General features: G+C 49.3%; 49 protein-coding genes and 1 other annotated feature (2 of these 50 cut by a window edge). Of the genes, 20 read left to right on the top strand and 29 right to left on the bottom strand.

Annotated features, from left to right (window positions below):
* The 7 genes from EOJ37_RS04920 to aspS all read right to left on the bottom strand — a co-directional run.
* Window positions 1-1,014, bottom strand: partial view of an autotransporter domain-containing protein gene (locus EOJ37_RS04920; RefSeq protein ID WP_155522481.1) — the 5' end (the start) only. It extends 4,113 nt beyond the left edge of the window; only the first 1,014 of its 5,127 coding nucleotides appear in the window; the start codon lies at window positions 1,012-1,014; its stop codon lies beyond the left edge, outside the window.
* A 300-nt stretch (window positions 1,015-1,314) separates the two neighbouring features.
* The gene (gene ruvB, locus EOJ37_RS04915) at window positions 1,315-2,322 is read right to left on the bottom strand and encodes a Holliday junction branch migration DNA helicase RuvB (protein ID WP_127958414.1); all 1,008 of its coding nucleotides are present in this window, start codon (window positions 2,320-2,322) and stop codon (window positions 1,315-1,317) included.
* Between the two features lie 19 nt (window positions 2,323-2,341).
* On the bottom strand, window positions 2,342-2,956 hold the full coding sequence (gene ruvA, locus EOJ37_RS04910; RefSeq protein WP_127958412.1) for a Holliday junction branch migration protein RuvA: 615 nt from the start codon (window positions 2,954-2,956) through the stop codon (window positions 2,342-2,344).
* 28 nt (window positions 2,957-2,984) lie between these two features.
* Window positions 2,985-3,506: a crossover junction endodeoxyribonuclease RuvC gene (gene ruvC, locus EOJ37_RS04905; RefSeq protein ID WP_127958410.1), complete on the bottom strand. Its 522-nt coding sequence runs from the start codon at window positions 3,504-3,506 to the stop codon at window positions 2,985-2,987.
* Between the two features lie 166 nt (window positions 3,507-3,672).
* Window positions 3,673-4,416 carry a YebC/PmpR family DNA-binding transcriptional regulator gene (locus tag EOJ37_RS04900; protein WP_127958407.1) on the bottom strand — a complete coding sequence of 248 codons (744 nt, stop codon included), beginning with the start codon at window positions 4,414-4,416 and terminating at the stop codon, window positions 3,673-3,675.
* A gap of 19 nt (window positions 4,417-4,435) precedes the next feature.
* Window positions 4,436-4,882 carry a dihydroneopterin triphosphate diphosphatase gene (gene nudB, locus EOJ37_RS04895; RefSeq protein WP_127958446.1) on the bottom strand — a complete coding sequence of 149 codons (447 nt, stop codon included), beginning with the start codon at window positions 4,880-4,882 and terminating at the stop codon, window positions 4,436-4,438.
* Complete coding sequence (gene aspS, locus EOJ37_RS04890) at window positions 4,882-6,666, bottom strand: aspartate--tRNA ligase (RefSeq protein ID WP_127958405.1); 1,785 nt, start codon at window positions 6,664-6,666, stop codon at window positions 4,882-4,884. Before aspS ends, nudB begins: the two co-directional genes overlap by 1 nt.
* Window positions 6,667-6,978: 312 nt before the next feature.
* Between aspS and cmoA the strand changes: the two genes are divergently transcribed.
* From cmoA to argS, 3 genes are all read left to right on the top strand, one after another.
* The gene (gene cmoA, locus EOJ37_RS04885; protein WP_127958403.1) at window positions 6,979-7,719 is read left to right on the top strand and encodes a carboxy-S-adenosyl-L-methionine synthase CmoA; all 741 of its coding nucleotides are present in this window, start codon (window positions 6,979-6,981) and stop codon (window positions 7,717-7,719) included.
* Window positions 7,719-8,690 (top strand): tRNA 5-methoxyuridine(34)/uridine 5-oxyacetic acid(34) synthase CmoB, encoded by a 972-nt coding sequence (gene cmoB / locus EOJ37_RS04880; RefSeq protein ID WP_127958400.1) that lies wholly within the window; start codon window positions 7,719-7,721, stop codon window positions 8,688-8,690. The genes cmoA and cmoB overlap by 1 nt, the downstream gene beginning before the upstream one ends.
* Before the next feature lie 98 nt (window positions 8,691-8,788).
* Entirely contained in the window at window positions 8,789-10,519 is a 1,731-nt protein-coding gene (gene argS, locus EOJ37_RS04875; RefSeq protein ID WP_127958398.1) for an arginine--tRNA ligase, read from the top strand.
* A 134-nt stretch (window positions 10,520-10,653) separates the two neighbouring features.
* Here the strand turns inward: argS and murJ are convergent, their stop codons facing one another.
* From murJ to EOJ37_RS04860, 3 genes are all read right to left on the bottom strand, one after another.
* Window positions 10,654-12,189, bottom strand: a complete 1,536-nt coding sequence (murJ, locus tag EOJ37_RS04870; protein WP_127958396.1) for a murein biosynthesis integral membrane protein MurJ — start codon at window positions 12,187-12,189, stop codon at window positions 10,654-10,656.
* A 165-nt stretch (window positions 12,190-12,354) separates the two neighbouring features.
* Window positions 12,355-12,939 carry a ribosomal protein S5-alanine N-acetyltransferase gene (rimJ, locus tag EOJ37_RS04865; protein ID WP_127958394.1) on the bottom strand — a complete coding sequence of 195 codons (585 nt, stop codon included), beginning with the start codon at window positions 12,937-12,939 and terminating at the stop codon, window positions 12,355-12,357.
* 81 nt (window positions 12,940-13,020) lie between these two features.
* Complete coding sequence (locus EOJ37_RS04860) at window positions 13,021-13,860, bottom strand: prepilin peptidase (protein ID WP_127958391.1); 840 nt, start codon at window positions 13,858-13,860, stop codon at window positions 13,021-13,023.
* A 265-nt stretch (window positions 13,861-14,125) separates the two neighbouring features.
* Between EOJ37_RS04860 and EOJ37_RS14395 the strand changes: the two genes are divergently transcribed.
* The 9 genes from EOJ37_RS14395 to EOJ37_RS04820 all read left to right on the top strand — a co-directional run bounded on the left by EOJ37_RS14395 (window position 14,126) and on the right by EOJ37_RS04820 (window position 23,138).
* Window positions 14,126-14,299 (top strand): hypothetical protein, encoded by a 174-nt coding sequence (locus EOJ37_RS14395; RefSeq protein WP_155522480.1) that lies wholly within the window; start codon window positions 14,126-14,128, stop codon window positions 14,297-14,299.
* Window positions 14,292-15,212 (top strand): cation diffusion facilitator family transporter, encoded by a 921-nt coding sequence (locus EOJ37_RS04855; RefSeq protein ID WP_127958389.1) that lies wholly within the window; start codon window positions 14,292-14,294, stop codon window positions 15,210-15,212. Before EOJ37_RS14395 ends, EOJ37_RS04855 begins: the two co-directional genes overlap by 8 nt.
* 196 nt (window positions 15,213-15,408) lie before the next feature.
* Window positions 15,409-15,513, top strand: a sequence feature (Trp leader region).
* A gap of 24 nt (window positions 15,514-15,537) precedes the next feature.
* On the top strand, window positions 15,538-17,100 hold the full coding sequence (locus EOJ37_RS04850; protein ID WP_127958388.1) for an anthranilate synthase component 1: 1,563 nt from the start codon (window positions 15,538-15,540) through the stop codon (window positions 17,098-17,100).
* Window positions 17,100-17,678, top strand: a complete 579-nt coding sequence (locus EOJ37_RS04845; protein WP_127958386.1) for a glutamine amidotransferase-related protein — start codon at window positions 17,100-17,102, stop codon at window positions 17,676-17,678. Before EOJ37_RS04850 ends, EOJ37_RS04845 begins: the two co-directional genes overlap by 1 nt.
* A gap of 17 nt (window positions 17,679-17,695) precedes the next feature.
* Complete coding sequence (trpD, locus tag EOJ37_RS04840) at window positions 17,696-18,694, top strand: anthranilate phosphoribosyltransferase (protein WP_127958384.1); 999 nt, start codon at window positions 17,696-17,698, stop codon at window positions 18,692-18,694.
* Between the two features lie 6 nt (window positions 18,695-18,700).
* The gene (gene trpCF / locus EOJ37_RS04835; RefSeq protein WP_127958382.1) at window positions 18,701-20,077 is read left to right on the top strand and encodes a bifunctional indole-3-glycerol-phosphate synthase TrpC/phosphoribosylanthranilate isomerase TrpF; all 1,377 of its coding nucleotides are present in this window, start codon (window positions 18,701-18,703) and stop codon (window positions 20,075-20,077) included.
* Between the two features lie 64 nt (window positions 20,078-20,141).
* Window positions 20,142-21,332 carry a tryptophan synthase subunit beta gene (gene trpB, locus EOJ37_RS04830; protein ID WP_127958379.1) on the top strand — a complete coding sequence of 397 codons (1,191 nt, stop codon included), beginning with the start codon at window positions 20,142-20,144 and terminating at the stop codon, window positions 21,330-21,332.
* Complete coding sequence (gene trpA, locus EOJ37_RS04825; RefSeq protein ID WP_127958377.1) at window positions 21,332-22,138, top strand: tryptophan synthase subunit alpha; 807 nt, start codon at window positions 21,332-21,334, stop codon at window positions 22,136-22,138. Before trpB ends, trpA begins: the two co-directional genes overlap by 1 nt.
* 256 nt (window positions 22,139-22,394) lie before the next feature.
* A complete protein-coding gene (locus EOJ37_RS04820) occupies window positions 22,395-23,138 on the top strand; it encodes a YciC family protein (protein ID WP_127958375.1) in 744 nt (247 codons plus the stop codon).
* Window positions 23,139-23,225: 87 nt separating this feature from the next.
* Here EOJ37_RS04820 and prc read toward each other — a convergent pair whose 3' ends face one another.
* From prc to EOJ37_RS04800, 4 genes are all read right to left on the bottom strand, one after another.
* Window positions 23,226-25,247 carry a carboxy terminal-processing peptidase gene (gene prc / locus EOJ37_RS04815; RefSeq protein WP_127958373.1) on the bottom strand — a complete coding sequence of 674 codons (2,022 nt, stop codon included), beginning with the start codon at window positions 25,245-25,247 and terminating at the stop codon, window positions 23,226-23,228.
* Window positions 25,248-25,268: 21 nt separating this feature from the next.
* Window positions 25,269-26,051, bottom strand: a complete 783-nt coding sequence (proQ, locus tag EOJ37_RS04810; protein WP_127958371.1) for an RNA chaperone ProQ — start codon at window positions 26,049-26,051, stop codon at window positions 25,269-25,271.
* A gap of 95 nt (window positions 26,052-26,146) precedes the next feature.
* On the bottom strand, window positions 26,147-26,644 hold the full coding sequence (locus EOJ37_RS04805) for a GAF domain-containing protein (RefSeq protein WP_127958369.1): 498 nt from the start codon (window positions 26,642-26,644) through the stop codon (window positions 26,147-26,149).
* Between the two features lie 184 nt (window positions 26,645-26,828).
* Window positions 26,829-28,310, bottom strand: a complete 1,482-nt coding sequence (locus EOJ37_RS04800) for an amino acid permease (RefSeq protein ID WP_127958367.1) — start codon at window positions 28,308-28,310, stop codon at window positions 26,829-26,831.
* A gap of 132 nt (window positions 28,311-28,442) precedes the next feature.
* On the opposite strand from EOJ37_RS04800, the gene nfo reads away from it, so the two are divergent.
* Window positions 28,443-29,297 (top strand): deoxyribonuclease IV, encoded by an 855-nt coding sequence (gene nfo / locus EOJ37_RS04795; RefSeq protein ID WP_127958365.1) that lies wholly within the window; start codon window positions 28,443-28,445, stop codon window positions 29,295-29,297.
* 178 nt (window positions 29,298-29,475) lie between these two features.
* On the opposite strand, the gene fruA is transcribed toward nfo, so the two are convergent.
* The 5 genes from fruA to topA all read right to left on the bottom strand — a co-directional run bounded on the left by fruA (window position 29,476) and on the right by topA (window position 37,054).
* The gene (gene fruA / locus EOJ37_RS04790) at window positions 29,476-31,131 is read right to left on the bottom strand and encodes a PTS fructose transporter subunit IIBC (protein ID WP_127958363.1); all 1,656 of its coding nucleotides are present in this window, start codon (window positions 31,129-31,131) and stop codon (window positions 29,476-29,478) included.
* 1 nt (window position 31,132) lies between these two features.
* Window positions 31,133-32,080 carry a 1-phosphofructokinase gene (gene fruK, locus EOJ37_RS04785; RefSeq protein WP_127958361.1) on the bottom strand — a complete coding sequence of 316 codons (948 nt, stop codon included), beginning with the start codon at window positions 32,078-32,080 and terminating at the stop codon, window positions 31,133-31,135.
* Window positions 32,073-33,209: a fused PTS fructose transporter subunit IIA/HPr protein gene (gene fruB / locus EOJ37_RS04780; RefSeq protein ID WP_127958359.1), complete on the bottom strand. Its 1,137-nt coding sequence runs from the start codon at window positions 33,207-33,209 to the stop codon at window positions 32,073-32,075. The genes fruK and fruB overlap by 8 nt, the downstream gene beginning before the upstream one ends.
* Before the next feature lie 647 nt (window positions 33,210-33,856).
* A complete protein-coding gene (cspE, locus tag EOJ37_RS04775; RefSeq protein WP_127958357.1) occupies window positions 33,857-34,069 on the bottom strand; it encodes a transcription antiterminator/RNA stability regulator CspE in 213 nt (70 codons plus the stop codon).
* A 390-nt stretch (window positions 34,070-34,459) separates the two neighbouring features.
* Complete coding sequence (gene topA / locus EOJ37_RS04770; protein ID WP_127958355.1) at window positions 34,460-37,054, bottom strand: type I DNA topoisomerase; 2,595 nt, start codon at window positions 37,052-37,054, stop codon at window positions 34,460-34,462.
* 408 nt (window positions 37,055-37,462) lie between these two features.
* Here topA and EOJ37_RS04765 point away from each other — a divergent pair, with 408 nt between their 5' ends.
* Together EOJ37_RS04765 and EOJ37_RS14390 are read left to right on the top strand one after the other, a co-directional pair.
* A complete protein-coding gene (locus EOJ37_RS04765; RefSeq protein WP_127958353.1) occupies window positions 37,463-37,714 on the top strand; it encodes a YciN family protein in 252 nt (83 codons plus the stop codon).
* Window positions 37,711-37,851 carry a hypothetical protein gene (locus EOJ37_RS14390; protein WP_155522479.1) on the top strand — a complete coding sequence of 47 codons (141 nt, stop codon included), beginning with the start codon at window positions 37,711-37,713 and terminating at the stop codon, window positions 37,849-37,851. The genes EOJ37_RS04765 and EOJ37_RS14390 overlap by 4 nt, the downstream gene beginning before the upstream one ends.
* Here EOJ37_RS14390 and sohB read toward each other — a convergent pair.
* Complete coding sequence (gene sohB, locus EOJ37_RS04760) at window positions 37,843-38,889, bottom strand: protease SohB (RefSeq protein ID WP_127958350.1); 1,047 nt, start codon at window positions 38,887-38,889, stop codon at window positions 37,843-37,845. The two genes, EOJ37_RS14390 and sohB, sit on opposite strands and share 9 nt — an antisense overlap.
* A 207-nt stretch (window positions 38,890-39,096) precedes the next feature.
* Between sohB and EOJ37_RS04755 the strand changes: the two genes are divergently transcribed.
* Window positions 39,097-39,843 (top strand): YciK family oxidoreductase, encoded by a 747-nt coding sequence (locus EOJ37_RS04755; RefSeq protein ID WP_127958348.1) that lies wholly within the window; start codon window positions 39,097-39,099, stop codon window positions 39,841-39,843.
* Between the two features lie 153 nt (window positions 39,844-39,996).
* Here the strand turns inward: EOJ37_RS04755 and rluB are convergent, their stop codons facing one another.
* The 7 genes from rluB to znuA all read right to left on the bottom strand — a co-directional run bounded on the left by rluB (window position 39,997) and on the right by znuA (window position 50,434).
* Window positions 39,997-40,884, bottom strand: coding sequence for a 23S rRNA pseudouridine(2605) synthase RluB (rluB, locus tag EOJ37_RS04750; protein WP_127958346.1), 888 nt, complete (start codon window positions 40,882-40,884; stop codon window positions 39,997-39,999).
* Between the two features lie 362 nt (window positions 40,885-41,246).
* Window positions 41,247-41,867, bottom strand: coding sequence for an L-threonylcarbamoyladenylate synthase (locus tag EOJ37_RS04745; RefSeq protein WP_127958344.1), 621 nt, complete (start codon window positions 41,865-41,867; stop codon window positions 41,247-41,249).
* Window positions 41,868-41,980: 113 nt separating this feature from the next.
* On the bottom strand, window positions 41,981-42,871 hold the full coding sequence (rnm, locus tag EOJ37_RS04740) for an RNase RNM (protein WP_127958342.1): 891 nt from the start codon (window positions 42,869-42,871) through the stop codon (window positions 41,981-41,983).
* A gap of 161 nt (window positions 42,872-43,032) precedes the next feature.
* On the bottom strand, window positions 43,033-45,741 hold the full coding sequence (mgtA, locus tag EOJ37_RS04735) for a magnesium-translocating P-type ATPase (protein ID WP_127958340.1): 2,709 nt from the start codon (window positions 45,739-45,741) through the stop codon (window positions 43,033-43,035).
* A gap of 1,069 nt (window positions 45,742-46,810) precedes the next feature.
* Window positions 46,811-47,776, bottom strand: a complete 966-nt coding sequence (lpxM, locus tag EOJ37_RS04730) for a lauroyl-Kdo(2)-lipid IV(A) myristoyltransferase (protein WP_127958338.1) — start codon at window positions 47,774-47,776, stop codon at window positions 46,811-46,813.
* A 252-nt stretch (window positions 47,777-48,028) separates the two neighbouring features.
* Window positions 48,029-49,411 (bottom strand): murein DD-endopeptidase MepM, encoded by a 1,383-nt coding sequence (gene mepM, locus EOJ37_RS04725; RefSeq protein WP_127958336.1) that lies wholly within the window; start codon window positions 49,409-49,411, stop codon window positions 48,029-48,031.
* A gap of 21 nt (window positions 49,412-49,432) precedes the next feature.
* The gene (gene znuA / locus EOJ37_RS04720; RefSeq protein WP_127958334.1) at window positions 49,433-50,434 is read right to left on the bottom strand and encodes a zinc ABC transporter substrate-binding protein ZnuA; all 1,002 of its coding nucleotides are present in this window, start codon (window positions 50,432-50,434) and stop codon (window positions 49,433-49,435) included.
* A 78-nt stretch (window positions 50,435-50,512) separates the two neighbouring features.
* Here znuA and znuC point away from each other — a divergent pair, with 78 nt between their 5' ends.
* Window positions 50,513-51,274, top strand: a complete 762-nt coding sequence (gene znuC, locus EOJ37_RS04715; RefSeq protein WP_127958332.1) for a zinc ABC transporter ATP-binding protein ZnuC — start codon at window positions 50,513-50,515, stop codon at window positions 51,272-51,274.
* Window positions 51,267-52,052 (top strand): zinc ABC transporter permease subunit ZnuB, encoded by a 786-nt coding sequence (gene znuB, locus EOJ37_RS04710; RefSeq protein ID WP_127958330.1) that lies wholly within the window; start codon window positions 51,267-51,269, stop codon window positions 52,050-52,052. The genes znuC and znuB overlap by 8 nt, the downstream gene beginning before the upstream one ends.
* A 67-nt stretch (window positions 52,053-52,119) precedes the next feature.
* Here the strand turns inward: znuB and EOJ37_RS04705 are convergent, their stop codons facing one another.
* Both EOJ37_RS04705 and tssH read right to left on the bottom strand, forming a co-directional pair.
* Window positions 52,120-52,635 (bottom strand): fimbrial protein, encoded by a 516-nt coding sequence (locus EOJ37_RS04705; protein WP_155522478.1) that lies wholly within the window; start codon window positions 52,633-52,635, stop codon window positions 52,120-52,122.
* Window positions 52,636-53,160: 525 nt separating this feature from the next.
* Window positions 53,161-55,794 (bottom strand): type VI secretion system ATPase TssH, encoded by a 2,634-nt coding sequence (tssH, locus tag EOJ37_RS04700; protein WP_127958328.1) that lies wholly within the window; start codon window positions 55,792-55,794, stop codon window positions 53,161-53,163.
* Between the two features lie 517 nt (window positions 55,795-56,311).
* On the opposite strand from tssH, the gene ttcA reads away from it, so the two are divergent.
* Window positions 56,312-57,220, top strand: a complete 909-nt coding sequence (ttcA, locus tag EOJ37_RS04695) for a tRNA 2-thiocytidine(32) synthetase TtcA (RefSeq protein WP_127958326.1) — start codon at window positions 56,312-56,314, stop codon at window positions 57,218-57,220.
* Between the two features lie 269 nt (window positions 57,221-57,489).
* A protein-coding gene (locus tag EOJ37_RS04690; protein ID WP_127958324.1) for a VOC family protein crosses the window boundary here: on the top strand, window positions 57,490-57,671 show its beginning. Its footprint extends 220 nt past the window's final position; the window shows 182 of its 402 coding nt (coding positions 1-182); it begins with the start codon at window positions 57,490-57,492; the stop codon falls past the right edge of the window.

The following is a 57,671-nucleotide window of genomic DNA, read 5'->3' as shown; positions in this document are numbered from 1 at the left end:
CGCATTCGCACGGGTAGTGCCATCCGCCGCCAAGCCACCTTTGATCGAGCCAGAGTTAATAATATTAAGGTTGGAACCGGTGACACCTGCACCGCCCTGATCGATCACCCCATTCTGTCTCGCGTTCGCTGTGCTGCTACCGCCATTACCACCAGTAATGGTGCCGTTATTGGTCAAGGTCATGTTGCTGGCTTTAACCCCTGCACCACCGGAACCGCCCGCGCTGTTATAGGAAGTCGCTAGAGAGTCCGCACCCAATCCACCATTACCGCCAGTGATGGTGTGATTGTTGATGACGCTAACACCATTACTGGTGAGGCCGCTACCACCATGTCCACCATAGCCGGCACCCGCACCCGGCACAGTAGCTCCGCCACTGCCACCGTTACCGCCATTACCGCCAGTGATACTGCCCTGAGTCGTGGTGGTACCACTGCCGCTAAGCACCGCACCTGCACCGCCGCCGCCGCCACTACCACCATCAGCACCAGAATCACCACCTTTACCGCCATTACCCCCAGTAATTGCAGTACTGATGCTGCTTAGATTACTGCCGTGGAAACCATCGCCGCCACCGCCACCGCCGCCAGCACCATAGCCGTTGGAACAGACGCTAGCACAGAATGCATCCTGTCCATTGGCACCATTACCGCCTTTGCCGTTAGTACCAACCAAGCCGCCAGCACCACCAAGCGCGAGGGGGTCAGTGGTGGGAGCTGAACGCCCACCATCAGCGCCCTTACCACCATTACCACTGGCTGTTCCCGCTGAAGCTACGGGGGCCAGGCCTCCTTTTGCACCAGCAAGGCCATCAGTACCGCCACCGCCTCCCGCACCACTATAGCCACCATTACCACCATAAGCGGAAGAAGCGCCAGCACCATTGCCATCGGCAAAAGCGTAAGTGGAGAACACCAGTAAAGCGACTTGTGTCAGTGGTAACAGCTTTGGTAACAGAGAAGAGCGCCCACCAACGGACGAGCGCCTGAGATTAGATGAGTTAAAACAATGCATTATTTTTCCCTTGGTAAAGTGTTTCGTGCTAAAAAGTGTGTAAAAGATGACTCTGTCTTTATATGTTCTTACAAAATAATATATCGGGCATCACGATGTCAAATTTATATAAATCTGTTTAATCTTTAATCACGACATGGTTATCCTGCCTGGCGCCTCGCTCAGGCTAATCAGATGATCATGCTATTAAAAAGAGGAGAAACGCGTAGTGACTGGCAACCGCAGAAGGATAAACGGCTCACCTCAAATCGAGGTAAGCCGTTGTATTTATATGGTAAGAAAGTTTTGTAGACTCACGGTTCACTGCGTCGGATCGAGCAGATTAAAATGTCGGTAGGCATGTTGTGTAGCGATGCGTCCACGCGGTGTTCGTTGGACAAACCCTTGTTGGATTAGATAGGGTTCAATCACATCCTCGATGGTGTCACGCTCTTCACCAATCGCTGCCGCAAGATTATCTAGGCCGACTGGGCCACCGGCAAATTTATCGATGATTGCCAGTAAAAGTTTGCGATCCATGTAGTCGAATCCTTCGGCATCGACATTCAGCATATCGAGTGCCTGAGCAGCCACTTCACCGCTCATCACACCGTTGGCTCGTACCTCGGCAAAATCACGCACCCGCCGTAACAAGCGGTTAGCAATGCGTGGGGTGCCACGCGCTCGGCGTGCCACTTCATGCGCACCTTCTGCCGAGAGCGGCAGCCCTAAACAGCGAGCACTGCGGCTGACAATGTATTCCAGATCGGCGACCTGGTAAAATTCAAGTCGCTGGACAATGCCAAAACGATCACGCAGTGGCGAGGTGAGTGAACCTGCCCTTGTGGTAGCTCCGACCAAAGTAAACGGGGGCAAGTCGATCTTGATCGAGCGTGCCGCCGGACCATCACCAATCATGATGTCCAGTTGATAATCTTCCATTGCCGGATAGAGCACTTCTTCAACGACCGGTGAAAGACGGTGGATCTCATCAATAAACAGCAAGTCATGAGGTTCCAAATTGGTCAACATCGCCGCCAGATCACCCGCTTTCTCCAATACCGGGCCGGAAGTGGTACGTAAATTCACCCCCATCTCATTGGCAACAATGTTAGCCAGTGTGGTTTTACCCAACCCCGGTGGGCCAAAGATTAATAGGTGATCCAGCGCATCACCGCGCTGTTTAGCCGCCTGAATAAAAATCTCCATCTGCTCTCGCACCTGCGGCTGGCCAATATACTCTGCCAGTAGTTTGGGGCGAATGGCGCGGTCGAGTACCTCTTCTTCATTCAGCGGTTCAGCAGAAATCAGGCGATCTGCTTCAATCATGTGCTGCCCTTTTTAGCTGTCACAATGCCGCACGTAGTGCATCACGGATTAATGTTTCACAATCGGCACCGGCTTTGGCCACTTTACTGACCATGCGACTCGCCTCTTGTGGTTTATAGCCTAACGCTACCAGTGCTGCGGCGGCTTCAGCCTCAATATCTGCTGCTGAGCTGACCGCTACGCTGTTCGCTAGCACCGGTTCACGACTGCTGTTGAATAGATCACCATTTAATCCCTTGAAGCGATCTTTCATCTCAACCACCAGCCGCTCTGCGGTTTTCTTGCCGACACCCGGCAGTTTAACCAGTGCCGCAATCTGTTGCTGCTCAACCGCCGTGACAAATTGCTGTGCGGACATTCCTGAGAGGATCGCCAGCGCCAGTTTTGGCCCAATGCCGTTCACTTTGATCAGTTCACGGAATAGCGCCCGCTCCTGTTTGTCATTAAAGCCGTAGAGCAACTGAGCATCTTCACGCACAATGAATTGGGTAAACAGGATCACTTCCTGCCCCAACTCGGGTAGCTCATAAAAGCAGGTCATCGGCATTGCCACTTCGTAGCCAACGCCGTTGGCTTCTAATAGCACCAGTGGTGGCTGCTTCTCTAAGATAATGCCTCTTAAACGACCGATCATAACTCCACCTTCAATAATCGCATCACCACTAGCTCAGTCGGCCACGGGTCAGTGTCAGATGACCTTCCCGTATACGCAGAACATTTTGGCTCAAATGGCAATGGGTAATTGCAATTGCCAGTGCATCAGCCGCATCGGCTTGCGGGTTGGCAGAAAGCTTTAGCAGTGAACGCACCATGTGCTGCACCTGCTTTTTCTCTGCCGCGCCAGTGCCTACGACCGTCTGTTTTACTTGGCGTGCCGCATACTCAAACACCGCCAACTCCTGATTCACTGCGGCAACAATCGCCACCCCACGCGCTTGGCCCAACTTCAGCGCTGAGTCTGGGTTTTTAGCCATAAACACTTGTTCTATAGCGAAGAAATCGGGTCGGTATTGAGTGATAATCTCGGTCACACCGGCATAGATCAGTTTTAACCGTTTCGGCATGTCATTATCGAGCGTGCGAATACAGCCGCTGGCAAGATAACTCAATTGGCGGCCTTGTTGGCGAACCAGACCATAACCGGTGACGCGTGAACCGGGATCGATGCCTAAGATAATCGCCATTGTTACCACCATTTACTGCCGTTGCTGTTCAAATATCGTTGCCGACTTTAGGCGGGCAGAAAGCAACAGGCCGCAGCCAATCTTTCAACGGCATACGGCACTGATGATACGTCCCATTTGCTGACTGCCTATGCGCTAGCTAGCCATTGGCTAACTGCTTGTTCGCTTACAGCGTTGCGGCAATTTCGTCAGAGATCTCACCATTGTGATAGACCTCTTGCACATCATCACAATCTTCCAGCATGTCGATTAAGCGCAATAATTTAGGGGCTGTTTCAGCATCCATATCTGCTCGGGTGGATGGGATCATCGATACTTCAGCACCCTCTGCGTTAAAACCAGCCGCCGTCAAGGCATCTTTCACTTCACCCAGTTGTTCCCAGGCGGTGAACACATCAATTGCCCCATCGTCATAGCTGATCACATCTTCTGCTCCCGCTTCCAACGCCGCTTCCATCACCGCATCTTCATCCAGACCTGCTGCATAAGTGATCACACCACGTTTGCTGAACAGGTAGGAGACCGAACCATCGGTACCCAGATTACCGCCGCATTTGCTGAATGCATGGCGCACTTCAGCGACAGTGCGGTTGCGGTTATCACTTAAACACTCAACCATGATCGCGCTTCCGCCTGGGCCGTAGCCTTCATAGATGATAGTTTCCATGTTGGTATCATCATCGCCACCCACACCGCGCGCAATCGCACGGTTCAGTGTGTCGCGAGTCATGTTGTTAGAGAGTGCTTTGTCGATGGCAGCGCGCAGACGCGGGTTAGAGCCTGCATCACCACCACCGAGCTTAGCCGCAGTCACTAGCTCACGAATAATTTTAGTGAAAATTTTACCGCGTTTAGCATCTTGTGCCGCTTTACGGTGCTTTGTGTTGGCCCATTTACTATGACCTGCCATAAAAAATATCTCCAAAAAACTACTGCACTGAATGGATTACAAATTCTTCTATCGCCTGCTGGTTGCTCCAGGATTTGGTCAACCTGGCAGCAGCATCGGCATCAAGCCATTGGTAGGCAAGATGTTCACTCAATGTTGGCGCACGCTCTTGTGCTAATGCCAAACAGAACCAGTGCTCTTTATTATGGGTGGTTCCCGGCGCATAACGATGTCGAAACTGAGCAAAAATTTCAAATTCAACACAGCGCTGGCAGTCAAACAGTGGCAGTGACTCAGTTTTGACATCAATGCCTGTCTCTTCAAACAGCTCACGCTGTGCCGTTTGTAACGGCGTTTCGCCCTGCTCTAAGCTGCCAGTCACTGACTGCCAGAAGCTAGCATCATCACGCCGTTGTAACATCAGTACACGACCGCTCGACTGGGCATAAATCAGCACCAGTACCGACTCCGGCCGTTTGTAACTGATCACGCGTTGCCACCCTCATCAGCCGTTTTGCTGACCACACTGATCGCCAATTCCTGCAACGAAGCCGGATTAGCCACACTTGGTGCATCGGTCATCAGACAGGCAGCGGCGGTGGTCTTCGGAAAGGCAATCACATCACGGATATTGTCGGTACCGGTTAACAGCATCACCAGGCGATCGAGGCCGAAAGCCAGTCCGGCGTGAGGCGGTGTGCCATATTTCAGCGCATCAAGCAGGAAACCAAACTTTTCGCGCTGTTCCTGTTGGTCAATACCGAGGATAGCAAACACCGTTTGCTGCATTTCGCTACGGTGGATACGTACCGATCCCCCACCCACTTCATAGCCATTTAACACCATGTCGTAAGCATTGGCGATCGCGCTGGTCGGATCTTGCTGCAACTGTTGCGGATCTCTGTCTTTCGGTGCGGTAAATGGATGGTGCATGGCGGCTAAGCCACCTTCGCCGTCTTCTTCGAACATCGGGAAATCGATTACCCACAGTGGTGCCCAGCGCTCCAGTTGCGTTAACCCCAGTTCACGCCCGAGTTTCAGGCGCAATGCGCCCATAGCATCACTGGCGACTTTAGCACTATCAGCGCCAAAGAACAGCATATCGCCAGATTGCGCTTCAGTGCGAGTCAGCAGTGCTTCGAGCAGTTCAGCATCCAGGAACTTGGCAATCGGGCTTTGTACCCCTTCCAGGCCGATAGCACGATCATTCACTTTCAACCATGCCAGCCCTTTGGCACCGTAGATATTGACGAACGCGCCATAGTCATCAATCTGTTTACGTGTCAGTTGTGCGCCACCCGGAACGCGCAGTGCAACTACACGCCCTTTGCCACTGTTTGCTGGTTCAGCAAATACTTTGAACTCGACATTTTTTACCAGATCAGCGATATCAACCAGTTCCAACGGGTTACGCAAATCCGGTTTGTCAGAACCGTAGCGGCGCATCGCTTCTGCGAAGGTCATCACCGGGAATGCGCCGAGATCAACCCCTTTCAGTTCCAACCACAACTCACGTACCAGTTTCTCCATCACTTCACGCACTTGTTCTGCGGACATGAAAGAAGTTTCGACGTCGATTTGGGTAAACTCCGGCTGGCGATCAGCACGTAAGTCTTCGTCACGGAAGCATTTAACAATCTGATAGTAGCGGTCGAAACCTGACATCATCAGCAGTTGTTTAAACAGTTGAGGCGATTGTGGCAAGGCATAGAATTTACCTTTGTGGACACGGCTGGGTACCAGGTAATCACGTGCGCCTTCTGGTGTCGCTTTGGTAAGCATCGGGGTTTCAATATCGAGAAAACCGTGGCTATCCATAAAACGACGGACAAAGCTGGTGATTTTGGCACGCGCTTTCAGCCGCTGAGCCATTTCTGGACGGCGCAGATCGAGGTAGCGATATTTCAGCCGAGCCTCTTCGCTGTTAGCTTGGTTGGCATCCAGTGGCAGCGGTTCTGCACGGTTGATGATCTCCAGCGTATGAGCAAACACCTCGACTTCACCGGTCGCCATCTCTCGGTTGATCTGGTTATCAGGACGCGGACGTACACTACCGACGACTTGAATACAAAATTCGTTACGCAGTTCATAAGCTTTATCAAATGCCAGCTTCTGATCCGGATCGAAGAACACCTGAACGATCCCCTCGCGGTCGCGCATGTCGATAAAGATCAGACCACCCAAATCACGCCGACGGTTGACCCAACCGCATAAAGTAACTTCCTGCCCTACATGGGTCAGATTCAACTGCCCGCAATATTCAGTACGCATACGCTATCCTTCTAAACTTAGGCCGATTCCGCATTATTGCTGTTGTTCACCGGGTTATCATCTGTTATTTATGTCGGCTAACCGGACGCAAACAACACGTGTTGTGACTCCCTACTTGCAGGCTGGGCTGCGAGCAGGTGCAATGACAGGGCAACAGCGACACTGGGTAAAAATCGAGCAGATTAATACCAAACGTCGTGAAATAAAGAGCGCCATTATAAAGGCAATTGATCCACCGATAAACACGAACTTCAGCCTGATTCGCTTTTCTGCTAGCATGTCGCCCTCTGTATTCTGACTCGATTTACCATCATGCCAAACCGCGATACCCTTTTTGCTACACCAATCGCCAAACTGGGCGACTGGCGTTTTGATGAACGTGTTGCTGAAGTGTTCCCTGATATGCTGCAACGCTCCATCCCTGGTTATGCCAATATCATCTCAATGATTGGTATGCTGGCCGAACGCATAGTGCAGCCGGACAGCCAGATTTACGATCTGGGCTGCTCACTCGGTGCCGCCACGCTGTCAATACGCCGGAATATCCACGTGGCAGGTTGCCACATCATCGCGGTGGATAATTCAAGCGCAATGGTTGAACGCTGTCGTCGGCACATTGACGCCTTTCGTGCCGAAACGCCTGTCAGCGTAATTGAATCAGATATTCTTGATATTAAAATTGAAAATGCCTCACTGGTAGTGCTCAATTTCACGTTGCAGTTTATTGAGCCAGCTCAGCGCCTGCGTCTGTTAAGCCAGATCTACCAAGGGCTGCGTCCTGGTGCAGTATTGGTGTTATCAGAGAAACTGAGCTTTACTGATCAGCAGATTGGTGAGTTGCTGTTTAACATGCACCATGATTTCAAACGTGCTAATGGTTACAGTGAGTTAGAAATTAGCCAAAAACGCAGTATGCTGGAGAATGTGATGCTGACTGACTCAGTAGAAACCCATAAAGCCCGTTTACAACAAGCCGGTTTTGAACATGCTGAAGTCTGGTTTCAGTGTATCAATTTTGCCTCACTGGTCGCGATGAAAACGGGAAGCGTCTGATGATCAGTTTTGCCGATTTTTATCAGCGGATTGCTAAAAGTCCTCTTAGTCACTGGTTAGATACCCTGCCTGCCCAGATCACCGCTTGGCAACGCGAGTCGTTGCACGGCAAATTTAAACAGTGGTTCAACTCAGTCGAGCACCTGCCGTTGATCCAACCCAGTGAAGTCGATCTACAACATGCAGTGTTCGCTCGCAGCACCCCGGCACTTTCTGCCCGGCAGCGTGATGGTGTTGAAAAGTTGCTGCGTAACCTGATGCCGTGGCGCAAAGGACCTTTTTCGTTACATGGCATTGAGATCGACACCGAATGGCGTTCAGACTGGAAATGGCAACGCCTGCTGCCGCATATCGCGCCGCTAACTGGCCGCACCGTGCTGGATGTGGGTTGCGGTAGTGGCTACCACTTGTGGCGTATGGTCGGCGCGGGGGCAGATCTGGCAGTCGGCATTGATCCGATGCAACTGTTTTTATGTCAGTTTGAAGCTGTACGTAAACTGCTCGGTGGCGATCAACGCGCCCATCTCCTGCCGCTAGGTATTGAGCAACTACCAGAACTGGCCGCTTTCGATACTGTTTTCTCAATGGGGGTGCTCTATCACCGCCGTTCACCGCTTGACCATCTTCATCAGTTAAAAAACCAGTTAGTGACGGAAGGTGAACTGGTGCTGGAAACGTTGGTCATTGAAGGCGATCAGCAGCAAGTGCTGATACCGGGTGAACGCTATGCGCAGATGCGCAATGTCTACTTCATTCCTTCTGCCAATGCACTGAAACTCTGGCTGGAAAAGTGTGGCTTTGTTGAGGTGAAAATTGTCGATCTCTGCCCAACAAGCACAGCAGAACAGCGCCGTACTGATTGGATGACCAGTGACTCGCTGGCACAATTTCTTGATCCTGACGATATCAGCAAAACTATCGAAGGTTATCCGGCACCGTTACGGGCGATTTTAGTCGCCAAAAAGCCGTGAATACTGGCAGCCTAATATCAACTTAGGCTGCTGCTGACGCCTGGCGATGGATCAGTTACAATCGCCAGCTATTTCGTATCGCTCATTAAGGTACTCCAGTGAATATCCAGGCTCTTCTCTCAGACAAAGTGAATCAGGCGCTGATTGCTGCCGGCGCGCCCAGCGACTGCAACGCGCAAGTACGCCCATCGGCAAAGGCGCAGTTCGGCGATTATCAGGCCAATGGTATGATGTCGGCAGCTAAAAAGCTGGCTATCGCACCACGGCAACTGGCAGAAAAGGTGCTACAACAGTTGGCGTTGGGCGACATCGCCAGCAAAGTGGAAATTGCTGGGCCAGGTTTTATCAATATTTTTCTTAACCCTGAATGGGTTGCTGCCAAGGCTGATCAACTGATTAGCGCACCGAAATTGGGCATCGCTGCTGTCCAACCGCAGACTATCGTGATTGACTACTCGGCACCGAATGTCGCCAAAGAGATGCATGTCGGTCATCTGCGCTCGACCGTGATTGGCGATGCCGCCGCACGCACGCTGGAGTTTCTCGGCCATAAAGTGATCCGTGCCAACCATGTCGGCGATTGGGGCACCCAGTTTGGTATGTTGATCGCTTACCTGGAGAAGATGCAGAACGAGCAGGCCGGCGATATGGCGCTGGCGGATCTTGAACAGTTTTACCGCGCTGCAAAACAACACTACGATCAAGATGACGCGTTTGCGGTACAAGCACGTAACTACGTAGTGAAATTGCAGGGTGGCGATCCATACTGCCTGCAGATGTGGCGCAAACTGGTTGATATCACCATGGCGCAGAACCAACTCACCTATCAGCGTCTGAATGTCACCCTGACCCAAAACGACGTGATGGGCGAAAGCCTGTACAACGCCATGTTGCCGGATATTGTTGCCGATCTGAAAGCAAAAGGGCTGGCAGTTGAGAGCGATGGCGCTACGGTAGTGTTCCTGGATGAACACAAGAATAAAGAGGGTGAGCCAATGGGGGTGATCATCCAGAAAAAAGATGGCGGCTACCTCTACGCTACCACCGATATCGCCTGTGCCAAGTACCGCTTTGAGACACTGGGCGCTGACCGTATTCTCTACTACATTGACTCACGTCAGCATCAACACCTGATGCAGGCGTGGTCGATTGTGCGTAAAGCCGGTTACCTGCCAGAGCGCGTTACCCTGGAACACCATATGTTCGGCATGATCTTGGGCAAGGATGGTAAACCATTTAAAACTCGTGCTGGCGGTACGGTGAAACTGGCTGATCTGCTCGACGAAGCCGTGGAACGTGCCCACCGACTGATTGGTGAGAAGAACCCTGATATGCCTGCCGAAGAACAGGCTAAGCTGGCTCAGGTAGTCGGTATCGGTGCAGTAAAATATGCCGACCTGTCGAAAAGCCGTACCACCGATTATGTGTTTGACTGGGATAACATGCTGGCATTTGAAGGCAACACTGCACCTTATCTGCAATATGCCTACACCCGCATTGCGTCGGTATTCAAGCGTGCTGAGCTGGACGAAAACCAACTGACACTGCCGCTAACACTGAGTGAAGAGCGAGAAATTGCACTGGCAACTCGGCTACTGCAATTTGAAGAGGTGCTCACGGTGGTCGCCCGTGACGGAACGCCGCATGTGATGTGTGGCTACCTTTATGATTTAGCCGGTCTGTTTTCTGGTTTCTATGAACACTGTCCGATCTTGAATATCGACGATGCTCAACTGCGTCAGAGTCGTTTGAAGTTAGCGCTGCTGACTGCCAAAACACTGAAGAGCGGTTTGGATACGCTCGGTATTGAGACTGTCGAGCGAATGTAACGGGTGCCGGTCAACGGTCACGCTATGTCATTTCTCATGTCACCGTAGCGACCTTTGCTGTTGGTTCTCCTACGCGACTGCGTCCGACGCTGCTGCCCCCTACGTTATTGGGGGCAGCGGTAGTTCAACCCGCGCTACTTCACTCGTCGTGAAAAATCTCTTGGGCGGAAACCAAGTAGTGCCAAGCTGGTAAAATAGGCGGCAATACCGGCGGCAACTAACAGCGCCAAACGCAGCAGACGCGCCAGCATATTGCCCTGTTCCCACGCTGGCATCACTGCCATCACCGCTATCAATACGGCGGCCATGACTGATACCGCCAGCAGCAGTTTAGCCAGAAACAGCCACCAGCCCGGTTGTGGCTGGAAAATTTTCTGTTTACGCAGTTGCCAATAGAGCAGCGAGGCATTTAAACAGGCTGCCAGACCAATCGAGAGTGAAAGTCCAGCATGTTTAAATGGACCAATAAAAATGAGGTTCATCACCTGAGTCAGGATCAGGGTAACCATCGCAATTCTTACTGGCGTTTTAATATCCTGTCGTGAATAGAAGCCGGGAGCGAGCACTTTGACAACAATCAGTCCAAGCAGGCCGACTGAGTAGGCAACCAGCGCCTGCTGGGTCATTGCTGCGTCGAAGGCATTAAATTTGCCATACTGAAACAGTGACACGATCAGCGGTTTTGCCAAAATACCGAGCGCCACTGCACTGGGTAGCGCCAGTACAAAACAGAGGCGCAAGCCCCAATCCATCAAGCGGTTGTAATCCTCATGAGCACCACTGGAGAAACTCTTCGACAGTGACGGCAGCAGGATAGTGCCTAATGCAACCCCTAAGACCCCTGCGGGGAACTCCATCAGGCGATCGGCGTAATACATCCATGACACCGAACCAGAAATCAGAAAAGAGGCAAAAATGGTATTAATGATCAATGAAATTTGGCTAACAGACACCCCGACAATTGCCGGCCCCATCTGGCGGATCACTCGCCAGACACCGGCATCTCTCAGTTGCAGACGCGGTAACACCAGCATCCCGATCTTCTTTAGATGCGGTAGCTGATAGCCCAGTTGCAACACACCACCGACCACCACCGCCCAAGCCAACGCTAACACTGGCGGATCAAAATAGGGGGCAGCAAATAGCGCAAAACCGATCATGCTGACATTGAGTAACGTTGGCGCAAATGCCGGAATGGAAAAGCGGTTCCAGGTGTTAAGGATCGCTCCAACCAGTGAGGCTAACGAAATCAATAAAATATAGGGGAAGGTGATGCGTAACAGTGCTGATGTCAGCGCAAATTTATCCGGCGTATCGGTAAAGCCGGGGGCGGTGAGATAGATCACCCACGGTGCCGCAACCATACCGATGATTGTCACCAGCGCCAACACCAATGTCAGTAGTCCGGAAACATAGGCGATAAAGGTGCGAGTTGCCTGCTCGCCCTGCTGCTGTTTGTACTCGGCCAAGATCGGCACGAACGCCTGCGAAAATGCCCCTTCAGCAAAGATGCGGCGTAACAGGTTAGGCAATTTAAACGCCACAAAAAATGCGTCGGTTGCCACACCGGCACCAAAGACCCGCGCAACAATCGCATCACGCGCAAAACCAAGCACGCGGGAGAACATCGTCATTGAGCTAACGGCGGCCAGTGATTTAAGTAGATTCATGATATTTTTCTGAACATAGCTGGGTAAAATCAGGCGCTAGTTTACGGGTGAATCCGGGCAATAGCTATCCCTGTTGCCACAACCACGGCCACAGTGGCGTTGACAGTAGTATTGCTACTGTTTCACCACCATGGTGACCATTCTGAATCAGTTTATCTTCTGCCATCAACGTGCCGGTTGCCACTGATCATTGGTTAATGCCATCAGAACATGATCACGCCATTTGCCATTAATTAGCAGATAGTCTCGCGCGTAGCCTTCACGCTCAAATCCCAAACGGGCTAACAGCGCACCACTACGCTGATTATGCGGCATATATCCCGCCATGATGCGGTGCATTCTCTGCTGACGCTGCATATAGCGAATAGCGGCCTGCAATGCCTCATGCATCAATCCCTGCCCTTGTTTCTGTTCTGCCAGCGAGTAACCAAGATGGCAGGCGTGAAAAACACCACGCAGCACATTCGTAAAATTGGCTACACCATGTACTTCCTGCTCGTCGGGATCAAGCAGAATAAAATAGTAAGCGCTGCCCTGCTGTTGCATATCGGTGATGATCTCCAAACGTAACTGCCAGCCTGAAGCTTGGCAGTGGGTTTCATCACGGATCGGTTCCCAAGGCTGTAGATAACTGCGATTCTCACGATAGTAATCGGCCAAGCGTTGTGCATCGCGCTGATGAACCAGACGTACTACTTGCCGTGCAGTCGTCAAGCGCACACTCGGTGTAGTGGAGTGATAACTATACATGCCTTGCTCCTTGATTCATTGTGATTGATGGGTAAGCTTACTGAAATCAACACAGTCTTCATACCGCCAGTCTACATACAGTTAAGTTATGTTGCTAAACAGTACAGCGGTTGCGGCTAATGCTAGCCAGCAGCCAAACGCAATCGGTTGATGCCGCAGCAATGAGAGTGAACGGTATTGCCACAACGCAAACAGTAGGCCACTGACTGTCGCCAGCAACAGCAGTGATGGCAGTGCCTGCCAGCCAAACCAAGCCCCCAGCGCAGCCAGTAATTTGAAATCGCCATAGCCAATCGCCTCGCGCCCAGTACACCACTTAACCAGCCAGAATAGTATCCATAACATGACATACCCCATTACCGCGCCGGTCACTGCTTGTGGCAGGGTGACAAAGTAATCGGCTAGGTTAAACAGTAAACCAAGCCACAGCAGCGGTAGCGTTATCAGATCTGGCAATAGCTGATGATAGTGATCAATCAATGCCAGGACTACCAGTGACGATAGCAAATACCACACACCGAGCAGTTGTATCGCCGGGTAGCCTGCTCGGGCAGCAACTACAAATAACAGTGCAGTTGCTGCTTCCACCACCGGATAATAGTAAGGAATTGCCTGCTGACAGCAACGGGTGCGCCCACGTAGCCATAGGAAACTGAGCAGTGGAATATTATCTTTAATCTGTAACCTCTGCTGACAGTGGTCGCAATAGGATCGCGGTATCAGTAGGTTGATTTTGCTCGTGTTCTCTTCCAGGGGCAGTGCTAGCTGGCGCTGTGCTGCCTGTTGCCACTGCTGCTGTAACATCAGCGGTAGGCGCACAATCACCAGGTTGAGAAAGCTGCCCACCGCGATACCCAGTAAGGCGATATAGCACAGTTCGAGACCAGAAAGGTCGACAGGATTAGTCAGTAACCACTGCATAAACGCCCTCTTTACAGGTTGGCTGGTGTTGCCGATTGCTGCCGGAATGTTCCACCGTAGATCGGGCGCTTAATGCTTGTCGATAAAGGGATTCTGCGTCAAGCGCCTCAAGCTGGGAAAAATAAAATCAGGGATGTCGCTAGCAATTTTATCGGGTCGGTAGTTAACTATGTCAGCGCACATTGTGAGACAACGCACATTTCGATCGCCTCTATTCGATTTCATCTAGCGACTGATATCACTCGCCGTCAGTGGGTAGCACGCTGTGTTGCTGATTGGCTTGGGGCGCTTTATTCAGTCGCTGACGATACTGCCGGTGGTAGTGGACTGCTGGACGCGAATGGGGGGGCTGTCTGGTCGGTTAGGTCGACTGTGGTGTGTGGTCGCACTGTTTCAGTGTGTGATTAACCGGTTGAAGTTTAGGAAAAGTAATGGTTGAAGAAAAAGATGATCCATCCAATGAGCGCTATCAGGCAGCACAGAAAAGCTCATGGGTTAGCGTTGTAATCAATTGTTTTTTAACAGTCTGTCAAGTTATTACCGGGATATTTTCCGGATCACAGGCGCTGATAGCGGATGGTATCCACTCACTGTCTGATCTGTTGTCTGATTTTGTGGTTCTGATCGCCAATACCAAAAGCAAGAAAGCGCCTGATGAAGATCACCATTATGGACATCATCGCTATGAGAATGGTGCTTCGCTGATCCTCGGCACTATTCTGTTGCTGGTGGGGGTCGGTATGCTCTGGGCGGCAATCGGTAAAATACACCGGCCAGAATCGATTGCACAAGTGCATGTTTCCGCTCTATTTGTCGCTGTTTTAACTTTAATTTCCAAAGAGTTACTTTTTCGATATATGCTGGCAGTCGCTAACCGCGTCAAGTCGGGTATGTTAGTGGCAAATGCCTGGCACGCGCGCTCTGATGCAGCTTCTTCGTTAGTGGTCGCACTGGGTATTATCGGCAACCTGTTGGGATTTAAATTTCTTGACCCGGTCGCAGCACTGATCGTTGGCCTGATTGTGATCAAAATGGGCTATCACTTCACTTACAACGCACTGCACGACTTGATGGATAGATCTGTCGATAGTGATATTGAACAGCAGATCCGAACCACGCTGCTGTCCAGCGAAGGGGTGCGCGGTGTGCATGATATGAAGACCAGAAAAATGGGGGATGCGATTATCGTTGATGTGCATTTGGATATTGATGGCCATCTCTCGGTGCAACAAGGGCACGATATCGCTTTGGCCGCACGTAATAACGTATTGAAAAAGTTTAATGTGTTAAATGTGATGACGCATGTCGATCCCTATTACCAGGGTGAGCAGAACCAGACTCCACCGGTATGACACACTCTCTCTGTGGTGCATCAGGCTGGCTTTCGCCACGCCCTGTTGCCGACAGGAAAAACAATTTGTACTTCAGCTAAAAAAGAGATTGACATTGCACCCATGAACTAGTTAACTAGTGCAACATTACTGGCAGTCGCCATGTTTAACAGATAACCAAAAGGCAGTGGACAAGATGGGTAAGCAGATTTCTCTTCTTCGTTGGTGGCGTAGTTCTCAATGTTGGGTTGAGTAATCGCGCATCGCTGTCGTTTGACGCCGCAGATTTCCAAGGCCCGCTCTCATCAGCGGGCTTTTTTCTAGCACTGATTTCATGGAAAACTTTATGCCACATAGCAGACCCACTTTGAAACTGCTGACTGCATCAACCGATTATCGCTGTGATTCAACAGCCATTTTTCATCAACTTTGCGGTTCACGCCCTGCCACGTTATTGCTGGACTCAGCAGAAATTAATAGCAAACAGGATCTCAAGAGTCTGTTGATTATTGATAGCGCATTACGTATCACCGCCCTCGGACGCAGTGTGACTATTCAGGCATTAACCGATAACGGTGCGCTGTTATTGCCACTGTTAGATCAGGCTTTGCCTAGTGAGGTTGAGAATCTGGTTCATTCCAACCGCCGTGAGTTGCTATTCCCGGTGATTGATAGCGAACAGGATGAGGACTCTCGCCTGCGCGCCCTGTCAGTCTTTGATGCACTGCGTGCCGTGCTTTCGCTGGTTAATGCCCCCGAGAGTGAGCGCGAAGCGCTGTTACTCGGGGGCCTGTTCGCTTATGATCTGGTCGCCAGTTTTGAATCGTTGCCGCCTGTAAGCCAGCAGTACCAATGCCCGGATTTCTGCTTCTATTTGGCAGAAACAATGCTGAAACTCGATCATCAACACCAGGCTGCGCGCTTGCAGGCCAGTGCCTTCACCGGTGATCCGGCGCAGATATCACGTTTGCAGCAGCGATTGTTAGCGCTACAGGCAGAATTGGCACAACCCGCGCTCGCCTTGCCGGAGCACACCCTGAGCGAGATGTCGCTAGGTTGTAACCAGAGTGATGAGGCCTATCGTGCGGTAGTCAGCCAACTACAGCAGGCGATCCGTCAAGGCGAGATTTTTCAGGTGGTGCCTTCACGGCGTTTTTCACTGCCCTGCCCCAATCCGCTAGCAGCTTATCAACGCCTGAAAGAGCACAACCCTAGCCCGTATATGTTTTTTATGCAGGATAACCTGTTTACGCTGTTCGGAGCCTCACCGGAGAGCGCGTTGAAATATGATGCCAACAGCCGACAGATTGAAATCTATCCGATTGCCGGTACCCGACCACGTGGTCGGCGGGCAGATGGCTCACTGGATGCCGATCTCGATAGTCGCCTAGAGCTGGAGATGCGTACCGATCACAAAGAACTGGCAGAACATTTGATGCTGGTAGATCTGGCACGCAACGATCTGGCGCGTATCTGTGAAGCCGGTAGTCGTCATGTCGCTGAGCTGACCAAAGTTGATCGCTACTCTTTTGTGATGCATCTGGTTTCGCGTGTAGTCGGTAGACTGCGCAGTGATCTGGATGTGTTGCACGCCTATCAAGCCTGTATGAATATGGGCACGTTAAGCGGTGCGCCAAAGGTAAGAGCGATGCAACTGATTGCCGAAGCTGAGGCTTCTCGTCGTGGCAGTTACGGTGGCGCGGTGGGTTACTTTACTGCCCACGGTGATCTGGATACCTGTATCGTGATCCGTTCTGCCTATGTTGAACAGGGTATTGCCACCGTACAAGCAGGTGCTGGCGTGGTTCTCGACTCTGATCCGCAGGCAGAAGCAGATGAAACCCGTAATAAAGCACGCGCAGTACTGTATGCAATTGCCAGTGCCCATCACGCTAAGGCGGTGTTTTAATGGCCGACATTCTGTTACTCGATAATATCGACTCTTTTACCTATAACCTGGTTGATCAACTGCGTTCATCCGCTCACCATGTGGTGATTTATCGCAATCACCTCGCGGCCGATACTATTATCGCCCATTTGCAGCAGATGAAGCAGCCGATTTTAATGCTGTCTCCCGGCCCCGGTACTCCCGCTGCCGCAGGCTGTATGCCGGAACTACTGCGACGTTTGCGTGGTCAATTACCGATTATCGGTATCTGTCTTGGTCATCAGGCCATTGTTGAAGCTTATGGTGGTTATGTTGGTCAGGCTGGTGAGATCCTGCACGGCAAAGCCTCTGCGATTGAGCATGATAATCAGGCTATGTTCTCTGGCATCGATAATCCGTTGCCGGTTGCTCGTTACCACTCCTTAGTCGGTAGCCAGATCCCGCCAGAGCTGACAGTGAATGCCCGTTACGGTGAGATGGTGATGGCGGTACGCCACGAACAGCATCGCGTTTGTGGTTTCCAGTTTCACCCCGAATCAATTCTGACTACTCAGGGTGCACGTTTACTTGAACAAACCTTGGCGTGGGCGTTGGGATAATCATCCAGGTAATTAATATGCAAGCTATTTTTGATAAACTTTATCGTTCTGAAGCTATGGATCAGCAGGAGAGCCAGCAACTGTTTGGTGCCATCATCCGTGGTGAGTTGGAGCATAGCCAACTGGCCGCCGCGCTGATCAGCATGAAGATCCGTGGTGAGAAACCGGCTGAGTTGGCAGGTGCCGCCAGTGCGCTGTTGGCACATGCGTTACCTTTCCCGCGCCCAGACTATGATTTTGCTGACATTGTTGGTACCGGCGGTGATGGCTGCAATAGCATCAATATCTCTACTGCCAGTGCCTTTGTTGCCGCTGCCTGTGGTGCCAAAATCGCTAAGCATGGCAATCGCAGCGTCTCCAGCCGTTCTGGCTCTTCTGATCTGCTGTCGGCATTAGGTATCCGGCTTGATCTGCCAGCAGAAGCTTCACGTCAGGCACTGGATGAGCTTGGTGTCTGCTTCTTATTTGCGCCACAGTACCATGCCGGTTTTCGCCATGCGATGCCGGTACGTCAGCAGTTGAAAACGCGCACCATCTTTAATGTGCTTGGTCCATTAGTCAATCCGGCCAAACCGTCGCTGGCGTTGATCGGGGTTTATAGCCCCGAATTGTTGCTGCCGGTGGCTGAGACTCTGCGCGCATTAGGTTACAAACGTGCGGCAGTGGTGCATGGTGGTGGCATGGATGAAGTGGCTATTCATGCGGCGACCCAAGTGGTCGAGCTGAACCAAGGGCAGATTGAACGTTACCAATTAACTACCGATGATTTTGGTCTGGAAAGCCATTCGCTGGATGCTTTACGCGGCGGCTCTCCAGCAGAGAATTGCCAATTGGTCACTCAACTGTTACAGGGCAATGGTCAGCGTGCACACTCCGTCGCAGTGGCTGTTAATGTCGCATTATTATTACGGTTATTTGGCCAGGAAAATCTGCGTGATAATGCACAACAGGCGCTGGATGTGATAAATAGTGGCGCAGCCTATCAACGTGTTCTTGGTTTAGCTGAGAGGGGATAACATTCGATGCAGGAAACGGTACTCAACCAAATTGTACGTGACAAAGCTCGCTGGGTGGCTGAACGTAGCCAACAGCAACCGCTGAGTGGTTTTCAATCTCAGATCACTGCCAGTGAGCGTGATTTTTATCAGGCACTGCAAGGGGATAAAACCGCCTTTATCCTTGAATGCAAGAAAGCCTCCCCTTCCAAAGGATTGATCAGAGAGAATTTTGATCCCAGTGAAATCGCCGGCGTCTACCGTGAATTTGCCTCGGTGATCTCCGTGTTAACCGACGAGCACTATTTTCAGGGTAGCTTTGATTTCCTGCCGTTGGTAAGCCAGGCAGCACCACAACCGGTATTGTGCAAAGATTTTATTATTAGCGACTATCAGATTTACCTAGCACGTTACTATCAGGCTGATGCTGTGTTGCTGATGCTCTCAGTGTTGGACGATCAGCAGTACCAGCAGTTAGCCGCTTTGGCGCATAGCCTCAACATGGGGGTGTTGACCGAAGTCATTAGCGAGCAGGAGTTGCAACGCGCACTGGCACTGAATGCGCGTGTGATTGGTATCAATAATCGTGATCTGCGTGACCTGTCGATCGACTTGAATCGCACCCGTCTGCTTGCACCCAAGATCCCCGCTGGCATCACCATCATCAGTGAATCAGGCATTCACAGCTACCGCCAGATCCGTGAATTGAGCCACTATGCCAACGGATTCTTGATCGGCAGTGCCTTAATGGCAGAGAAACAGTTGCGCAGTGCGGTGTGTCGTGTGCTGCTTGGCGCAAACAAGGTGTGTGGTCTGACACGGCCACAAGATGCTGTCGCAGCTTACCGTGCCGGAGCGCTATACGGTGGTTTGATCTTTGTGCCCACGTCACCACGCTGTGTCGATATTGCCACGGCACGTGCCGTGATTGCTGCCGCCCCATTGCACTATATTGGCGTGTTCCGTGATGCAACGATCGAGTCGGTGGTCAATAGCGCCGAACAGCTTGGCCTGCATGGCGTGCAGTTGCATGGTGATGAAGATCAAATTTATATCAATAAATTACGTAGCCGTCTGCCTGCCAGTTGCCAGATTTGGCGTGCGTTGCGGGTGGAGCAAACTCTGCCCACCGGTGATTTTCAGCAGGTTGACCGCTATCTGTTCGACCACGGTAACGGCGGTAGCGGGATCAGTTTTGACTGGTCGTTATTACGACAGCCTCAATTGCCTGCGCTACGGCTGGATAATGTGATGCTGGCTGGTGGCTTGAATGCCGATAACTGTGCAGAAGCGGCGACACTGGGCTGTGCAGGGCTAGATTTTAATTCCGGCGTAGAAAGCCAACCTGGCATTAAGGATCGCGAACGCTTAGCTCGGGTGTTCCAACAGTTACGGGCTTACTAAAAGCTCAGTGCGTGTTGCTGCCCTGGATAAAAGTTATCTTCATGGTTTATTAACGGGAAATATTATGACGCTGCTTAACCCCTATTTTGGCGAATTTGGTGGTCAGTTTGTGCCCCAAATTTTGATGCCCGCACTACAACAACTGGAACAGGCGTTTGTCGATGCACAAAGTGATGCCAGTTTTCAGGCTGATTTTCTCGATTTACTAAAAAACTATGCTGGTCGTCCAACAGCATTAACACTGTGCAAAAATCTGACTGCCGGAACCAACGCCAAGCTCTATCTCAAGCGTGAAGATCTGCTGCACGGTGGCGCACATAAAACCAACCAGGTACTGGGCCAAGCTCTGCTGGCCAAACGGATGGGGAAAACCGAGATCATCGCCGAAACCGGCGCTGGTCAGCATGGTGTCGCATCTGCCCTGGCCTGTGCCCTGCTGGGGTTAAAATGCCGTGTCTATATGGGTGCGAAAGATGTTGAGCGTCAGGCCCCGAATGTTTTCCGTATGCGTCTGATGGGCGCGGAGGTGATCCCGGTACACAGTGGTTCATCAACACTAAAAGATGCCTGTAATGAAGCACTGCGTGACTGGTCAGGCTGTTATGAAAAAGCGCATTACATGTTGGGTACCGCTGCTGGCCCGCACCCCTATCCGACTATCGTGCGTGAGTTCCAGCGTATGATCGGTGCCGAAACGAAAGCGCAATTGCTGGAGCGCGAAGGCCGCCTGCCTGATGCCGTGCTGGCCTGTGTAGGTGGCGGTTCCAATGCGATTGGCATGTTTGCCGATTTTATTGATGATGCAGAGGTTGCGTTAATTGGTATCGAACCGGCTGGTTTAGGGATAGAAACGGGGCAACATGGCGCACCACTGAAACATGGCCGCATCGGTATCTACTTTGGTATGAAAGCACCGATGATGCAGACTGAGGAGGGGCAGATCGAAGAGTCATATTCCATCTCAGCAGGATTGGATTTCCCTTCCGTTGGGCCGCAACATGCCTACCTGAACAGTATCGGGCGCGCGCAATATGTCTCGATTACCGATGATGAAGCCCTGGCCGCGTTCAAGGCACTCTGCCGTCATGAGGGAATTATCCCAGCACTAGAGTCGTCACACGCGCTGGCATATGCATTGAAGATGATCCAGGCTGAGCCAGAAAAATCACAGACGCTGGTAGTCAATTTATCTGGGCGTGGTGATAAAGACATCTTTACTGTTCACGATATTCTGCAAGCACAAGGAGGCATTTGATGGGACGTTATCAGCAACGGTTTACCCAACTGGCAAACAATAATCAGGGCGCTTTTGTGCCGTTTGTCACCTTGGGTGATCCCAATCCGGAGTTGTCGTTACAGATCATCGACACTTTGATCGAGAATGGTGCTGATGCACTGGAACTGGGTATCCCATTTTCTGATCCCTCTGCGGATGGCCCAACCATCCAGGCCGCTACCTTGCGTGCTTTTTCTTCTGGAGTGACACCTACACGCTGTTTTGAGATGTTGGCGGCCATCCGGGCAAAGTACCCCGATATCCCAATTGGCCTGTTGATGTATGCTAATCTGGTGTTTCATCGTGGTATTGATCAGTTCTATCAGCGGTGTGCCGCTGCTGGTGTCGATTCGGTCTTGATTGCAGATGTGCCATTTGAAGAATCAGCTCCGTTCCACGCGGCTGCCATCGCACAGGGTATCGCGCCAATTTACATCTGCCCACCCAATGCCAGTGACGAATTGCTGCGTAATATCGCCAGTCATGGTCAGGGTTACACCTATCTGCTGTCACGTGCTGGCGTCACCGGCAGTGAAAAACGTGCTGAGTTGCCTCTGCAACACTTGCTGGAAAAATTACAGCAATACCAGGCTGCACCGGCAGTGCAAGGCTTTGGTATCTCTGAACCGTCACAGGTTAAACTGGCGCTGCAAGCTGGTGCAGCCGGTGCCATTTCCGGTTCAGCCATTGTCAAAATCATCGAGAAAAATGTTGCTCAGCCTAGTGAGATGTTGCGTCAGTTGGCCGAATTTGTACGCGCAATGAAGGCGGCAACTCAGCGCTAACCTACTGTTATTGAAATGCTATAAATAGTGCAACTCGAAAAAATAGCGCTCCATGCGCCATCTGATTTGAGTTGCACTGAATTCACATTGCGCTGATATAGCGTTACCGAGAAAAAGGAGCCGCACACCCTGCTGTCCCGGTTACCTTCATCGCCCAACACCTTGCCGTCAACACCATCAGATCACTGCCATCAGGCTAAATAAACAGGTACAATCGGGGCCTAAGTTATCTTTCTCCCTCGTTCAAGGAGTTTCTATGTCTATCACGGCCTTCAGATTGTACCGTGACAGTGGCTACTTTTTCCGCCACCATACCAGCATGATTTTATTATTGGCGCTGTTAACCAGCTTGATCACCGTGCTGCTACATCAGCTTTTCGGCCCGAGTGCAGAACAGTTAAAACTGCTCAGCGCTGCCATGCCTGTGAGCAATGAGCTTGATCTGAAACAGTCGATTGAACAACTGAATCTCGAGCAATATAGGATCCTACTGCAAGAGCTGTCGGCGTTGGCATTTTCTGCCTTCATCGGCAATTTGCTGCTGACTGGCAGCATACTGACACTGATCCGTCTCTCCTCTGCGGGTCAATCCGTCAGTGCGTTACGTGCGATGGCCTTTAGTCTGCCACAATTGCCTGGTTTGCTGCTGCTGCAACTTATCTCTGCGCTGCTGATCCCATTAGGGTTGTCGATATTTATTATCCCTGGGCTTATCATAATGATTTCACTATCATTATCTCCAGCAATCTATTTTGCCGAAGGCAAAGGGGTATTTAACGCCATCCAGCTCAGTTGCAAAATGGCATTTGCTAACGTTAGTTTTATTATCAGTGGGTTAATGTTGTGGCTGGCAGCCCAGTTACTGCTGCTTTTGCTTGCTATGTGGGTGATGATATTAACACCAGATGTCAGTAGAGTCATATTTACTGCTATCGGCAATGTGATTTCTGCGTTATTGCTGATCTATTTCTCTCGTCTCTATATGTTAACCAAACAGTAGATAGCAACTCACGGTAGGATCGGCAACCTCTCCAACGCACTGCACACCAGGCGTTGGGGAGGCTGGTTTCAAAGGCTGGGGGCTAGGTTAAGACTTATTCAGCAGTTTAGCGAAATCCAATGCGATCCTCACTGTCTCTGCTAGATAAGGATCAGGGTTTTTATAATCCTTTGGCAAATCACTGAGTGATTTCAACGGCTTTTTCCCTTCGCTCTGCAACCGTTGATTGATACGTTTTAACCGCAGTGCATCATCATCCTGGTTCTCTTTTTCACGCAGGGCAAAATTGAGCGATATCACTTTCTCCTGCTCTTTTCTCGCTTTGTAGCGGGCAATGTCCTGCATGATGTACTGAAACTCTTGCTCGTTGGCAATGCGCTGCCGATGCCATTTCAACAACTGAGGGATCAGCGGTGTGACATTACCAACACGGTTGTAACGTGCCGGATTAATGCTATCCCACGGCAAGGCATTATCCTCAAAGCTCTCGCCAGTTTCTGCTGGATCGACGCCTGTTGGCATGACAATATCCGGCAACACGCCTTTCAGTTGTGTACTACCACCATCAACGCGATAGAATTTCTGAATGGTATATTGCACTGAACCTAATGCTGGCCACTCTGGACGTAGCATCTGGTCATAAATACGGTTTAATGATCGGTATTGTTGCACGGTTCCCTTACCGAAGGTCGGTTCACCGACAATCAGGGCTCGGCCGTAATCCTGCATCGCAGCGGCAAAAATTTCTGAGGCAGAAGCACTGAAGCGATCAACCAGTACCACCAGTGGACCGTTGTAGTAGACAACACCATCGGTATCCGCATCTTCGCGCACTTTTCCATTGTTATCACGGATCTGTACCACTGGCCCACGATAGATAAACAGGCCAGAAAGCGATACCGCTTCGGTCAGGGCACCACCACCATTAGCGCGTAAGTCAATCACCAGATTATTGATATTCTGCTGTGCCATCTGCTCCAGTTTGGTTTTGATATCCTCCGTCAAACCAACGTAGAAACCAGGGATGGTCAACACAGCGACGTTCTGATTATTGACGCTTTTTACTTCCATCTTCACTGCACGATCTTCTAACCGAATGCGATCACGGGTTAGCGTGACAGTGCGCGTTTTGCTGCCTTTACCGCCCGGCAAGATCTCCAAGCGAACTTTACTGCCTTTCGGCCCTTTAATTAAGGAAACCACGTCATCTAACCGCCAGCCAACCACATCAACCACTGGCTTGCCTGACTGCCCAACACCGACGATATAGTCACCGACCGCAATATCTTTACTTTTGCTGGCTGGGCCGCCGGGGATCAGCGAGTTGATCACGGTGTACTCATCATTCATCTGCAGTACCGCACCAATGCCTTCCAGTGACAGGCTAATTTCGGTGTTGAACTGCTCGGCATTACGTGGTGATAGGTAGCTGGTGTGAGGATCAATCTCTCGCGCGAATGCGGTCATGATCTGGCTGAAAACATCTTCACTTTTGCTTTGTGTTAACCGCTTGGTGGCAAAGTGATAGCGTTTTTTCAATGTGTCGCGGATCTCTTTGTCGCTCTTACCGGCAAGCTTGAGTGTCAACTGATCATATTTCACTTTAGCCGCCCAGAGGCGATCAAGTTCTGCGCGATCTTTGGCCCACGCTGCTTTACTGCGATCCAGCTCGATGGTGTCGTTGCCGGAAAAGTTCATCGGTTTGTCCAGCAGCGACAACGCATACTGATAACGTTCAAAGCGGCGTTTTTGCGCCAGATTAAACAGCTCGTAAGCAGTCACCAGTTTGCCGCTTTTCAGCTCTTCACCTAATGTTGCACGTCGATCAGCAAACTGCTCTATATCACTGAGCAATAAGACATTGTGGTTATAGTCGAGAATGTTCAGATAACGATCGAAGATTCGCCCCGAAAATTCGGCATCCAAGGCAATTTGACGATAATGGGATTGTATAAAACGTGTTGTGACTCGCTGGCTAACGGTGGAGTGTTGAGGCTCCTGCGTCAGTGTAGGCAAATCAGTCAGGCTGATTTTGGCCAAATCCGCAGCAGTGGCCATCCCAGACCACACCAGTGCCGCAACAGCGACTAATTTAACAAATTTATTCATATGCCTTGGGTGCTCTCGGGATCAGAACTGGAGGTGCTCTGCGCGTACAATCATTGCCAAACCAGAGGAGAGCTGCACGCGAACACCATCTTTAGTTATTTCCAGTATAGTTGCTGCCATTGCATCCTGACCGGCTCTCACTTTAAGTTGCTGGCCAATTTTCAATTGGGAGAGTTCAACTGCACTATGTGCTACCGGCTGTGCTACCGGCTGCTTATGCTCTTTTTTGCTGCCCAAGGCTGCGCGATCCTGCTGTGATTGTGCTTTCTGTGACGGCACTTTTTGAGGCTGCGCTTTTTGTGCTGGCGTTTTATGCGGTTGTGTCGTGGGTGCTGATCTACGTTTGTCTGCACTTCGATTGCTATCAGCACGCGCTGCTGGCCGTTTTGTCATCGGGCGTTGACGAGTGGCTTCACCTGCCGTTTCACCTGCGGCTTCACGTTTCTTGGCATTTTGCGCCGCACGTTGTGCCTGAACACGCGCCTTGGCTGCTTCAAGCTGCTGACGAGCATGGTCAACATGCTGCTGCTCTAACTCACCGCATGAATTCCCCTCTAGATCGACCCGCTGTGCCCCTGCCTTTACACCATGCAAATAGCGCCAGCTTGAGGTATACAGCCGTAAAGCAGAACGCAGTTGCGTCTTACTGAGCAATTCATCACCCTGTAGCCGTTCAACAATATCCTGAAAAATGCCGATCTTTAATGGGCGAGCTTCACCTTCGGCACTAAAGCAGAGCGGGAAACGTTCGGCAAGAAAAGCAATGACGTCTTTAACTGAGTTCAACTTATGTTGATTTTCCATGAAATTTCCTGATTACAACGGTGTGCTGATAAGCACCAGACATGAACAGGCGACATTATAATCGCCCTAGCGCTAAATGCCACATTAACCGTAGCTCAACTTGTCGTGACAGTAACATATTTTGTAGCACCACACTGCTCCAATTGCAGACAGAGTTGTTCAACCACAGACGTTAATCCAGCCTCATCCTGATGATCAAAACGCTGGAAAACGGTACTGTCGATATCAAGGACACCGATCAGTTGTTCACCAACGGTTAATGGTAACACGATTTCAGCATTACTTGCGCTATCACAGGCAATATGTCCATCAAACTCATGGACATTATCAACACGTAATACCTGTTTGGTTACCACCGCTGTACCACACACCCCTTTACCAAGCGGGATTCGAGTACAAGCGACCTTGCCCTGAAATGGGCCAAGTGTCAGTTGCTCACCGGCAATAAGGTAAAAACCAACCCAATTTACCGCTGCCAATCGTTGATTAAGTAAGGCGCTGGTATTGGCGAGAGCGGCAATAAAGTCGGTCTCACCCGCGAGCAATGCCGCCAAGTCACGCTTCAATTCTGCGTAGAATGCTAATTTATCCATCACGTTACCCCATAGTTATCATCATTGTCTCTGTGGCGGTATCACTTTGATCAACAGGCTCGTTATCTCATTTCGCTGATCGCTAACAGCCGTGTCATCAATTAACGAGGAAACTGTGGCACCAGGCTCGAAGCCGAGATGGTGCCAGTTAACACGCTCAATACGTTATCAGTCAAGATAACAATCAGTTATCCTGCTCCCACTTTGGAAACTCCATTTCGCTGTACGGCACCATGCGTGTACCGTGCACCAGTTTGTAGCCAAACCAGATCAGCAAAAAGAGTGGAATGCCGATGTAGGTCGCAGCCACACCATACCAGTCAATTTTATCTTGCAGGAAAGCCTGATAATTTTGCCCTAAGGTAATCATCATACACAACACAAAAGCAAAGATAGGCCCGAGCGGGAAGAAACCGGAGCGGTAAGGTAACTGGTTCAGATCCAATCCTTTGAGCATGTAACCACGACGAAAACGGTAGTGGCTGACAGCGATCCCCAACCAGGCAATAAAACCGGTCATGCCGGACGTATTCAGCAGCCACAAATAGACCACTTTATTGCCAAACATTGAGCTTAAAAAGCACAGTGCCGCGACCAGTGTGGTGGCATACAACGCATTACGTGGTACACCATTTTTTGACAGTTTCGCAAACATGCGTGGCGCTTTACCTTCCCGTGCTAGGGTAAACAGCATCCGTGTTGAAGCATACATGCCGGAATTGCCCGCTGAGAGCACCGCAGTTAAAATCACCGCGTTCATCACTGCCGCCGCTGAAAGCAAGCCGGCGTGCTGAAGCACCAGCGTGAACGGGCTGACACTGATATCCTGCACATCATCACGCAGCAAGTTCGGATCGGTATAAGGAATAATCAAGCTAATGACTAGAATGGCAAAGATATAAAACAGCAAGATACGCCAAAATACCTGCTTCACTGCACGCGGAATATTCTTCGCCGGATCTTTCGATTCACCGGCAGCGATGCCGACCAATTCCGTCCCTTGGAAAGAGAACCCAACAATCATCGCGACACCGATCATGGCAGCAAATCCCCCGGAAAAGGGAGCATCGCCAATTGTCCAGTTCTGCCAGCCGGCCTGTTCTCCACCCTTGAGTATCCCGACAATCATCAGCACGCCCAGTACGATGAAAACCACTACCGTAGTCACTTTGATCAATGAGAACCAATATTCAGCTTCACCAAATCCCTTCACTGAGATGTAGTTCAGCAGGAATATTAGGCCAAGGAACAGTGCGCTCCAGATCCAGCCTGAGGTGTCGGGAAACCAGTAGTTCATTACCAGTTGTGCTGCCACTAGGTCAACTGCTACCGCCACTGCCCAGTTGTACCAGTAGTTCCAGCCGAGCGCAAAACCGAATCCTTCTTCTACATATTTTGCGCCATAGGTGGAAAATGAACCGGAAACTGGCATAAATGCTGCCAACTCACCAAGGCTGGTCATCAGAAAATAAACCATCAAACCAATTAAGGCATAACATAGCAGGGCTCCGCCTGGGCCTGCCTGTGAAACTGCTGCCCCTGAACCCACAAATAAACCAGTACCAATAGAACCACCAATCGCTATCATGGTTAAATGCCGTGCTTTCAACACACGGCGTAGTCGGTCATTCGTTTGACCGACACTTTTTATCTCTTTTTGAGCCATTTTTATCCTGCTTCACTGGTCGAAAATGAGGGCGAATTGTAACAAATAGCGCTCAGCGAACTAGTCTGAATGTACTGATATAAGATACCTTAATAACGCAATTGTGATTATTAGCACAGTAGGAGAGTAAACATGAAGTTTGTCGGTGCACATGTCAGTGCAGCAGGTGGGGTTGATCTGGCGGTGCTACGTGCACACGAACTGCAGGCGACGGCTTTTGCGCTGTTTACCAAGAACCAGCGCCAGTGGAAAGCCGCTGCCTTGAGCAGTGAGACGATTGAAAAGTTTAAGCAGGCCTGTAGACAATACGGCTATCATGCGGCACAAATATTACCGCACGACAGTTATCTGATTAATCTTGGCCATCCTGAACAGGAGGGGCTGGAGAAGTCGCGCGCTGCCTTTCTGGATGAGATGCAACGCTGTGAACAATTGGGGTTAACGCTGCTGAATTTTCATCCCGGCAGCCATCTGATGCAAATCGATGAAGACAAATGTTTGGCACGGATCGCGGAGTCAATTAACTGGGCGCTCGATCAAACCCGTGATGTTACCGCAGTGATCGAGAATACCGCTGGGCAAGGTAGCAATTTAGGCTTTAAGTTTGAGCAGTTAGCCACCATTATCGAGCAAGTGGAGGATAAGAGCCGTGTCGGTGTGTGTATTGATACCTGCCATGCCTTTGCTGCCGGTTATGACCTGCGCACCGAACAGGACTGTCAGCACACTTTCCAACTATTTGATGATATTGTCGGTTTTCGCTATTTACGTGCTATGCATCTTAATGATGCCAAGAGCGCTTTTAACAGCCGGGTTGATCGCCATCACAGTCTGGGGGCAGGCAACATCGGTCACACCGTGTTCAGTTACATTATGCGTGATGCACGCTTTGACCAGATCCCGTTGATCCTTGAGACGGTCGATCCCTCTATCTGGCATCAGGAGATAGCTTGGTTAAAGAGCCAACAGCTCTCACCGTCGCTTTAATTGACTGCGTACTGCAAAGCCGCACCGCCGAGAAGGGGTTGAGCGGTGCGGCTTTGCACTCACATTGTGTGCTGCTTCCATTCAAATCTAGACTCGCTTCAAACCCGAAATGCATCACAAGGCATAGCTGCTCATCAGAATCTAGGAGAGACAAGTGTGGCAACGGTGGTTGAGGTGCCTACAGCGCACAGGAGCGTTTCAGCACACTATAGCTGACGCCCGCCAACAAGGTGCCAATGATGATCGCCAGTAGATACCAAAGCATGGAAGAGATGGCGCCCGGTATCAATAACACAAATAACCCGCCATGCGGTGCCATCAGTTTGGCACCAAAAGCCATCGATAACGCCCCACTGACCGCACCACCGACAATGCAACACGGCAACACTCGCATCGGATCACGCGCCGCAAATGGGATTGCACCTTCGCTGATAAAACATAGCCCCAATACAATCGCAGCTTTTCCAGCCTCTTTCTCTGACTTTTCAAATTTTTTCGGCGCCAATAGTGTTGCTAGTCCCATCGCGAGTGGTGGAACCATGCCAGCAGCCATGATCGCGGCCATCGGCGCATAAACTGCGGCGCTAAGCAGCGCAACTCCGGATGCATAAGCGACTTTATTTACCGGTCCGCCCATGTCGGTACACATCATGCCACCGAGTATCGCTCCCAGCAGGATCGCATTGCTGCGCCCCAACGATTGTAACCACTCGGTTAACCCAACCATCAGGCTGGCAATCGGTGTGCCGAGCAGGTAGATCATCACGAGCCCAGTGACCAGACTGGCAACCAGCGGCACGATTAAGATCGGTTTTAGTGCTTCCATCGTTGCTGGCAAACGCAACCGGGTATTGATCATCTTAGCCAGATAGCCCGCCAGAAAACCGGCAACAATACCACCGAGAAAACCAGCTTCGATATTGACTGCCAACATACCGCCGATCAGGCCCGGGGTTAACCCTGGGCGATCAGCAATCGAAAACGCAATATAACCCGCCAACACCGGCACCATTAGCATAAATGCGCTGCCACCACCAATCTGCATTAATGCTGCCGCGAATGAGTCTGGTTGTTCATACGCGGTTATGCCAAAAATATAAGAGAGCGCAATCGATAACCCACCAGCTACCACCATCGGTAGCATATAAGAGACGCCGGTGAGTAGATGTCGATAGTTGCCTGTTTTTCGCTGCTTATCCACTGCATCTGTTACTGGTTGTTCTGTCTGGTATTCGGCCTGATGTTGCGCATTGTCTAATTCTTGTGCCGTTCTCATTAATGCCAGCCGTGTTGTGGTGCGGTAGATCGGTTTATGCGCAAACTTTTCCAGATCAATGTCAATATCCGCCGCCACCAGTACAAAGTCAGCAGCCATGATCTCCTCAGATGTCACGCTGTTTTCAGTGCCGATTGCACCGCGCGTTTCCACTTTCACCCACCAACCACGGCTAGTGGCTTCACGTTCAATCGCCTCTGCTGCCATAAAAGTGTGCGCAACGCCAGTTGGGCAGGCTGTCACGGCAATGATTCGTTTGGGTTGTTGTTCTGCCGTGCGATCCGGCTCGAAAGTGTAAGGTTTGGCATCCACCAGGGCGCTATGAAGAAAAGCATTCGGATCACGTAGTGCAGTCGCAATATCACCACGATAGAGTAGTTTGCCGTTCAGACTGGCGTCGGCCGCGAGATGATCCGCTGCAACGACCACCAACTGAGCATCGCTGAGTGAATCAACCAGTTTTAAATCGGTTTTGCGTACCGCAAATGCAAGCATATGCTTTATCAGATGAGAACATGCCTGTCCGCGTGAACTATCTACCAATAGCATTGCTTTCATTCTATCTCCGCCAACTAAACGCAGTTAACTCAACACGCGCCATCATTGCCGCCAGTTGGGCACGATCACTGACACCTACATTACTCTGGCAGACCGCCAATGCTGCAATCGCGGTTGCCAAGCGCAATGTCTGTTGCTGACTTTCTCCCAGCAAAAAACCATAAACCAGTCCACCCACCATTGAATCTCCGGCACCTACCGTACTGACGACATGGCAGATCGGTGGTTTAGCCAACCAGCCACCTTGTTTGTTAACCCAGAGTGCGCCCTGTTCACCCAGTGAGATGACCACATGTTCAACCCCCTGTTGCTGTAATTCGTCGGCAGCAATCGCAACATCTTCTAGGCTTGGTAGCGCTCTATTAGCCCAGATTTCCAGTTCCTGGCGGTTAGGCTTAACCAGCCACGGGGAGGCTTTTAAACCGGCGACCAAGGCATCCCGGCTGCTATCGAAAATCAGGTAACGACATTGCGCGCGTAGCTGCACCATCCATTGGCTAAAAGCCTCGCTGTCTACCCCGCTAGGCAAGCTGCCACTTACTACAATAATATCAAAATGTTGTAACCAAATAAGTGATTCCAGTGCAAACTGCTGCCACTCCTGTGCACTCACTTCAAAACCAGAAAAATTAAGATCAGTGACTTCACCGTTTTTCTCTGTCAGTTTAACGTTGATGCGTGTGCAGCCTGCTACTGGTTGAAAACGGTTATCAATGGCTAATTCATTAAATAAGCGCTCAAATCCTTTGCGATTATCACGACCAAGAAATCCCCCTACCGTCACATTGACATCCAGATTACTGAGTACTTTAGCCACGTTGATGCCTTTACCTGCTGCATGTAATCCTTTTGTTTTTACTAAATTAACTTCGCCTCGCTCGATGACCGGACAAAATCCAACCAAGTCGTATGCTGGATTTAATGTAATTGTTGCTACCTTTTTATTCATGCGTCCCCTCACCTAACCCTTTACTGATCGCCTCACCTATTGCTGCCAGTGCTGCGTTGGCATCCTCACCATGAGCGGTAAAACGTAAGCGATGCCCTTTTTTTATCCCCAGTGCAACCACCTTCAGCAAGCTACGACCATTGGCCGGTTTACCACTTCCATCGAGATTTACTATACTAATTTCGCTGCGAAATTGTCTGATCACATTCACCAGTTCTGTACCTGGACGCGCGTGTAATCCATGCTGATTACGGATGACATATTCCGCCGTTACCCCGTGTTGACCAGGCAATTCCTGGCTCGAGAGTATGGCAACCAACTCTGCGGCATCACACTGCAACAAGCACTCAGCCTGATTGGTGAGTAGCAGATCACCTAGACGGTTGAGCATCGCCAGTGGCTGCTGATCAATCACCGCGACAGTCAGTAGTAAAGCAACCCGTTCACCCTGTTCATCAAACGGCTGTGCTGCCCGGCTAATGCTTGCCGCGCTGAGCAAATTACCTTGTGTACTGTCGTTTAGCCAAATGCCCTGGCCAAGGTTCAAAGGACGGCGAATGATCACATCACTGACAAATTGAGCATCTACTGCCCCCGCTTTTTGTAAGCGTGCGGCATTTAATGCCTGCAATGCCAACAGTGAGTCACAGGCTACGTCAATAGAGACCATCGAGCGATCAAATAGGAATTCACTCTGAGGCCGTTTATCAATCAGTAACCGACACAGTTCCTGTGCTGATTGTGCAGTGGCCAGTTGCTCTGCCAGTGAGCGTTCAGAGAGTAAATCGGTTAACTGGCTCAATATGCCCAGATGTTCATCACTGCGTGCCGCAATCCCCAGCACTAAGTACACGCGCTGCCCTTCATCCCATTCCACACCTTGTGGAAACTGAAACACTTGCACTTCGGTGCGCAGCACTAAATCGCGACTTTCTACGGTACCGTGAGGGATGGCAATTCCATAACCAAGATAGGTCGAAGCCTGTCTCTCTCGTGCCAGCATCGCATCAACATACCCCTCGCTCACACTTCCGGCAGCGGTTAACGCTGCAGCTACCTGCCGGATCGCTTCCTGTTTACTGCTGGCCTCAGCAGTCAAATGAATATGTTGTGGGGAAAGCTGAAACATGTTTTTTCTCCTTGCCAAGTAAGGGGCTTCTTTCTGGCAAAAAAGTGGATCACTGCTTTTTAATACGCATGAGTATAACCATTTGTTATACAATACATAGTACAGCACCTCACCTAACACGAGGCATTTTGTTACCCGCGAGTTAACGGCCTACCCTATCCGGACGATTTTCGTCGTCATTGTGTCGTTTGCGGTGCAAAAAATCCTTACTGGTTGCCTGTATGCTACAGGCTCTGCTTACGGTGGTATCCAAATAGCACCTGTCAGCATGATCGCGGAGTTAGCTCCGACAAGGTAGATTGCAGGGCCGATGTCCACTGATATTAAACGTCAATTCCAACCAATAATAGCAAACGATGAAAACTGAAACGTTTCAATTTGGAGCTTAATATTATTATTCAATGTGAATGGAATTTTTTATATCGATTTATAGCCTGTTTTTTTGATGTAACGCACAATTTTAGAAAAAAGGCATTATTGGCAGGCGGGGGGTACAGGCTTTCAGCAAAACGCAATATCATCTTTGCGCTATTACGTTGTGCCAATGACCGATAAGACAATAAAAAAGGGCTCATAATCAATATGAACCCTTTTTCAATCAACAATAAGCTGATTCAGCTAACTGTTGTGAGACGCCAAAAGCAAGTTTAAATCGTGGTAACGTTAGCAGCTGATGGACCTTTAGCACCGTTTTCGATAGAAAACTGTACTTGTTGACCTTCTGCCAAGGTTTTAAAACCTTGATTCTGGATTGCAGAGAAGTGTACGAAAACATCTTTGCCGCCGTCTGCAGGAGTAATGAAACCAAAACCCTTAGACTCGTTGAACCACTTTACTTGACCTTTGATCATGTTAGACATGTCTAATTCCTTCAATAATAAATTAAGCCGCAATGGGCTCGTTGCAGCCAGTTGCCAGTCACTTATGGAGGCACTAGAAAGGAAATTCGTCTAAAGGAGAGCTATCGAGGATAACACCTTAAATGTGAACTACTTTACTGAAAATGTCGTGCATAAATAGATCTGTACCACAGGCGAGCTAATTAACGCATGTTTGCCGAGTAAGCGCAACTTTTTTTCCACTTAGAGTGTGAGAAAACATGATCCACCACACATTATTGTTCACTAACCAACAGGGTACCTGACAAAATTTTGAGCAGCATAAGCTGCTCAACAGTTTTTTAATAGCAGGAAACTACGCTCACTCTCTGCATTGGCTACCGCAGAGATGAGCGAATGAGAAAAACCAGACTACTTTTTATCTACCACCCATTTGCCATCAACATAGAATGCGACCCATCCGGTGGCCTTACCCGCTTTTTCTGAAGAGACATACTGTTGCTTGGTCTTGCGGCTAAAACGTACCAACGTTTTATTGCCTTCCGGATCTGCCGTTGGTGCTTCTGTCAGATAGCGTAGTTTTTCCGGTAGTCGATCCGCAAAACGCACCAGCTCTTCAACCAAAGGTGCGCGTGTTTCGCGTGATTTAGGGAAGCTATTCGCCGCTAGGAATACACCCGCAGCGCCATCACGCAATACGAAGTAGGCATCTGACTTCTCACACGGCAATTCGGGCAGTGGTACCGGATCTTCTTTCGGTGGCGCCACTTCCCCATTACGCAAAATTTTACGGGTGTTCTTACAACTGTCGTTGGTGCAACCCATATATTTTCCGAAACGTCCGATTTTCAGGTGCATTTCAGAACCACATTTTTCACACTCGACAACCGGGCCATCATAGCCCTTCAATCGGAAACTGCCTGTCTCAATTTCGTAACCATCACACAGTGGGTTATTACCACAGACATGCAGTTTTCTTTGATTATCAATTAAATAACTATCCATCGCCGTGCTGCATTTAGGACAACGACGCCGAGCGCGCAGCGCGTTGGTTTCCGCATCATCACCCTCGAGTACATTCAACACTTCCGCTTCTGGCACGAGGTTGATGGTTGTCTTACAGCGTTCCTTCGGTGGCAGTGCGTAGCCAGAGCAACCAAGAAATACCCCTGTACTGGCAGTCCGTATGCCCATTTTACGGCTGCAAGTCCGGCAGTCGATGCTGGTGATTACCATCTGATTTGGGCGCATTCCGCCCTCTTCCGGATCTTTCTCTGCCACTTCGAGCTGTTTGCTGAACTCACTGAAGAACTCATCCAGTACCGCTTTCCACTCCGCTTGGTTGTTGGCAACCTGATCCAACCCGTCTTCCATACGCGCGGTGAAATCATAATTCATCAACTCACGGAAGTTTTCCGCCAGACGATCCGTCACGATTTCGCCCATTTTTTCGGCATAGAAGCGACGGCTTTCAACCCGGACATAACCACGATCTTGGATCGTCGAGATGATCGATGCGTAGGTTGAGGGGCGGCCGATACTGCGTTTTTCCAATTCTCTCACCAGTGAGGCTTCGCTGTAACGCGCCGGCGGTTTGGTGAAGTGCTGACTCGGCAACAACTGCTGCAATGCCAACTCAGTACCTGCTTCGATCACAGGCAGTGTGCGATCTTCATCATCTTTACGCAGTGCTGGCATGACCTTGGTCCAACCATCAAAACGCAATGTGCGTCCTTTGGCGCGTAACAAGAAATCATCGGCTTTAACCGTTAGGGTAGTCGAGTCGTACTGCGCAGGTGTCATTTGGCAAGCAACAAACTGACGCCAAATTAACTGATACAGTTTCTGTGCATCAGGCTCCATTTCGGTAAGTTGCTCTGCCAGCACATTCACATCTGATGGGCGGATCGCTTCATGCGCTTCCTGGGAGTTCTCTTTGCTGCTGTAGTGATTCGCTGCTTGTGGCAGATAGCGTTCACCGAAATGGTCGCTGATGTAACCGCGTACCATATTGAGTGCATCCTGACTCAGGTTGGTAGAGTCGGTACGCATGTAGGTGATGTAACCAGCCTCATACAGGCGCTGTGCCATCATCATGGTTTTCTTGACACCGAAACTTAATCGTGTGCTGGCAGCTTGTTGCAGGGTCGAGGTGATAAATGGTGCACTCGGTTTGCTACTGGTTGGTTTGTCTTCACGCTCCAGCACCCGATAGTGTGCCTTTTCCAACACCGCCATCGCCGCATCAGTCTGTTGCTGATTGACCGGCTTAAACGGTTTGTCGTGCGCGTGCGTCACTTCCATCTGGATTGCCGTCTCACCACCGTGTAGCTCGGCATGGAGTTGCCAGTACTCCTGTGGAATAAACGCTTTGATCTCCCTTTCACGCTCTACTACCAGTCGCACCGCGACAGATTGCACGCGCCCGGCAGATAATCCGCGCGCAATTTTCTTCCACAACAGCGGTGACACCATGTAGCCCACCACGCGATCCATAAAACGGCGCGCTTGCTGAGCATTAACACGATCAATATTCAGTTCACCGGGCGCATTGAAAGCCTGTTGGATCGCATTTTTGGTGATTTCGTTAAACACAACACGGCTAAAACGCTTATCATCACCGCCAATCACTTCACGCAGATGCCAGGCGATCGCCTCTCCTTCGCGGTCAAGGTCGGTTGCCAGATAGATGTGGTCGGCACTCTCTGCCAACGCTTTCAACTCGGCAACCACCTTTTCTTTACCCGGCAAGATTTCATAATGCGCCTGCCAACCGTGGTAAGGGTCAACCCCCATACGATTGACCAGTGCTGTTTTTTCATCCTTTTTAACTCTTTTTTTGCCCTTCTCTTCAGAGGGTGTTGCAGGCTTTTTGCTTGCAGAACCACTGGTTGGCAGATCACGAATATGGCCGACGCTGGATTTCACTACGTAGCCACTGCCAAGATACTTATTGATTGTTTTGGCTTTTGCCGGGGACTCAACGATTACGAGAGCTTTGCCCATAGTTACCTTTACCTGATTCTATTTCTTCTAAAGTACTCGCTCTCGCACGCTGTGCGGCAAGACACACTGATAGCCAAGTTACTTCAAGATAAACACTAAGCGCAACTTACGATTGATCCGCTAAACGGTTGTCATTCAGCCCTGTGTTACCACAGATTGCTTCCGTTGCACCTTAAGTAGCTTGGTGAATGTTCGCTATATTGCGGCGTCTCAACCAGATATCAACTGTTTTTCAGTAGTAGATACCCGATATTATTAACTTCTCGCCGTTAACTGACGCCAGAAAAGGCTCACTCTACCTAAGAAAACACCAATTAGCACGAAAAACGCCACGTCCTTGACCAGATTTGCTGCTGAACATAACCACAGGCTAGAATGAAGTTCAGATTTTTGCCAGGAGTCGCAGATATGAACAGCAATACTCAACCGATCCAGCGTGCAGCATTACTGGCTGAAGCCAACCAGATGATTGTCCAGCATCAGAACTATTTACCGGGTATGCAGGCAAACGATGTTGAGCAAAAAGGCGCTGTGCTGGTTTTTCGTGGTGAACTCTTTTTAGATGCCAACGGGCTTCCGACACAAAAAACCACTGCGGTATTTAATATGTTTAAACATCTTGCACATCAGTTATCAGAAAAGTATCACTTGATAGATTGACCAGCAAGTTCACCCGTGATGCTGCCACAGCAGGCATTTTCGGCTTGGTAGCGTGTGCTCTCGGTAGTGTGATAGTGCTGGCAGGAAACTCGCCAGCACTGGATGAAGTGACACAGAGTGAGCGTCACTCAGAGTAATGGCCGATCACCGCGTTGCCACCAACGTAGCAGCAAGCGATCTAGGCTCTCTGCTGCACTATGGGTAAAGCGGTCAACCAAGCGCTTACGGCGTGTATAGCGAACCTGGATCACTTCCCGATTTTCCATCTCCGCCAGTACCAGATCATCGCTGGTACCAATGTCATCAATCAGCCCTTTCTCTTTAGCCTGCATACCGAACCAGTGTTCACCGGTTGCAACGCTATCAATGTCCAGCGAAGGACGTTGTTGATGAACAAACTGTTTAAATAACTGGTGGGTCTGATTTAACTCTTCACGGCACTTTTCACGCCCAGCCTCAGTATTCTCACCAAATAGCGTGAGTGTGCGCTTAAACTCACCGGCTGTATGTAGCTCAATATCAATATCATTTTTCTTTAATAGCCGATGGAAGTTCGGCACCTGTATCACCACGCCAATCGAACCAATAATGGCAAAAGGCGCGGCAACAATCCGCTCAGCCACGCACGCCATCATATAGCCGCCGCTAGCAGCCACTTTGTCTACCGCGATGGTTAAACCGATCCCTTTTTCACGTAAGCGGGTTAATTGGGAGGCGGCCAAGCCATAGCCATGCACTGCGCCACCGGGACTTTCTAAACGCAACAATACCCGATCTGCTGCAGTTGCCACTGCGAGGATTGCGGAGACTTCCTCGCGCAGTGAGTTAACTTCATGCGCATCAACACTACCGTTGAAGTCAATGACATATAAACAGGGTTTGCTTGCTTCAATCTTTCCGCTTTTCGCCTGTTGCTTCTTCTGTTTTTCTTCACTTTTATGCTGTTTATTAGATTGCTTATGCCAGCGTTTTTGCTCGGCTGGATCCATCCGTGCCATGCGCATTTCACGTTGCATGTCGCGATATTGCTCACCAAGGTCGGTGAGTTGTAGTTCTCCTTTCTGCTGCCCCTTGCGCTGTCCCAAACTGACAACCAGTAATGCCAATAACGCAATGGCAATCACCAGTGTGGCAACTTTAGCCAAAAACAGGCCATACCCAGATATAAACTCCACAAATTCCACCTTGTTATTTACAGTTTGCCAAGTTGACGATGTTAACCGCCACATTTCTCCGATCCGCTCGCCAATGCTAGCTGGTCAGTTGATGCGGTTTCGCAACCGTCGCATTGTTTCAATCATAGTGCTAATGTGGCAAATATTAATTGAAAATATCCGCCGTTGCAGTAGGCATAGCGGTTCACTAGTGGGGTAAAGAGAATAATGGCCGCCTATCAAGCCAAACAGAATTTACTGGCAGAACGGACTATCTTGGTAACGGGTGCCGGTGATGGCATCGGTCGGGAAGCCGCACTGACCTTCGCACGCTTCGGTGCTGAACTGCTATTACTTGGCCGAACCGAAGCTAAACTCAATGCAGTTAAAGAGGAGATTATTGCCAACGGCGGCAACTGCCGCGCAATCATTACACTGGATCTGCAATATGCTACGCCAGAGCAGTATCAACAGTTGGCTGCTGAGTTAAGCGGGCAATTGCCCTATCTGGATGGTTTGCTGCACAATGCCGCTCTGCTCGGTGATATTATGCCATTGGCTGAGCTATCTGCTGCAACCTGGCAGGCGGTGATGCAGGTGAATGTCAATGCTGCTTTTATGCTAACGCAGGCATTGCTGCCGCTGCTGCTAAAAGCACCGGCTGCTTCGTTGGTGTTTACCAGTTCCAGTGTAGGGCGCACTGGGCGAGCCAACTGGGGCGCTTATGCCGTGTCTAAATTTGCCACTGAAGGAATGATGCAAGTTCTGGCTGATGAGTACCAGGCAGATGCGTTGCGCGTCAATTGTATCAACCCTGGTGCTACCCGTACCGATATGCGTGCCGCCGCTTTTCCGCAGGAAGATAAGAGCCTACTGCAAACAGCAGCAGATATTATGCCGCTTTATCTCTATCTGATGGGTGACGACAGTATCGGTCGAAGCGGTGAGAGTTTTGATGCCAAGGCATTTATATAAGCCATCTCAACGGGTTGGATTGAATTTTGCAGCGATACTTGTTTGCTATCACTATCGCCGCTATGGCTGAAACGCGCCTTCTGAGTCATGACTCAGAAGGCTGCTGGCAGTGGTGTGTCACAACACAGTATGTAGAAAGTAGCCTAGATTAGCTTAACCGCGCTTTGTCGGTTTACTTCCGGTCGCACTACGGCGGTTGCTGGTGCCACTCTGGCTGTGACGTTTGACCGCACGACGGATCTGATTGGCTTTTAAACGACGCCGTTCACGCTCTACCGGTAATTTGCTGACGGTTTCCGCTTTCAATGCCACCCGCTCACGCAGGTAGTTGATCGCTTGCAGATCCAATTCACTCCAACCACCACGAGGTAGTCCTTTCGGCAAATAAAGATCACCATAACGCACCCGGATCAAGCGGCTAACCTGCACACCTACCGCTTCCCATAGACGGCGCACTTCGCGGTTGCGCCCTTCTGTCAAGGTAACGTTATACCACTGGTTGATCCCCTCACCGCCTTGAAAACTGATGGATCGAAACGCTGCTGGGCCATCTTCCAGTTGCACGCCCTGGCTGAGTTGCTTGAGTTTATCGTCATCAATCTGGCCAAATACTCGCACCGCATATTCCCGTTCCACTTCGTGGCTGGGATGCATCAGTCGATTTGCCAGTTCGCCATCGGTAGTAAAAAGCATTAAACCAGAAGTGTTTACGTCCAGCCGTCCAACAGCTATCCAACGCGCACCGTGCAATCTTGGCAGGCGATCAAACACCGTTGGCCGACCTTCAGGATCACTACGTGTGCAAAGCTCGCCTTCCGGCTTGTAGTAGGCTAACACACGACAGACATTCTCTGTCGCCGGCTGGGTTGGGACAACATGCCCATCCAAACGAATTTTTGTTGCCGCAGTGACTTCAACACGATCACCCAGTTGGGCGACCTTTCCATCAACACTAACACGCCCTGCAGCGATCAATGCTTCTATCTCGCGGCGCGAACCACGTCCGGCGCGCGCCAATACTTTCTGTAGTTTTTCGCTCATGGAGCAACCTCTTGTGTCGCCTTCACAGGCGTCGGGGAGTCTATATTCGTTATACTTCAAGTGGCTGCATCAGTGACTCGCTACTGGCCTTTTCACTGACAGGCCGCTGCAAGCCACGTTCCAGCCAGCGACTGGCAGTGTGTTCTTCTGCGCGCTGCACTTGAGCTATTTAGCGCATAGGCGGGTAATTTACACGCTGATCATCGCGCCAGGGCTACCACTGTGGGTTGAACCGGCGGCGCATTGTAGAGCTTTTCACCAGCATTGGCACGCTATAGTTTGGTAGCTGGCTTATTTAATACCAGTCTGGTTTGCTTCCAAGCCACTTCACTGACTGCTATTAATACCAATATGTTAATCAGTTACAGGAAGGGTGATACATCACCAACACCTTCACGCAACACGCGCGCTGTACCTTCAGTGAGGTCAATCACCGTGGTGGGCTGTTGACCAAGAAAACCACCGTGGATCACCAGGTCTACTTGATTACCGAGAGATTCATTAATTTCTTCAGGATCTGACTCCGCAAAATCATTGCCCGGCAACATCAGGGTTGTTGACATCATCGGTTCATTCAACGCCTGTAGCAATGCCAGTGCAATCTGGTTCGAAGGCACTCGCAGACCAATGGTTTTGCGTTTCTCATTCATCAAACGTCGCGGTACTTCTTTGGTTGCTTTGAGAATAAAAGTGTAACTGCCAGGCGTGTTATTTTTGATCAGTCTAAACGAACTATTATCGACGTGGGCATAGCTGGAAAGCTCAGAGAGATCGCGACACATTAAGGTAAAGTTATGTTTATCATCCAGTTGACGAATACGGCAGATGCGCGTCATCGCTGCTTTTTCCTCCAGTTTGCAGCCCAGTGCATAACCTGAATCGGTTGGATAGACGATAACCCCGCCTTTGTGCAATACCTCTACTGCTTGGTTGATCAGCCGAGGTTGCGGGTTGTCTGGGTGGATGTAGAATAGCTGACTCATTTGTTACTCCCGACAATGGCACTCTGTGCAAGAGCGCGCCTTGGATAATGTTACTTTTCCAGCACCGCCTAGCGGCAAGATAACCACTAAAATGGCTCTGACAAAATAAGCTGTTAGCCTGACCGCTGTTCAGCGGGATTGCGAGTATGTGGCCAATCGTGCCATACAGGTTCAACCCCGCTGGGTAGCCATAACTTGCGCCCCAGTTCAATCCAAGGGCAGACACCATGAAAATCAGAACCTTGAGAGGCAAGTAGTTGATATTCTCGCGCGTAACTCGCCAGTAGCTGACGCTCTGCCGGTGCCTGCTGGCACTGGGCAATTTCCATCGCATCTCCCCCCTGTTCGGCAAAATCAGCCAATAGGCGTTTCAGCCATTTTGCACTCAGATCGTAACGGCCCGGGTGTGCAATTACCGCCCGACCACCCGCCTGGTGGATCACGGCTATCGCTTCGGCGATTGTACACCACTGTGGCGGAACGTAACCGATTTTCCCTTTAGCAAGATACTTGGCAAATACTTGGGTCAGATTATCTGCAATGCCAATTTGTACCAGATAACGGGCAAAGTGGCTGCGTGTTACCACCGCGCTAGTGGCAAACTGTTTCGCACCTTGGTAACTGTTGGCAATACGCGCTTTGGCCAAACGCCGGTCGATCTCTTCAGCGCGTTGCTGACGACGCTCGACCTGCTGGGCGAGAAATGCTGTCAATGCAGGGTGATAGGGGGCGATACCAAGGCCAACAATGTGGATCTCATGATTTTCCCACTCGGTCGAGATCTCCACCCCATGCACCAGTTGCAGCGCTAGCTGCTGCTCAGCAATGGTAGCAGTTGCCTCAGCTAAGCCATCGATAGTGTCATGATCAGTGATTGCCAGTACATTAACCCGCTTTTCTACCGCTCGTTGCACCAGTTGACTGGGTGTGAGGTCGCCATCAGAAGCGCGAGTGTGGCTGTGTAAATCGTACAAAAGAAAATTAGTGGCGGTTTGTTCTATCAACAGAGATGTCCTTCAATGACTGGGCGCACTGAGCGCGCCGAACATCTTAACTGAGTGAACAGGAAAATGGGTAGTTATCACTGGCTCCAGGCGCACTTTCTGCCAGTACTCGCCGTTCCGTTGCCGTTATAGCTGGGGTTGCCCCCAGCTGTTAGATGAGGTTAGAACCACTTGCCAAAACGGCGGATATAGAAGGTTTTCATCAGTTGAGCCACCACGCAGTAGCTGACCAGCGTCGCCACTAGCCACGGGAAATACTGCCACGGCAAGGGTTGTAGTCCCACCCAAGCACCAAGCGGTGAAAATGGAATATAGATCCCAATAGCCATGATAATACCCGTGGTCAGCAATACCGGTAATGCCGCAGTACTTTGAATAAATGGTATTTTCTGGGTGCGCAACATATGCACGACCAGCGTTTGTGATAGCAACCCTTCAATAAACCAGCCGGACTGGAATAGCGCCTGATGCTCAATGCTGTTTGCCGCAAAGACAAACCACATCAGGGCATACGTGGTGATATCAAAGATCGATGATGTTGGCCCGATCCATAGCATGAAACGCCCGATGTTTTTCGCATCCCATTTGCGTGGTTTGCGTAGGAACTCCTTGTCCATTTTGTCCCACGGCAGAGAGAGCTGAGAAATATCATACATCAGGTTCTGTAGCAGCAAATGGATCGCCAGCATCGGCAAGAATGGAATGAATGCACTAGCAACCAGCACCGAGAACACATTGCCAAAATTAGAGCTTGCGGTCATGTTGAGGTACTTGATGATATTGCCAAAGGTCTCACGTCCTTTAATCACTCCCGCTTCCAGTACCATTAAGTTCTTTTCTAACAGGATGATATCGGCAGACTCTTTGGCTATGTCCGTGCCGGTGTCAACCGAGATACCGACATCGGCATCACGTAACGCTGGGGCATCGTTGATGCCATCACCGAGAAAACCAACGGTATGTCCATTTGCTTGCAGCATTTTCAGTACACGTGATTTTTGTAGCGGTGTCAGTTTGGTAAACACTGTGCGCTGTTCGACTTCGCGTGCCAGTTCGGCATCATCCATCTGCTCAATTTGCGGCCCTAACAGTGGCTCACCAGGCTCTAATCCAACATCACGGCAGATTTTGCAGGTGATCACCGGGTTGTCACCCGTCAAGACTTTTATCGCGACGCCATTCTCCTGTAGTGCTGCAATTGCCTCTTGTGCGCTCTCTTTGGGCGGATCAAGGAAGGTCAGTAACCCTTCAATTACCAGATCTCGCTCATCTGCGACACTGAGCGGTAACTGGCAGCCCTGTTGTCCAAACTCTCGCGTCGCCAGTACCAAAACACGGAATCCGTCTTGGTTGTATTGGCAGGCCAGTGTCTGTAATGCCTCACGACGCGCAGGATCAAGCTCGACAATCTGCTGTGCAACACGTATGTGGGTGGCAATTGCCAGCATCTCTTCGACGGCGCCTTTGCAGATCAGTATCTGCTGGTGCTGTTCATCCTGAACCACAATAGAGAGACGACGGCGGACAAAATCAAAGGGTAGCTCGTCCACTTTGCTGTAACGCCCCAAGGCATCAATCCCCGGTTTGCCACGGCCAAAACGGATCACCGCATGATCCATCAGGTTTTTCATGCCACTTTGATGGAAGCTGTTTAGCCACGCCAGATGCAACACGCGGTTATCGCTGCTGCCGTTGACATCCAAGTGGTGTTCCAAAATGATGCGGTCTTGTGTCAGAGTGCCGGTTTTATCGGTACATAATACATCCATTGCACCGAAATTTTGAATGGCATTCAATCGCTTAACCACCACCTTGCGGCGTGCCATCGCAATCGCCCCTTTTGCCAGGTTGGAGCTGACAATCATTGGCAACATTTCTGGTGTTAACCCTACTGCGACAGCTAAAGCAAATAGGGCTGCCTCGCTCCAGTCACCCTTAGTAAAGCCGTTGATCAGCAGCACAATCGGCACCATGATCAGCATGAAGCGGATCAGCAACCAGCTAACACTGTTGACACCTCGGTCGAAAGCAGTTTGCGAGCGTGTTCCAACAATCGATTTGGCCAGTGAGCCAAAGTAGGTCTCTCCGCCGGTAGCCACCACTACCGCAGTGGCGGTACCACTAGCAACGTTGGTTCCCATCAGGCAGATATTAGAGAGTTCCAGCAGTTCATTTTCACTGGCTGGATTATTTACTGCCGCTTCGGTCGATTTTTGGCTGACATTGCCCAAGGCATCATATTTTTCGATCGGTATCGCTTCACCCGTTAAAATCGCTTGGCTGATAAACAAATCGCGTGAGCTGAGTAGTCGCACATCTGCCGGCACCATGTCACCAGCGGAGAGGCGGATGATGTCGCCAGGTACTAGCTCACGGATCGGAATTTCGATCGCCTGTGTCTGGCTGTTTGCGGTGTGACGGCGTAACACGGTTGCAGTAGTGCGTACCATCGATTTCAGTGATTCTGCTGCTTTATTGGTGCGATACTCCTGCCAGAAACGCAACAAACCACTCAGTGTCACCATGATCAAAATAATAATGATACCGGTAAGATCAGTTTCTTCACCCTGCTGCTTTGGCAGCCAATAATCGGTAAAGAAACTGATCCCTGCCAATATCATCAGTACTAGGATAAATGGATTATTAAATGCACTCACTAACTGCACGAATGCATGAGGTGCTTTTTCGTGTGCGACTTGATTGACACCGACCGATTGTAACCGCTCTTTTGCATCTTCCTGCGTTAATCCGCTCCGGTTGCAATTCAGATTAACCAAGGTTTGCTCAAGGCTATTTTTTGCTTCTTGTGCAATAAGATACGGATCACGCTTTTTATCACGACCACGATTGTTTTCTTTTATATAAGCCATAACGCTATTCTCTGGTGTTTTTGCATAAACAGTTGAATAGTTTGGGTGCAGCATGAATATACTTTTTTCAACTGATTACTTATTCCATTTTATTGGCTATTCTTCCGCTGCTCAGTCGATAAACTTTCATGCTTGCACTTCCCCATCCCAATAAGCGTTGTTAGCATAATTATTTTGTTAACAACGCAAAATAATGAAACATCTAGGGTGCTCGTCCATAAAATATCCTTATCCACCTGTGAGTGGATGTTAATTATAATTAAACCAGCAAACTCAATAATAATGTGCCAATTCACTGAACTTATGCTAGCCGCCAAATGAATTCGACATAGCGCAGTATGCCTTTTCACCGCCAAGCACAGCGCCGAGACTGTTCGCCAGCAATCCGTTTGGAGCAAGAGAAGTTATCATCATGATTTTCCTATCTATAAAAGAGGCCAAATCATGTGCTGACATGCAGGAGAGCTGTATGAAGTTTATTATTAACAGACATTGATTTTATTTTATATAAATCACCCAATAACAGCACAGCAATAGCTGGCACTGTGGACAATCTCAAAATAATCATCAGTCAATGTGTTAGCTAAAAACTCATTATCTCACCCTGATCAATAAGCACAGAGCAAAGTGTACTGATAAAATATCAGTGCAGCATCGTTGCTATGCCGGGAGGGAAAAGATTTTGGCAATAAAGTAGCATAATAATTTCCGAATCAATACGCTTCATCAAAAGAGGGTGATGAAGTCGATGTAATAAAGTTCGGGTTTATACAGCTCAGATATAGATGAAGTGCTGTTGCCCGCCATGTTCGGCAAGCAACAAATCAAAATAGATTGGTTAGCTTGCCTTAAATCATTTTGTGACGACTAAAACTGTCCAAGCTATTTCCTCTGTTTAAATTTTGGCGAGAGTATAGTCATGCAATCATTTCAAGTAAAGCCTATTTTATTAAACATATAATCAACCAAATGCAAATGGTTTGATCACCGAATGCAGACTGAAAAATAAATCAATAAATAACAATAACTTGATTATTCAGCAATAACTATTCACTGAGAGTGTAACTAGTTATAAATCGTGGCGCGAATATGGCTCAATTTCACCTGTTTTACGGGTTTTTAATAGCTTTAATATCCAGGTATATTGTTCAAGATTCGGTGAAATCAGGTGTTCGACTTCCTGATTCATTCGTCTAGCAATCGCCACATCATCCAAAGCTGGCAGGTCGTCCATTGGTGGGCGGATGTAGATCGCTAATCTGCTGGTTTTACTGTTATAGACCGGGAATAGCGGCACAATTGCTGCCTTGCAGACTTTCATGAGTCGACCAACTGCCGGTAAGGTTGCCTTATAGGTAGCGAAAAAGTCAACAAACTCACTGTGTTCTGCCCCGTGATCCTGATCAGGAAGGTAGTACCCCCAGTAACCTTGACGCACTGAGCTGATAAATGGCTTGATGCCATCATTACGTGCATGTAGCCGACCACCAAATTTGCGTCGAACCACATTCCACAGGTAGTCCACCAGCGGATTGCTCTGATTATGAAACATCGCTGCCATCGGTTGACCACTGGCAGCTAACAACATCGCGGGTAAGTCCACTGCCCATCCATGCGGTACCAGGAAGATCACGTTGCGCCCTTCCTGACGGATTTTGTCCAAGATCTCTGCGCCATGCCAGTCGACACGTTTTAATACTTTTTCCGCTTTACTGCGTGCCAATTCCGCCATCAATATCATCGACTGCGGTGCGCAGGCAAACATATCGTCGATGATCTGTTCTCGCTGCTGTTCAGATAAATCTGGCAAACAGAGCAGTAGATTGATGCGGGCACGACGGCGAGCGCTTTTCGCTACTTTACCGACTGTACGGCCAAGAGATGCTAGTAGGGGATCACGAAACCGGGCTGGCGGTAATGAGGCCAAAGCCATTAGGCCAACACCGAGCCATACCCCCCAATAACGCGGATGGAGAAAAGATTTTTCAAACTGGGGAATAAACTCAATGTTGTTGATTCTGTTATTTTCTTGCATGAACCTGTTCTTAACTGAATGCCTACAGAAGGCAGCACCACGAATGTTTTAGCCTTAAGGCTAATCCATTGTTTCACTGACACAACGCTTCAGTGGTGTTGTTACACCACATCAAACGTGTCCCCAGCTATCAGTTAGAAAAGAATAGCTGGGGAGTCGACAATACGGAGTTAATCACTGTTGGTCAACTCATGCTTCAATGCTGGCATCCGGCTTTAACCGATAAAGCCGCTAACCAAGGCAACACAATCGTTAGTTAAGCTGTAACTGAGATACAACTTCTTTCACTTGTGCCAGATAGTTAGCACGCTCTTCACCACTTAAGCCTTCGGCATATGGCAATTTAGCCATTAGCGGATTAACCGGCTGTTTGTTAATGCGCAGTTCATAGTGCAAATGAGGCCCGGTAGAGCGACCGGTATTGCCAGAAAGGGCGATACGATCACCACGTTTCACTTTATCGCCTGGGCTCACCAACAGCTTCTGTAAATGCATATAGTGCGTTGTGTATTGACGTCCATGACGGATCACGACATGGTTGCCTGCCGCACCACTGTATTTGGCCGTGACCACTTCGCCGTCGCCGACCGCTAATACTGGTGTCCCTATCGGGGTCGCAAAATCAACGCCTTTGTGCGGCGCAACTCGCCCTGTCACTGGGTTTACCCGATGCGGGTTAAAGTGCGAAGAGACACGATAAGGTTTAGCGGTTGGGAAACGCATAAATCCACTCGCCAACCCAGCACCCTGACGATCATAATATTTGCCATCATCGGCACGGATTGCATAATAATCTTTACCACCACTGCGCATACGTGCGGCTAACAGTTGGCTCTGTTCACTCTCACCATCAAACTCTTCACGCGAGAGCAACACCGTGAACTGATCACCTTTGCGCAATTTGTGGAAATCAAGCTGCCATTGTAATGCTTTAATTACGGCATTGGTTTCAGCACGAGATAGGCCAGCCTCGGTGGCGCTGTCGATAAAACTGCCACTCACCTGACCACTGAGCACAACGTTACGCCACTCGCCTTCCTGGATCTTTTGTGTCTCTTCAAACACATTTCCGACCCGATCATAGACGCGGGTTTCACGACGCGAAACTTGCCAGGTCAAACGCTGTAGTTCCTGTTTCTCGTTGCTTTCCCAAGAAAGTTGCTGACCAATCACCAAATTACTCAACCCGCTGTTTTGTGATGCCAACAAAGCAACATCAGACAGCGTGACACCATATTGGGTGAGGATGCTACTCAAGGTATCACCGCTAGAGACAATATACTCATGGGTGGCACTGTGAATTTCGTCGCGATCATCATCGCGCACATCGTCATTGGTTTCATCATCATTGATGTCGTCTGTTGCTTTCTGTTCCAGTTCGTCGTGCAGAATGTCTGTCACTTGAATCGGTTGCGCAACATCTACTGCTTCATTGGCTTCTGGCAATAGCAGTGCCTTTAACTGTTCAGGCTCTAAAGCTGCTCTTTTTACAATAAAGCTACTCTCTGGATGATAAACAGAAGGCCGCCAAGCGGCTACGACCAAGGTAACCGCTGTTAGTGACCCCAGCATAATGCGATGAGGTCGTGGCAGGTTGTTATACGCCAGAGCGATAGTTCGTACTATCTTCTGCACTCAATATTATCCTTATAATCTCTACTTCAGACAGCTCACGTACTGAGTAGATAGCGCGGTAAGAAACTGCACATAACTATGTTTCCCTAACGCGATATCGACTCCCAATGGATCCAGCACTCCCGAACGAACCTGAGTACCTTTAGCGACCGCATTGACCACGGCTGGTCTGAACTGTGGCTCGGCAAAAACACAAACTGCTTTATGCTCAAGCAATTTTTTCCTGATCTGGTGTAAACTCTGTGCGCCAGGCTGAATCTCGGGGTTAATGGTAAAGTGCCCTAATGGCGCTAGACCATAATGCCTTTCAAAGTAGCGATAAGCATCATGAAAAACAAAATACCCTTTACCTTGCACAGGCTTAAGCATTCTAACAAGATTTTTATCATTTTGCGCTAGTCGTTCCTCAAATTCATGAAGGTTTGCGTCTAATTTGTCCCTTTTTTCCGGCATAAGTTCCAACAGCCGCGCATGAATTGCTACTGCCGCCATTTTTGCCACTTCTGGTGACAACCAAATATGCATATCATACTCACCATGTTGATGATTGTGCGCGACATCTTCATTCTGTTGATGTTCTGTATCATCATGATGGTTATCCCTATTGGTTACAGCGGCATGGTCATGATGGTCATGATGGTCATGATGGTCATGATGGTCATGATGGTCATCATCATTTTTAATCAAAATCTTTCTAACACTCTCCAACTCACTCAACGCCAGTTGTTTATTGGCTGGGATCTGTTTCATCGCTTTGGACAAGAAAACTTCCATATCATTCCCAACCCACAGCACAAGATCCGCATTACGCAGCCGCTGAAGATCGGAAGGACGTAAAGAAAAATCGTGCGGCGAGGCACCATCTGGCAGTAACACCTCCGTTGTTGTTACGCCATCAGTGATGGCCGAAGCAATAAATCCCAAAGGTCGGACTGTAGTCACGACTGCAGCACTTGTCCCTTCAACTATAGTTAGCGTAGCAGCAATCACTGCCGCTTGCAGCCAGTTACGTTTTTGCACCATTTTGCTAAACTCCATTATCTCACATTGAAAATGTGATATTATAACATTCGTTTTTTTCTGCAAGATGTAAACTGAATCATGTCAATATTGGTAACACTAAAAAATATCTCCGTGTCATTCGGCGATCGCAACATATTAAAAAACATCTCTTTTGAGTTGCATTCAGGGCATATTTTAACTTTGCTGGGGCCTAATGGTGCCGGTAAATCAACCTTAGTCCGTGTTGTTCTTGGCTTGATTCGCCCTACGCAAGGCGAGATAACGTCACTAGCAGGCCTACGCATTGGTTACGTACCACAGAAACTTCACCTTAACAGCACGTTACCTCTGACTGTTAAGCGTTTTATGCAACTTAAGCCTGGGGTTGGCAAATCCGATATTCTACCTGCCTTACAGCGTGTCCAAGCAGCACACTTGATTGATCAACCGATGCAAAAACTCTCTGGCGGAGAGAACCAACGTGTACTGCTTGCACGTGCTTTACTAAATTCGCCACAACTATTGGTGTTAGATGAACCTACTCAAGGCGTTGATGTTAGCGGACAAATAGCACTTTACGATTTAATTGAAGAGCTACGCGCTGAACTGGGTTGTGCTGTTTTAATGGTTTCACATGATCTTCACTTAGTGATGGCAAAAACCAACGAAGTGCTCTGTCTTAATCAGCACATCTGCTGCTCTGGCACCCCTGAAGTGGTTTCGTTGCACCCCGAATTTATCGCTATGTTCGGCCAGCTTGGTAGCCAACACTTAGCCATTTATCGCCATAACCATAATCACCGTCACGATTTGCATGGCCGCATCATTCTAAAAAAAACGGAGAGCAGCACCGATGATTGAACTGTTATTACCCGGCTGGCTAGCCGGCGTGCTACTGGCTATTGCCGCAGGCCCACTTGGTTCTTTTGTTGTCTGGCGGCGCATGTCTTATTTTGGCGACACCCTAGCACACTCTTCTCTACTTGGTGTCGCCATCGGCTTGTTACTTAATGTCAATCCATTCTATGCGGTTGTTGCTGTCACGATTTTGCTTGCTCTGGTACTGGTTTGGCTGGAGCGTTATCCGCAACTCTCGCTTGACACGCTACTGGGTATTCTCGCTCACAGTTCACTGTCTCTAGGACTGGTTGTGGTTGCACTTATTGCTAATGTACGCGTTGATTTGATGGGTTATCTGTTTGGTGATCTACTCTCTGTTACCCATGACGATCTTGCAATCATTGCACTCGGTGTTGGTGCTGTGTTGCTGGTATTGTGCTGGCAATGGCGTAATCTGCTGTCATTAACCATCAGCCCTGAACTGGCTCATGTTGATCACGTCAATCTGGCACGGACACGCATCATTTTAATGCTGCTTACCGCGCTAACGATTGGTTTAGCGATGAAATTTGTTGGCGCTTTAATTATTACTTCACTGCTTATCATTCCAGCCGCAACGGCTCGTCGTTTTGCCCGCACGCCTGAACAGATGGCCGTGTATGCAATAACCGTCGGAATGATAGCAACAACGGCGGGTCTTACTTTTTCAGCCTATTACGATACCCCCGCAGGCCCTTCCGTAGTTTTAGCCTCATCATTGCTTTTTATATTCAGTTTATTAAAAAAAGCAGAGAGTTAACTTATCTTTGTCGCAAAAAAACGCCGGAATTTTCCGGCGTTGTATAGTCTAATGTCAAAGTCACACGCTAGTTAACGATGTAAGCAACAGTGATTGGAACACTATAATTACCTGTTTTTGGTGACGCAGTAGTCGAGCCCATACCAACACGGAACTCATACTTGTTCGGCCCCGATTTGCTAACCGGAACAGTGACACCTTTGCCGACCTGAACTTGTTGATTAGCATTTCCTTTGATCATAAACCCGACAGTATTATCAGCTTTAGAGACAAAAAGATTCTCGTTATTACCTGATGCCTGTCCTTGAATGATCAACTCCCCCACTTCATCGCCAGCACAGTTAGTCAACTCAACCGGTAAAGCGACAGTGCGCGCTGTTTGTGTATCTACAGCGAACTCTTTGGTTTTGAAGACACCAACATTCAATGTTGCCTGCCCTTTATTCGCCACCACGTCACAGGTGCTATTAGTGATAACACCATACAACAGTACTTCTGCATAAGGAGCAGCATTAGCGACCATTGCACTACCGGCTAAAGATGAAAACAGTACGGCCAGAATTACATTTTTTTTAGTAGACATGTTATATTCATTCCCTTGGTTTATATGAAAAAATTTAAAAAACAAAAAAGTCAACGAACGACGCTCTTTTTAACGATAGTCGCAATTAAAATCAACACCATACTTTCCGTGTTGTGATAATTATTTCTCCGATCATTTCCACTCTGAAGAGCTTGAAACGGATTCTATACGACCTTTTGACAAATTAAAATAGCTATAAACTGTCACAGCAATCGACATTGGCAGTCAATTTCACTATAAAAAGCAAAAATACCAAGAAGTAATTTGTTATTGCTAGATTTTTTTACCTGGATTCACAAATAATAACAACCGAGGGAAATAGCGTTAGATATCGGCTAATAAAAATATAAAGTAGAAGCTATCGCGATAAAAAACCCAACGACATCCTGGAAAGGTCACTGGGTTTTTTAGCAGTATATAATGTCGTTCTTTCTGTTGGATGAAAAATTTCAGCTAAGGCGTGTCTGAGCACCGTCCGCCACTGCACCTGGCGTCTAGCGTAGACTGATTCGATAGTGTCAGAACCTACTCGGTGCCGAACTCTAACACTATCCCCTCTTCCTCATCCCAATCAAGTAGTAATCTACTTAACGGCTGCTTTTCCGACAAACGGTAAAGCAGCTGTTGACTCAGGATCGGCAAAATTTGCTGGTTGAGCAGACTATCGATATTGCGCGCGCCACTATCTGGTAACAGGCAGGCGGCCGTGAGGTTAACACTCAACTGTTCCCCTATCTCCGTGCTGATTGCGTAATGGCGTTGCAAACGCTGGCAGACTTGTGCCAACTTCATCTCAACGATAGTGCGCATCGCTTGCTGGTCGAGCGGACGATAGATCACAGTTTGGAAGCGCGCCAACAGCGCCGGCTGGAAGTGGGCACGTAAAATAGGATGCAGTAACTGATGCAATTCACTCTCTGTTGTTTCAGGTTGTAATTCAAGTTGCTGCATCAATTGCTCACTGCCGAGATTGGCAGTCATTAATATCACTGTATTACGGAAATCAATTTCTCGTCCTTCTCCGTCGCGCATGAATCCTCGATCAAACACTTGATAAAACAGGTTGATGACATCGCGATGGGCTTTCTCTACCTCATCCAGCAGCACGACACTGTACGGTCGCTTACGCACCGCTTCGGTCAGCACACCACCTTGTCCATAACCGACATATCCCGGCGGTGCGCCCTTCAACTGTGAAACTGTGTGTGGTTCTTGATACTCAGAAAGATTAATCGTAATTAGCGATTTTTCACCGCCATAAAGTGTATCCGCTAGCGCCAGTGCCGTTTCCGTTTTGCCTACCCCACTCGGCCCCACCAGTAAAAATACGCCCAGTGGTGCATTTTCTGCGCTTAAACCGGTTTTCGCCGCTTGTAGCTGCTGCACAATTGCGTTGAGTGCTGTCGATTGTCCAACAACCCTGTGCGCTAGTTGTTGTTCCAGCATCAACAGGTCATTTTGTTCATCTTTTAATAGACTCGATAGCGGTACTCCGGTCCAGTCTGCGATCACTGCCGCGACTGCACGCGCATCAACATCGAGTGTCAGTAGTGGATTGCCACGATGCAGAGTGTCCAGTTCAGCATAGAGTGCACGCTGTTGAGCGTGGCTCATGTCACCACTGCGACACGCTTTTAGCTTTTCAACCAACTGTTTTTCATCTTCAAACTGCTTACTCAACTGCTGCTGTTGCTGCTGCAATTCAAGCTGACGTCGTTCAATCGCTGCTATGCGAGCAGTATCGATCTGGCCACCTACTTTTTGATCTTGAAGGAGTTCTTGTTGTTCCATCTCAAGTGCCATCGATTCTGCCTGTAGCACTGTCAGTGGTTCTGGGAGCGTATCCTGGCTCATGCGCACTCGTGCTGCCGCTGTGTCGAGCAGATCGACTGCCTTGTCCGGCAGTTGTCGTCCAGCCAGATAACGACGTGACAACGTCACCGCCGCCTGGATCGCTGCACCACTAATGTGAACACCATGATGTTCGGCATAACGTGCTTTCAAGCCACGTAACATTAAACAAGCTGTCTGATCATCGGGCTCATCAACCTTTACCATCTGGAAGCGCCGTTCAAGCGCCGCATCACGTTCAAAATACTGCTTATATTCACTCCAAGTAGTTGCTGCAATCGTCCGTAGTTCACCGCGTGCCAGTGCTGGCTTTAATAAATTCGCCGCATCAGCAGCCCCCGCCTGATTGCCTGCCCCAATAATGGTATGTGCTTCATCAATAAATAATAAAATCGGAGTGGTGGATTGTTGTACCGCCTCGATAATGCCTTTCAACCGTTGTTCAAACTCGCCTTTAACACCCGCTCCAGCTTGTAACAGACCTAAATCCAGCGTACGTAAGGTGACACTTTTTAGGCTTTCAGGAACATTACCCTCGGTAATGCGCAGTGCCAAACCTTCGACTAACGCGGTTTTACCGACACCGGGTTCACCAACCAAGATCGGATTGTTTTTTCTTCTACGACAGAGGATGTCCATCATTTGGCGGATTTCACTATCACGGCCAAATACCGGATCAATTTTTCCCTCTCTGGCTCGTGCAGTCACATCAATGGTGAAACGCGTTAAACTGGCATCGGGTTGCTGGGAGGTGATTGCGGCTTTTTCCACGCCTGTACTTTCACCAGGCTGCTGAGCAACATGGACTGAAGTAGCGACTTGCGCTGATCCAGGCTCAATTTTTTCGTCTGATTGCGCATCAAGTATTGGGCGTAATCTGGAAAGTTGCGTTGGAGTTACGGTTAGCAATCGCCACAAGCCATGACAATTAACCAAACTTGGGTTTTCAATCATCGCTGCCAGCAGGTGATAACTGCGTATCTGGTGATCGTCTGCCAATGTCGCCATCAGCCAAGCCTGTGTCAGTAACTGCTGTAGTGTTGGGGAGAGTTCTGGCTTACTCCGCACAGATCGCGGCTGCTGTTCAAGCCATTGCAGCAGTGCTTGCCAAATCGCTTCCAGATCCCACTCATAACGTCGTGCGATCACCGTTAAATCTCCCTCACCTAATTCAAGTAACTTTAATAACCAGTGCTCCGGCGTCACCTGGGCGTGTGCGCGTGTTTGGCACAATGACACGGCACTTTCTAATGCACGCGCAGAAAACTCATTTAAACGGCGTAATAACACGGCTGTCCGATTTTCCATATCTATCATCTCATTGGTTATATTCTGGTTGACGAGCTGCACACCAGGCGGCTGATTTTAACTATCACCGATCAAAAACAGTCATTCATTCCCCTGGCTAATAGCCCAAATAAAAAATTTACCTGATGTGCCTCGGCACTGAATCACCCTGTAAAATCACCTCCATTAATAAATTAATTATTACTTATGTATTAATAGCAAATCAATACAGCATCAGGTCAATCAAGTGACTATCCAGTGACATAATGGTTTATTTTGTAACAAAAAAATAAATAAAGTAGATAACAGAAGAAGCGTTAATTGAATGGGAATACTTCAAATCAAGAAATAATGTAAATATATTTATCACCCCGATCGCTTGTAGGGTGATTGAAATTGTTGTCAACACTCGCACATCACACCATCGAGCCAAGTGATCATCACAAGGAAAAAATGCACTAAGCACTGACATTCAGCGATGCAATCGGTACCATACCGCTCATCATTACCGTGAATCTGATACCCGCAAGAGAAGCCCGTGCTAAATCAAAAACAGCAATACAACCTGAATAAGCTGCAGAAGCGTTTGCGCCGTCATGTCGGCGAGGCGATCGCCGACTTTAACATGATTGAGGAAGGCGACCGCATTATGGTCTGTCTCTCTGGTGGCAAGGACAGCTACACCCTGTTGGAAATCCTGCGTAACCTTCAGCAAAGTGCCCCAATCAATTTCTCATTGGTTGCTGTCAATCTTGATCAAAAGCAGCCTGGTTTTCCTGAGCACATTCTGCCTGATTACCTTTCCAAATTAGGTATTGAATACAAAATCGTGCAGGAAAATACCTACAGCATCGTGAAAGAAAAAATTCCTGAGGGAAAAACCACCTGCTCGCTCTGCTCACGCCTACGCCGTGGCATTCTCTACCGCACGGCCAGTGAGTTAGGCGCCACGAAGATCGCGCTAGGTCATCACCGTGATGACATCCTACAAACACTGCTATTAAACATGTTTTACGGTGGCAAACTAAAAGGGATGCCGCCGAAGCTGATCAGCGATGATGGTAAACATATTGTCATCAGGCCGCTCGCTTATTGCCGAGAGAAAGATATTGAACGTTTTGCTATCGCCAAAGCGTTCCCTATCATTCCGTGCAATCTTTGTGGTTCACAACCCAATTTGCAGCGCCAAGTGATCGCTGAAATGCTGCGTGACTGGGATAAGCGCTACCCCGGGCGAATTGAGACTATGTTTAGCGCAATGCAAAATGTGGTGCCATCGCACCTGTGTGACGGTACGCTGTTTGACTTTAAGTCAATCGCTCATGGTGATGCCATAGCGCATGGGGGCGATCTGGCTTTTGATCGCGAAGAGTTACCTGCTCAAACGCAACGCTGGCAAGAAGACGATGATGATAATTTGCGTTTAGAGATTGTTGAGATCAAATAATCTGTCTTGATTCAAGCTAAATTTGCCTGGGTTGCTTCTTTACCCAGGCGCTGTTTTTTTACATTCTGTTTTTTTCCATTTTTTCTCATAGAGTTAACAACGCTTGCCAATCCCACCAGCATAGTCTCTCAATTCTGCCATCCCGTTTTTATCGACTTGCCGATCAAAATAAAAAGTCGTGAAGCAGTTCACATTTATCAAGCAAGTTGATTGGCAGTAGTATTAAAGTAATGAATACTGTTTATATATACAGTGAAAAGGAGAGCATTATGAGTACAACTACACCTTGCCTATGTCATGTTTCATTAGGCACCAATCAGTTCGAGGCAGCAGCTCAATTTTATGATCGTGTGCTCAGCACACTCGGTTGCCAACGTCTATTCGAATATCCAGCCGCTATCGCTTATGGCAAAGCGTTCCCTGAATTCTGGATACAAGCACCGTTCGATGG

It is taken from the genome of Serratia microhaemolytica, assembly GCF_004011885.1.
In the GTDB taxonomy this organism is placed as follows: domain Bacteria; phylum Pseudomonadota; class Gammaproteobacteria; order Enterobacterales; family Enterobacteriaceae; genus Serratia_G; species Serratia_G microhaemolytica.
This window is presented reverse-complemented; position numbering and strand designations above follow the sequence as displayed.

Excerpts from the sequence above, each read along its gene's own strand:
- ruvB (WP_127958414.1), bottom strand. The coding sequence starts at position 2,322 with ATGATTGAAGCAGATCGCCTGATTTCTGCTGAACCGCTGAATGAAGAA.
- ruvA (WP_127958412.1), bottom strand. The coding sequence starts at position 2,956 with ATGATCGGTCGTTTAAGAGGCATTATCTTAGAGAAGCAGCCACCACTG.
- ruvC (WP_127958410.1), bottom strand. The coding sequence starts at position 3,506 with ATGGCGATTATCTTAGGCATCGATCCCGGTTCACGCGTCACCGGTTAT.
- EOJ37_RS04900 (WP_127958407.1), bottom strand. The coding sequence starts at position 4,416 with ATGGCAGGTCATAGTAAATGGGCCAACACAAAGCACCGTAAAGCGGCA.
- aspS (WP_127958405.1), bottom strand. The coding sequence starts at position 6,666 with ATGCGTACTGAATATTGCGGGCAGTTGAATCTGACCCATGTAGGGCAG.
- cmoA (WP_127958403.1), top strand. The coding sequence starts at position 6,979 with ATGCCAAACCGCGATACCCTTTTTGCTACACCAATCGCCAAACTGGGC.
- cmoB (WP_127958400.1), top strand. The coding sequence starts at position 7,719 with ATGATCAGTTTTGCCGATTTTTATCAGCGGATTGCTAAAAGTCCTCTT.
- murJ (WP_127958396.1), bottom strand. The coding sequence starts at position 12,189 with ATGAATCTACTTAAATCACTGGCCGCCGTTAGCTCAATGACGATGTTC.
- rimJ (WP_127958394.1), bottom strand. The coding sequence starts at position 12,939 with ATGTATAGTTATCACTCCACTACACCGAGTGTGCGCTTGACGACTGCA.
- EOJ37_RS04860 (WP_127958391.1), bottom strand. The coding sequence starts at position 13,860 with ATGCAGTGGTTACTGACTAATCCTGTCGACCTTTCTGGTCTCGAACTG.
- EOJ37_RS04855 (WP_127958389.1), top strand. The coding sequence starts at position 14,292 with ATGGTTGAAGAAAAAGATGATCCATCCAATGAGCGCTATCAGGCAGCA.
- EOJ37_RS04850 (WP_127958388.1), top strand. The coding sequence starts at position 15,538 with ATGCCACATAGCAGACCCACTTTGAAACTGCTGACTGCATCAACCGAT.
- EOJ37_RS04845 (WP_127958386.1), top strand. The coding sequence starts at position 17,100 with ATGGCCGACATTCTGTTACTCGATAATATCGACTCTTTTACCTATAAC.
- trpD (WP_127958384.1), top strand. The coding sequence starts at position 17,696 with ATGCAAGCTATTTTTGATAAACTTTATCGTTCTGAAGCTATGGATCAG.
- trpCF (WP_127958382.1), top strand. The coding sequence starts at position 18,701 with ATGCAGGAAACGGTACTCAACCAAATTGTACGTGACAAAGCTCGCTGG.
- trpB (WP_127958379.1), top strand. The coding sequence starts at position 20,142 with ATGACGCTGCTTAACCCCTATTTTGGCGAATTTGGTGGTCAGTTTGTG.
- trpA (WP_127958377.1), top strand. The coding sequence starts at position 21,332 with ATGGGACGTTATCAGCAACGGTTTACCCAACTGGCAAACAATAATCAG.
- EOJ37_RS04820 (WP_127958375.1), top strand. The coding sequence starts at position 22,395 with ATGTCTATCACGGCCTTCAGATTGTACCGTGACAGTGGCTACTTTTTC.
- prc (WP_127958373.1), bottom strand. The coding sequence starts at position 25,247 with ATGAATAAATTTGTTAAATTAGTCGCTGTTGCGGCACTGGTGTGGTCT.
- proQ (WP_127958371.1), bottom strand. The coding sequence starts at position 26,051 with ATGGAAAATCAACATAAGTTGAACTCAGTTAAAGACGTCATTGCTTTT.
- EOJ37_RS04805 (WP_127958369.1), bottom strand. The coding sequence starts at position 26,644 with ATGGATAAATTAGCATTCTACGCAGAATTGAAGCGTGACTTGGCGGCA.
- EOJ37_RS04800 (WP_127958367.1), bottom strand. The coding sequence starts at position 28,310 with ATGGCTCAAAAAGAGATAAAAAGTGTCGGTCAAACGAATGACCGACTA.
- nfo (WP_127958365.1), top strand. The coding sequence starts at position 28,443 with ATGAAGTTTGTCGGTGCACATGTCAGTGCAGCAGGTGGGGTTGATCTG.
- fruA (WP_127958363.1), bottom strand. The coding sequence starts at position 31,131 with ATGAAAGCAATGCTATTGGTAGATAGTTCACGCGGACAGGCATGTTCT.
- fruK (WP_127958361.1), bottom strand. The coding sequence starts at position 32,080 with ATGAATAAAAAGGTAGCAACAATTACATTAAATCCAGCATACGACTTG.
- fruB (WP_127958359.1), bottom strand. The coding sequence starts at position 33,209 with ATGTTTCAGCTTTCCCCACAACATATTCATTTGACTGCTGAGGCCAGC.
- cspE (WP_127958357.1), bottom strand. The coding sequence starts at position 34,069 with ATGTCTAACATGATCAAAGGTCAAGTAAAGTGGTTCAACGAGTCTAAG.
- topA (WP_127958355.1), bottom strand. The coding sequence starts at position 37,054 with ATGGGCAAAGCTCTCGTAATCGTTGAGTCCCCGGCAAAAGCCAAAACA.
- EOJ37_RS04765 (WP_127958353.1), top strand. The coding sequence starts at position 37,463 with ATGAACAGCAATACTCAACCGATCCAGCGTGCAGCATTACTGGCTGAA.
- EOJ37_RS04755 (WP_127958348.1), top strand. The coding sequence starts at position 39,097 with ATGGCCGCCTATCAAGCCAAACAGAATTTACTGGCAGAACGGACTATC.
- rluB (WP_127958346.1), bottom strand. The coding sequence starts at position 40,884 with ATGAGCGAAAAACTACAGAAAGTATTGGCGCGCGCCGGACGTGGTTCG.
- EOJ37_RS04745 (WP_127958344.1), bottom strand. The coding sequence starts at position 41,867 with ATGAGTCAGCTATTCTACATCCACCCAGACAACCCGCAACCTCGGCTG.
- mgtA (WP_127958340.1), bottom strand. The coding sequence starts at position 45,741 with ATGGCTTATATAAAAGAAAACAATCGTGGTCGTGATAAAAAGCGTGAT.
- lpxM (WP_127958338.1), bottom strand. The coding sequence starts at position 47,776 with ATGCAAGAAAATAACAGAATCAACAACATTGAGTTTATTCCCCAGTTT.
- znuA (WP_127958334.1), bottom strand. The coding sequence starts at position 50,434 with ATGGTGCAAAAACGTAACTGGCTGCAAGCGGCAGTGATTGCTGCTACG.
- znuC (WP_127958332.1), top strand. The coding sequence starts at position 50,513 with ATGTCAATATTGGTAACACTAAAAAATATCTCCGTGTCATTCGGCGAT.
- znuB (WP_127958330.1), top strand. The coding sequence starts at position 51,267 with ATGATTGAACTGTTATTACCCGGCTGGCTAGCCGGCGTGCTACTGGCT.
- EOJ37_RS04705 (WP_155522478.1), bottom strand. The coding sequence starts at position 52,635 with ATGTCTACTAAAAAAAATGTAATTCTGGCCGTACTGTTTTCATCTTTA.
- tssH (WP_127958328.1), bottom strand. The coding sequence starts at position 55,794 with ATGGAAAATCGGACAGCCGTGTTATTACGCCGTTTAAATGAGTTTTCT.